We start from the raw sequence: 56,554 nt of genomic DNA on the forward strand, positions 1-56,554 counted from the left end.
GCGGCGCGAGATCGCGGGCGTGCTGAATTTGCGCGGCCGCATCGTCACCGTGGTCGACATGCGCGCCCGGCTCGGCCTGCCCAAGCCCGAGGACGGCAAGGTGCCGATGGCAGTCGGCGTCGACCTGCGCGGCGAATCCTACGGCCTCCTGATCGACCAGATCGGCGAGGTGCTGCGCCTGTCCGAGGACGGCAAGGAAGAAAACCCCGTCAACCTCGATCCCCGCATGGCCAAGCTCGCCGGCGGCGTCCACCGCCTCGACGGTCAGCTCATGGTCGTCCTCGACGTCGATCGCGTCCTCGAACTCAAGACCGAAGTGCAGATGGCTGCGTGAGCCAACGAAACATCGAAGCCGGAGAACCAAAATGAAGACATGTTTGGTGGTCGATGATTCCAGCGTCGTTCGCAAGATCGCGCGCCGGATCCTGGAAGGCCTGGAATTCGAAGTCACCGAGGCCGAAGACGGCTCGAAGGCGCTCGAGATCTGCCAGCGCAGCCTGCCCGACGCGGTGCTGCTCGACTGGAACATGCCGGTGATGGACGGCTTCGAGTTCATGGGCCACATGCGCCGCCTGCCCGGCGGCGACCAGCCCAAGGTCGTGTTCTGCACCACCGAGAACAACGTGGCTCATATCGCCCAAGCGCTCAGCGGCGGCGCCAACGAGTACATCATGAAGCCCTTCGACAAAGACATTATCGCCGACAAGTTTGCTGAGGTCGGCTTGATCCCGGTCGGACAAGCTATGGTCTGAGTGTGTCTGGCCCGAGTGGTCCGGCCCGAGTGTTCCCAGTACAGCTTCCGAGAGGCTATCCGTGACCCCGACCGAGTATGAGTATCTGCGTAAGTTCCTGAGGGATCATTCCGGGCTCGACCTGTCCGCAGACAAGCAATATCTGATCGAAAGCCGGTTGCTGCCGCTCGCCCGCAAGGCCGGACTCTCCGGCATCGGCGAGCTCGTGCAGAAGCTGCAAGGCGCGGGCGCGAGCGCGCTCGTCACCAACGTGGTCGAGGCCATGACCACCAACGAGACCTTCTTCTTCCGCGACAAGGTCCCGTTCGATCATTTCCGCGATACGATCATGCCCGAGGTCATCAAGGCCCGCGCCGGCCGCCGCAGCGTGCGCATCTGGTGCGCCGCCGGCTCGACCGGGCAGGAGCCTTATTCGCTGGCGATGAGCCTGAAGGAGATGGGTGCGGCCCTGACCGGCTGGCGCGTCGAGATCATCGCGACCGATCTGTCGCAGGAGGTGCTGGAGAAGGCCAAGGCCGGCATCTACAGCCAGTTCGAAGTGCAGCGCGGCCTGCCGATCCAGATGCTGATGAAATATTTCAAGCAGACCGGCGAGACCTGGCAGATCAATCCCGAGCTGCGCGCGATGATCCAGCACCGCCAGCTCAACCTGCTGCACGACTTCGCGCAGCTCGGCACCTTCGACGTCATCTTCTGCCGCAACGTGCTGATCTATTTCGACCAGGAGACCAAGATAAACATCTTCAACCGCCTGGCGCGACAGATCGAGCCCGACGGCTTCCTGGTGCTGGGTGCGGCCGAAACCGTGGTCGGATTGACCGATACGTTCAGGCCGATCCCGGAACGGCGCGGTCTCTACAAGCCGAACGATCCGCGTGCGGCGRCAACCAAGCCGGCTGTCGCCGGCTCGCCGCCGCGCATGGCGGCTGTGGCAGGACGATAGGCATGGCCGAGGATGGAAAGGGCGCGGAGCGCGTGACGTTCAGCCGCGGCTATGATGTCTGCATCATGGCCATCGACGGCACCTGGCGCCGCGACTGCAAGCTCAACGCGATCTCCGACACCGACGCCATCCTCACGGTGGAAGGTTCGATCCAGGGCTTGAACCTGAAAGAGTTCTTCCTGCTGTTGTCGTCCACTGGCCTTGCCTACCGCCGCTGCGAGCTGGTGCGCGTCAACGGCGCCGAGATGGACATCCAGTTCCTGCGCGGCAAGAACAGGAAGAAGCGCGGCGCGGCCGGCGGCCGTGACGAGGCGGCGTGATCTGCTCGCGCACCCCGTCTCTCTTCCCGACACGTTGCTTCATATTTGCTAAAACATCCGAGTGAATTCGCCGCAGTAGCTTTACGGGGCTTAAGCGCGAGCCGTGTATCCATTGCCGGTCTCAATCTCAGGATATGGCAATGCCAAGAAGTTCCCTCTCCCCGATCTCGTCAAACCTGCCCGACGTCGCCGAGCGGCGCGCGCTTCAGCTCCTGGTGGTCGACGACGACGCCACGCAGCGCAGCCTGATCACGGTCGCCGCCAAGCAGGCCGGCCACGAAGTCACCGTGGCGCCGTCCGTGGCGGAGGCGATCGAAAAGCTTCGCGCCGCGCGCTTCGACTGCGTGACGCTCGATCTGGTGCTGGAGGACGGCGACGGCATCGACGTGCTGCGCGAGATGGCGGCGGCGAAATTCGCGGGCGCCGTGATCGTCATCAGCGGCATGGACGGCAAGCGGCGCAGCGCCGCCCGCAGCTTTGCCCGTTCCGTCGGGATCGAGCTCCAGAGCCTGCCGAAGCCGCTCGATCTCGCGGCCCTGCGCATCAGCCTCGCCAATCTCGGCAAAGCCGCGATGGGTCTGCCTGCGATGCACACTTGGGGCGGTGTCGCCACCGACGCAATCGTGGAACGGCACCGCGCGTAAGGCGCGGACCAGCTATGCGATCCGGTGCGGCAGGTCTGCCGCACCGATCGTCGTCTCCGCCGGACCGCCGGAGTCCGACAAGGATTGCAGCGCGTGGCCGAGGCCGGCGCGGCAGGCGTTGAGGGCGGCACTCGCCGTGGCATACCGGGGCGTGACGTCGTCGAGCACGAAAATGTCGGTGGAACCCGCCGCCTGATCGCCGTTGCCGTGCTGTGCCGGGCCTTCGTCCATCAAGGCTGCGTCGATCATGGCTGCGTCGATCAGGCGCATGCTGCTCTCGATCTGCGCGATCAGAGAGCGAAGATCGGCTGCGATCAACTGACGGCTGTCGGCTTCGGGCGTCGTGACGCGAGGGGGCGGGCTGGCGAGATTTAGCATGGATATTCTCCGTCACCTGCAATTAGGCGCCATGCCGCTACTTGTGCGTTAAGTCCATGTCCCGTACAAATACGGGTGGGCCGAATCCGCGCCTAACGCCATAACGGTTGGCGCGGACGCGAGTCCTTCATGCCAACCGGATGTGGCACATGGCCGAACAAAGCTCTCGCGGTGAAATCTTCGTGGTCGACGATGACCCTGCCGTTCGCGACACCTTGTCGATGGTGTTGAAGGCGGCGGGCTATGAGGTGATCTGTTTCGCCGATGGCGCAGCGCTGCTCTCCGTCGCGCGAAGCCGCACACCGGCTGCGATCCTGCTCGACGTGCACATTCCCGGCAAGTCGGGCCTCGACATCCTCAAGGAGCTGCACGGCGAGGACTATCCCGCGCCGATCTTCATGATCTCCGGCCAGGGCGACATCACGATGGCGGTGGGCGCCATCAAGAGCGGCGCGCTCGACTTCATCGAGAAGCCGTTCCGCGGCAGCGAGATCGTCGGCCGGCTGGACGAGGCGATCGGCGCCTATGCACGCCGGCAGGCAGAGAACGCGTCGCCGAAATTCGGCTCGCTGCATTTCCCCGGACGCGAGCCGTTGACCCGCCGGGAGCGCGAAGTGCTCGAACAGTTCGCCGCCGGTGCGTCCAACAAGGAAGCCGGCCGCACGCTCGGCATCAGCCCGCGCACGATCGAGGACCACCGCGCCAACATCATGAAGAAGCTCGGCGCGCGCAACGCCGCCGATCTGATCCGTATCGTGATGACGGCGGCGCAACGCGCGTCGTAAAGAGCTTTCGTAGCCCGGGTGAGCGAAGCGATACCCGGGAACGCTGTCGCAGAGTCCCGGATGTCGCTTCGCTCATCCGGGCTACGCAGTTTCAGGCGCTCAGCGACCTGCGGATGATCCGTGCAAGATCCGACTTGCGATAGGGCTTCGCCAGCAGCAGAACGCCCGAATCCAGCCGGCCGTGATGGATGATCGCATTCTCGGTATAGCCGGACGTGTAGACCACCCTGAGATCGGGACGCGTCTTCAACAGCTCGTCGGCGAGCTGCCGTCCATTCATCCTGCCGGGCATGATCACGTCGGTGAACAGCAGGTCGAACCGCTTTCCGGCGGCGACGATCGCTAGCGCCTCCGCGGCGTTCGCGGCCTGCAAGGTGACGTAGCCGAGCGAATGCAGTTGCGCCAGCACGTAGTCGCGCACCAGCCGGTCATCCTCGACCACGAGGATCGTCTCATGTCCGCCCTCGATCGTCGCGGGCGTCACGCCTTCGCCGATCACGGTGGCCGTCTTGCCGGGCGGCAGGTACATCTTGATCGTGGTGCCGTGGCCCTCCTCGCTGTAGATCTTGATGTGGCCCGCGGACTGCTTGATGAAACCGTAGACCATGGAGAGCCCGAGGCCGGTGCCCTTGCCGGGCCCCTTCGAGGTGAAGAACGGATCGAACACCCTGGTCAGCATGTTGGCGGGAATGCCGGCGCCGGTGTCGCTCACGGCGATCAGCACATAGTGCCCGGGAGGGACGTCGTTGACGCTGGCATAGACCTCGTCGAGATAGGCGGCGCCCGTCTCGACGATCAGCTTGCCGCCGCCGGGCATGGCGTCGCGGGCGTTGAGCGCGAGGTTGAGGATCGCCGTGGTGAGCTGGTTGGGATCGACGATCGCGACGCTGCTCTCCGATTCGAACACGGATTCGATCTGGATCTGCTCGCCCAGCGTCGGCCGCAACAGCTTCGCGGTGTCGATGATCAGCGAGTTGACGTCGACCTCACGCGGCTGGAGCGGCTGCTTGCGCGCGAAGGCGAGCAGGTGCTGGGTGAGCTCGGCGCCGCGTCCGGCGGCCTCGTCGATCATCTTGGTGATCGCTGCAAGTTCCGGCTCCTTGGCCACCGCCTCAGCCAGGATCTCGATCGTGCCGGTGATGACGGTGAGGATGTTGTTGAAATCGTGCGCCACCCCGCCGGTGAGCTGGCCGACCGCCTCCATCTTCTCGGCATGGCGGATCCGCTCTTCGGCCGCGATCTTGTCGGTGAGGTCGCGATAGAAGACGTTGAACAACAGTCCCTCGCGGCGCCTCAGCGCCGTCACGCTCAGTTCGGCCTTGAATTCCTTGCCGTCGCGCCGGCGAACCATCAGCTCGCGGCGGCGGTTGAGCGTCCGGCCGTCCGCGGACTCGACGAAACGCGCGAGGCCGGCATTGACCCTCCTGCGCTCGCCATCCGCGACGATCAGATCGATCGCATTCTTGCCCAGCGCCTCGTCGCGCCGCCAGCCGAACAGCTCTTCGGCCCGCGAGCTCCAGTTCAGGATGGTGCTGCGATCGTCGGTCTGGACGAAGGCGTCGAGCGCGGTCTCGACGATGTTGCGGGCGAGCCGTTCGCTTTCGCGCAGGGATTCCTGCGCGAGCCGGGCCTCGGTCATGTCGCGCCCGACGAAGAAGAAGCGTTTCGCCGGCTCGGACCAGCTGCCGAGCCAGGACAGCCAGACCTCATGCCCGTTCTTGTGCAAGCAGCGGGTGTCGGCGAATTTGGGGCGATCGCCGCGCCGGAGCGCGCGCATCTCGACGCGGGACTGCACCAGATGATCGGGATGAATGAAGTCGACGCCGCTGCGGCCGACCATCTCCTTCGGCCGATAGCCGAGGATGGCCTCGCTGCTCGGGCTGATCTGCACCACGTGGCCCCGCGAATTCATGACCATGATCAGATCCTGCGAGGTCTCGAAGATCTGCCGCCGCTCTTCGAGCTGCTGCTGAAGCGCCCGCTCGGTCCGTCGCGCCTCGGTCAGGCTGCGGGCCGACCCGGAGACGCCGACGATCTCACCCGACGGCCCGCGGATCGGGGAGAGGCTGAGTGAGATCTCGACCGGCGTGCCGTCCTTGCGCAGGCGCACGGTCTCGAAGCGTTCGATCGGCTCGCCCCGGGCGATCCGCCGCAAAATGTCCTTGCCCTGCTCGCGACGGTCGGGCGGGACGATGATCGAGGTGGATTTCCCGATCGCCTCATCGGCCGAATAGTCATAGAGGCGTTCGGCGGCGGGATTCCAGCCCGTGATGATGGCATCGAGCGATTGCATCACGATCGCATCGTCGGATGATTCGACGGCAGCGCTGAACAAGCGCTCGCGCGCCGCATGATGGCTTCGCGCGAGCTCGGTGCGGCGATGCTCCTGAACCTCGCGTTCGAGCGCGGCTGTTTTCGCCCGCGTCTCTTCGACCATACGGGCAAAAGCCCGTGCCAGCACGCCGGTCTCGCCGCTGGCATCGACGGGAATGTCGGCCGGGCGTCCGCCGCCGATTGCCTCCACCGCCGCGGTCAGACGCCCGATCGGGCGGGTCAATGAGCGCGCCAGGAGCACCGCGAGCGAAGCCGCGGCGAGGACGGCAAGCACGCCGACGAGCAGGGACGTTTTTTGAATGGCGGCCGGCACGCGGCCGAACACGGCCGGAGGAACTGTCTCGATGATGGCGACCCATTCCTTGCCCGCAAGCAGCGCCGGCGCGATCGCCGCGCCGCTCGGCCGGCCCGACCGGTCGGTCAGAACCTGCGTCGCCCCTTCCACCGTGCCAACCTGGGTCGCAAAAAATGGAAAGTCATTGCGCCAGTTGGTGGGATGGCCTCGCACCGAGCCGAATTCTCGCGCGCGATCGGGATGGACGAGATAGTCGCCGCGCGAGTTCACGACGTAAATCTCTCCCCCTGAGCCCACGGTCGCGCGGACGCGGTCGAGTGCCGGACGCATGTCGATATTGGCGATGATGATGCCGAACGGCTTGCCGTCCGGCGTGAACAGCGGCGTCGCGACTCGCAAGGTCGGCGTGTGAAAGACCGTGGTCCCTCCCTGGCGGGTGGCGAGTTCGATCGGCGAAACGTAAATTTCGTTCGGCGCCAGCCGGATTGTTTCCTGAAAATAGGTTCGCTCGCTCTTGCGCTCCAGTTCGCCGTTGGGGACGATCCGTGCCGCTCCATTCGGGCCGGAGCGATCGACGCGGACCAGCTCGCGCTGGTCGTCGTCTAGACCGATGATGCGAAACTGTCCGTAGCTGGGCTTGGCCTCGATCTCGGCCATGAGCCGCGCAGCGATGCGGTCGCGCCAGGTTTGCTCCGAAACGCCGTCAAGGGCGTCGGTGCCTCCGCCGAGGCGCGCGCGGATCAGGCCGTTGATGGCCGCGGCGGAGCGATAGCCCGCCAAATCGCCGCGAGCTCCGGCAACGTAGGATTCGAGATTGGTAGCCCGCAGGCGCGACTGGGCTTCGATGCGTTCCAGGACCCGCGGAATGACGGCCTGGGTGATGTTGCGATAGCCGAGCCAGCCGACTGCGGCCACGGTCACCGCCACCAGCAGGATCATCGCGATGGCCAGCCGCGTGGTGAGCGTCATGGCGATATTCGCACCGCGTCTCCAAGCGCCGCGCCGGTTCTGCGCTGGAACAGAACGGGCGTCCTCATCATCGGCTGCCGGTGCTGACATTGGGCCCCTCCGGCTTGCCCGCGTCCAGGCAGCCGTCGACCGCGGCGAGCAGCGCCTCGGCCCTGAACGGCTTCTGCAGGCTCGCCACCGCGCCGAGCTTGGTCGCCATCTTCAGGAAATCCGGCTCCGCATTGGCGTCAGGCGTGATCGCGCGGCCGGAAATGACGATGATCGGAATGGCCGGCTGTTGCCGGCGGATGTGGCGCATGGCCTCCAGCCCGTCCATGCCGGGCATGAAGATGTCGAGGAACAGCAGGTCGAATGGGCTGCTCTCGAACAGCGCGAGCCCCTTGCGGCCATCGCCGGCGACCGTCACGTGATGACCGGCCCTCTCCAGGAGCAGCCGGATCGTGAGCTGGACGGCCGGATCGTCATCCACGATCAGGATGTTGGCCACGTCTGAAACCCTCCGGGCCGGGTGGGACGTTTTCCGGCGACCGCAAATCAAGCCATCAAACACGAAAATGTTGCGCGGATTCGACCCGGCCTGCAAGCACTTCGCAACCGGCACGAGGGCTGCCCGCCGCAACCGATTCCGCAGATGCTTCCATATGCATGCCTTCGTGCACAAGCCCCTGAGCGCATGGCGTAAGATGCTGCGCCAGCTCCGGAAAGGCGGTCGGAACTATAATAATCGCCGTAGTTGCACGGTGCCGTAGTTTCGCCGCGGGCCGGAGCGGCGAACCGCCGCGCTCTAGTCGGTGAGGTACTCGGGATAGTGGCTTCGGATCGTGTCCAGCTCGCTTAGCGTGCCCGACAGGTGCGTGCGCAGATGCTGTTGAGCGGCATCGGCGTCTCCGGCCTCGATCGCGCGCGTGATCAGCTTGTGGTGGCGTACGATATTCTGGGCCTTTCCGGGCGAGGGCAGGTGCAGCCGGCGCAGCCGGTCGATATGTCCGCTGCGGCTGCGCACCAGCGCCCAGAGGTCCTGCTTTCCGGCGGCAGCGTAGAGCTGGGCGTGGAAATCGTTGTCTCCGGCGATGAAGGCTTCGAAGTCACCGGCCTTGGCAAATTGCTGTTGCAACGCGATGGCGTGGTCCAGGCGGATGACAAGCGCCGTGTCGCGAGGGGCCGCGAGCAGGCGGACGATCTCCAGCTCCAGCGCCTGGCGCAGGAAATGCGCCTGCTGCGCGCGGTCGACGTCGATCCGGCTCACCACGGTCGCATGCTGCGGAAACACCTCGACCAGGCCCTCTTCCTCGAGCCGCATCAGCGCGTCGCGCACCGGCGTCGAGCTGACGCCGAACTGGCCGGCGAGCTCGGCGCGTGACAGCGGGGCGCCGGGCGGCAGTTCGAGGGCGACGATCGCATTGCGCAGCCGCTCGAACACCTGCGGCGCGGCCTGGCGGCCGCGGTCGAGCCGGGTGGCGGACCGTGGGGCCGCGCGCGGCGCGGCGTGGGATGATTCCATGACGGGCTCCGCGGGCTTGCCTTTGATGCACTAATATATTAGTGCATCAGTAGCGTCAACGCGGCTCAACGATGGCCGGAGGAAACACACAACAATGATGATGCATCGTCGCAGCAGCCTGGCTGCCGCCACCCTGATCGCCGCCGCCATGGCGGTGTCCGCCGCGCACGCCCAGCAGAAGTCAGAGATCGCGCTGTCGCGGCAGCCCGGCATCTTCTACATGCCGAGCCACATCATGGAGAAGCAGAAGCTGATCGAGAAGCACGCAGCTTCGCTCGGCGTCTCCGGTGTCACCACCAAATGGATCACGTTCTCCGGCGGCGGCGCGCAGACCGATGCGCTGCTCGCAGGCGGCGTCGACATTCTCAACACCGGCACCGGCAATCTGCTGCTGCTGTGGGACCGCACCCGCGGCGGGGTCAAGGGCATCGTCGCGACCTCGGCGCAGCCGATGACGCTGATCAGCCGCGACGCCAACATCAAGTCGATCAGGGATTTCGGCCCCGGCGACAAGATCGCGGTGCCGACGGTGAAGGTCTCGACCCAGGCGATCGTGCTGCAGATCGCGGCCGCCGAAGCCTTCGGGGCCGATCAATGGTCGAAGCTCGACGTCAACACGGTGCAGCTCGGCCATCCCGACGCCTATGCGGCGCTCGCCAATTCCAAGCATGAGGTGCACACCCACTTCTCGATCCCGCCGTTCACGTTCCTGGAGCTGAAGAACGTGCCGGGCGCGCATGTCGTGCTGTCGTCGCCGGACGTGATGGGCGGCCCGCTCAGCCAGGCGCAGTTCTTCACCACGACGAAATTCGCCGACGCCAATCCGAAAATCGTCCAGGCCGTGCGCGACGCGACCAAGGAGGCGCAGGACCTGATCCGCAGCGACACCAAACAGGCCGTCGAGATCTACAAGGAGATCACCGGCGACAAGACCTCGGCCGAGGAGCTGCTCGACCTCCTCAAGGAGCCCGGCATGATGGAGTGGAATCTCGAGCCGCAGGGCACGATGAAGTTCGCCGCCCATTTGTACAAGACCGGCACGCTGAAGACCCAGCCCAAGGCCTGGACCGATTATTATCTCCCCGTMGCGCACGATTTGAAGGGCAATTGATGGCGCTGCTCGACGTCAGCGGGGTGACGCTGCGCTACAAGACCTCCAGCGCCGTCGTCACCGCCACCGAAAGGGTCTCATTCACCGTCGACAGGTCCGACCGCTTCGTGCTGCTCGGGCCGTCCGGCTGCGGCAAGTCGACCCTGCTCAAGGCCGTCGGCGGCTACATGTCACCGAGCGAAGGCCGCATGACCATCAACAATCGCGAGATCCACGGGCCGGGCGCCGACCGCATGATGATCTTCCAGGAGTTCGACCAGCTGCTGCCCTGGAAGACCGTGCTCGCCAACGTGATGTTTCCGCTGCTGACCGCGCGAAAGCTGCCGCGCAAGGAGGCCGAGGCGCGGGCGCGGGCCTATATCGAGAAGGTCGGGCTGACCCGCGTGGTCGATGCCTATCCGCACACGCTCTCCGGCGGCATGAAGCAGCGCGTCGCGATCGCGCGCGGCATGGCGATGGAGCCGGATATTCTCCTGATGGACGAGCCGTTCGCGGCGCTGGACGCGCTGACGCGGCGAACCTGCCAGGATGAGCTGCTCCAGCTCTGGAGCGAGACCAAATTCACCGTGCTGTTCGTCACCCATTCGATTGCCGAGGCGATCCGCATCGGCAACCGCATCCTGCTGCTGTCGCCACATCCCGGCCGCGTCAAGGCCGAGGTGGTCGACGTCGACAAGGTCTCGAACGGGGACGGCAGCGCCGGCCGGCTGGAGAAGGAGATCCACGATCTCCTGTTCGCTGCCGAAGCTGTGGCGCACTAGGGGAGCCTCAGATGGGCGAAGCGAGAATTCTGCTGCGTGACGCGCCGGTCGCCGCCACCGGTGCGGGCGAGGTCGAGCGCAAGCTGGGCGTTGCCGAGTTGTTGTGGAACGACGGTTTTGTCCGCAAGACCGTCATCATCCTGTTCCTGGCGGCGGTCTGGGAGGCCTACGGCCTCACCCTCGACAATCCCCTGCTGTTTCCGACGCTGCACGACACGGTCGTCACGCTTTACGACCGCGTCAAGGACGGCACCATTCCGCTGCGGGCCTGGGCCTCGCTGAAAGTGCTGTTCATGGGCTATTCGGCGGGCATCGTGCTTGCCGCGATCTTCACGGTGCTCGCGATCTCCACCCGTATCGGCACCGATTTCCTGGAGACGGTGACGGCGATGTTCAATCCATTGCCGGCGATCGCGCTGTTGCCGCTCGCCTTGATCTGGTTCGGTCTCGGCAATGGCAGCCTGGTTTTCGTGCTGATCCATTCGGTGCTGTGGCCGGTCGCGCTCAACACCCATTCCGGCTTCAAGAGCGTGTCCAACACGCTGCGCATGGTCGGGCGCAATTACGGCCTGCGCGGGCTGCCCTATGTGGCAAAGATCCTGATTCCCGCCGCCTTCGGCTCGATCCTCACCGGCCTCAAGATCGGCTGGGCCTTCGCCTGGCGCACGCTGATCGCGGCGGAGCTGGTGTTCGGCGTGTCCTCTGGCCAGGGCGGGCTCGGCTGGTTCATCTTCGAAAATCGCAACCTGCTCGATATTCCCGCGGTCTTCGCAGGATTGCTGACTGTGATAATCATCGGGCTCTTTGTCGAGAACCTGATCTTCCGTGCTATCGAGCGGAACACCGTCCAGAAATGGGGCACCCAATCGTGACCAAGAAGAAAACACCCGACCAGCTCCGCAGCGCCCGCTGGTTCGCGCCCGACGACCTCCGCTCGTTCGGCCACCGCTCCCGCACCATGCAGATGGGCTACGCGCCGGAGGAGTGGAAGGATCGCCCGATCATCGCGATCCTCAACACCTGGTCGGACGCCCAGCCCTGCCACATGCACTTCAAGTCGCGGGTCGACGACGTCAAGCGCGGCATCCTGATGGCCGGCGGCCTGCCGCTGGAATTGCCGGCGCTGTCGCTGTCGGAATCGCTGCTGAAGCCGACCACCATGCTCTATCGCAATCTGCTGGCGATGGACGCCGAGGAGCTCTTGCGCAGCCATCCCGTCGACGGCGTGGTGCTGATGGGCGGCTGCGACAAGACCACGCCGGCGCTGCTGCTCGGCGCAACCTCGATGAACATCCCGGCGATCTATCTGCCGGCCGGTCCGATGCTGCGCGGCAACTGGAAGGGCAAGACGCTCGGCTCCGGCTCGGACGGCTGGAAATATTGGGACGAGCGGCGCGCCGGGAAGATTTCCGAGAAGGACTGGCTCGACATCGAAGCCGGCATCGCCCGCAGCTACGGCACCTGCATGACCATGGGCACCGCCTCGACCATGACCGCGATCGCAGAAGCGATCGGCATGACGCTGCCGGGTGCCTCCTCGATACCGGCGGCGGACGCCAACCACATCCGCATGGCCTCGGAATGCGGCCGCCGCATCGTCGAGATGGTGTGGGAAGATTTGACGCCGAAGACGATCCAGACCCGAAAAGCCTTCGAGAACGCCATTGCGGTGGCGATGGCGATGGGCTGCTCGACCAATGCGATCATCCATTTGATCGCGCAGGCGCGCCGCGCCGGCCAGGACATCGGCCTCGACGATTTCGAGATTGCGAGCCGCAAGGTGCCGGTCATCGCCAATGTGCGGCCGAGTGGCGATGCCTATCTGATGGAAGACTTCTTCTACGCCGGCGGCCTGCCGGCGCTGATGGGCCAGATCAAGCCGCATCTGCATCTCGACTGCATCACCGTTACCGGCCAGACGGTCGGCGAGAACATCGCGCATGCCGAAGTGCACAATGACGATGTGATCCGCTCGGTCGACAATCCCATCTACAAGGAAGGCGCGCTCGCCGTGCTCAAGGGCAATCTCGCGCCCGATGGCTGCGTCATAAAACCCTCCGCCTGCGCGCCGCGCTTCCTCAAGCACACCGGACCTGCGCTGGTGTTCGACGATTATCCGTCGATGAAGAAGGCGGTCGACGATCCCAATCTTGATGTCACCGAGGATCACATCCTGATCCTGCGCAATGCAGGCCCACAAGGGGGGCCCGGCATGCCGGAATGGGGCATGCTGCCGATCCCGACCAAGCTCGTGAAACAGGGCGTGCGCGACATGGTGCGCATCTCGGACGCGCGCATGAGCGGCACCAGCTACGGCGCCTGCATCCTGCACGTCGCACCGGAATCCTATGTCGGCGGCCCGCTGGCGCTGGTGCGGAACGGCGACCGCATCACGCTCGACGTCGAAGCGCGCACCATCAATCTCGACGTATCCGAGGCCGAGCTCGCAAAACGCCGCGCCGCCTGGAAGGCGCCCGAGCGCCGCTTCGAGCGCGGCTATGGCTGGATGTTCACCAAGCACATCAAGCAGGCCAATGACGGCTGCGACTTCGACTTCCTGGAGACCGATTTCGGCGCACCGATCGGCGAGCCGTCGATTTACTAGTTTCTGTCGTTCCGGGATGGTCCGAAGGACCAGACCCGGAACCTCGAGATTCTCTGGGGCAATTGCGCACCATAGTTCGATGCTGACGCATCGCCCCGGAATGACGACCATGAGAGAGCACACCATGACCAAACTCACCGAAGCCACCCGCAACAAGCTCAAATCCGTCTCCACCGCCACGGTCGCCACCGCTTTGTTCAAGCGCGGCCTGCGCATCCAGATGATCCAGGACGTGCACCCCTTGGGCCCGGACCAGCCGACCATGGTGGGCGAGGCCTTCACGCTGCGCTACATGCCGGCGCGCGAGGATCTCAACACCATCGAGGTGTTCAAGGACCGCTCGCATCCGCAGCGCAAGGCGGTCGAGGATTGCCCTCCGGGCGCCGTGCTGGTGATGGACAGCCGCAAGGACGCGCGCGCAGCCTCGGCCGGCGCGATCCTGGTGACGCGCTTGATGAAGCGCGGCGTCGCCGGCGTCGTCACCGATGGCGGCTTTCGCGACTCTGCCGAGATCGCAAAGCTCGGCTTCCCCGCCTTCCACCATCGCCCGAGCGCGCCGACCAACCTGACGCTGCACCACGCGATCGAGATCAACGTCCCGATCGGCTGCGGCGACGCGCCGGTGTTTCCCGGCGACGTCATTCTCGGCGACAGCGACGGCGTCATCGTGATCCCCGCACACCTCACTGAGGAGATCGCCAACGAGACCTTCGAGATGACCGCGTTCGAGGATTTCGTCACCGAGGAAGTCAACAAGGGCCGTGGCATCTTCGGCCTTTATCCGGCGACCGATCCGCAGACGCTGACCGACTTCGCGGCATGGCGGAAGAAGAACGGGCGGTAGTTAGACTGTTGGTAGCGCCACAACACCAGTGTCGTCCCGGCGAAGGCCGGGACCCATAACCCCAGGGAGAAGTTTGGCGAAGACTCGCAGTTAAGAAATCTTCCTGCGGGACTGCTACCTGCGCGTCATCGCTAGATCACGCGGTGGGTCCCGGCCTTCGCCGGGACGACGGCGGAGGGTGACGCTTACACCCCAGCCTCCGCCATCCCCGCCGCCCACAGCGCGAACGCATACACGATCGCGACTTCATCCAGCCGGTTGAAGCGGCCCGATGCGCCGCCGTGGCCGGCGCCCATGTTGGTGCGGAGCAGCACCGGGCCGCCGCCGCGCATGGTGGCGCGCAGGCGCGCGATCCATTTCGCGGGCTCCCAATAGGTGACGCGCGGGTCGGTCAGTCCGCCCATGGCGAGGATCGCCGGATAGTCCTGCGCGGCGACATTGTCGTAGGGCGAGTAGGACAAAATGGTGCGAAAATCCTTTTCGCTCTCGATCGGGTTGCCCCATTCCGGCCATTCCGGCGGCGTCAGCGGCAGCGTGTCGTCGAGCATGGTGTTGAGCACGTCGACGAACGGGACCTCGGCGACGATGCCGGCGAACAACTCGCCGGCGCGGTTCGCGACCGCGCCCATCAGCATGCCGCCGGCCGAGCCGCCATGGCCGACGATGCGCTTTGCGCTGGTGTACTTCGCTGCGATCAGCGCGCGGGCGCTGGCGGCGAAGTCGTCGAATGAATTCGTCTTCTTCTCGCGCTTGCCGTCGAGATACCAGCCCCAGCCCTTGTCGGCGCCGCCGCGGATATGGGCGATGGCGTAAACGAAGCCGCGATCGACCAGCGACAGGCGGTTGGCGTTGAAGGAGGCCGGCATCGCCATGCCGTAGGAGCCGTAGCCGTAGAGCAGCAGCGGTGCCGCGCCGTCGAGCTTGAGCCCGCGCCGATACAGGATCGACACCGGCACCTCCGCGCCGTCATAGGCCTTCGCCATGATGCGCGTGGTGACGTAGTCGCTCGCATTGTGGCCGGACGGAATCTCCTGGCGCTTGCGCAAGGTGCGCGTGCGCTTCGCCATGTCGTAGTCATAGACCTCCGACGGCGTCGTCATCGACGAATAGGCAAAGCGCAGGGTGGTCGTCTCGAACTCGTAGGAGCCCATCGTATCAAGCGAATAGGCGGCTTCGTCGAAGGCGATCGCGTGCTCTTCGCTGGACGTGAGATCGCGGATCACGATCGCCGGCAGCGCATTGGCGCGCTCCAGCCGCACCAGATGGCCGGCATAGAGATCGAGGTCGATGATGTAGATGCCGGGACGATACGGGATCAAATCGCGCCAGTTCTTGCGCTCGGGTGCGCTGAGCGGCGCGGTGACGATCTTGAAGTCGACGGCGTGGTCGGCATTGGTGAGGATGAAAAGCTGGTCGCCGCGGTCGGCGAGCGAATATTGCACGCCATCCTCGCGCGCCGCGACCAGGCGCGGTGGCGCGTCGGGATTGGCGAGATCGATCAGGCGCTGCTCCGAGGTCTCGTGATCGCCGCCCGCGATCACGCAGAAGCGGCCGCTGGTGCTCTCATGCAGATGGGTGAACCAGCCGGAGTCCTGCTCCTCATAGACCAGGATGTCGTCGGCCTGCTTCGTTCCCAGCCGGTGCCGCCACACCTGCATCGGGCGGTGATTGTCGTCGAGCTTCACATAGAAGAAGCTCTTGCAATCCGCAGCCCAGACGATGCCGCCATCGGTCTCCTCGACGACGTCGTCAAGATCCTTGCCCGTCGCCCAGTCGCGCACGCGGATCGAGAAATATTCCGAGCCCTTGGTATCGGCGCTCCAGGCTTGCAGCTTGTGATCGTACGAGTGCCGGCTGCCGCCGAACTTGAAATATTTGTGGTCCTTGGCGAGCGCGTCGCCGTCGAGCACGATGTCGCTGTCGCCGCCGTCGCGCGGCATGCGGCCGTATAATTCATGCTGCCCGCCCTCGCGAAACTTGCGGAAATAGGCGAAAGGTCCGTCCGGCGATGGCACGCTGGAATCGTCCTCCTTGATCCGCGAGCGCATTTCGCGCACCAGCGTTTTCTGGAGCGCTGCGGTGTGGCCGAGCAGGCTCTCGGTGTAGCCGTTCTCCTCGTCGAGATATTTGCGGATATCGGGATCGAGCACGCTGGGATTGCGCAGCACCTCCTGCCATTTCTCATCCTTCAGCCAGGCATAATCGTCGCTCACGGCGATGCCGTGCCGCGTGAAGGAATGCGGCCGGCGGGGGGCGACGGGGGGCTGGGAAGGTGTCTTGGTCTGGGTCACTCGATCCTCATCTTGTCACGTTCGCGCGCTGCTCTTTCTTAACCTCTCCCCCGCTTGCGGGGAGAGGTCGGAATTTGCGAAAGCAAATTCCGGGTGAGGGGGTACAGGTCTTTCAACCATCTCACGTGCGGAGAGAGGCCCCTCACCCCAACCCTCTCCCCGTAAGAACGGGGAGAGGGAGAAGATGCACCGCCTTATATCGTCCCGATTCCGCCAATTACCAGCGCCGCTGCGCCAAGGACTGAGAAGGACTGCGCCAAGTCGCCGGGTTGTTGATCGCCCCCGTCTATGCTTTAGGGGCAGTAACCCGCCGCCGGTCCAGCCCGATGCTGTTCAATTCCTATCCGTTCATCCTGCTGTTCCTGCCGGCCGCGCTGGCCGGGTATTTCTGGCTCGGGCGGCGCAGCAATCTGACCCCGGTGATCTGGCTCGCGGCGGCCTCGCTCGCCTTCTACGCCATCGGCAACTGGCAGTTCGCAGGGCTGTTGCTGGCGTCGATCGCCTTCAACTATGGCGTCGGCTATCTCCTGATTGCGGCGGAGCTCGCCCCAGTGCAGCGCCGGGCGGCGCTTGCCCTCGGTGTTGCCGGCGATCTCCTGGTGCTCGGCATCTTCAAATATGCGGGCTTCGCCGCCGACAATGTCAATGCGCTGCTCGGCACCCATGTCGCGGTCCACATCCTGCTGCCGGTCGGCATCTCCTTCTACACCTTCACCCAGATCGCGTTTCTGGTCGATGCCTATCGCGGCCAGGTCGCGGCCTATGCGCTGCCGCATTATGCGTTGTTCGTGACCTACTTCCCGCATCTGATCGCGGGGCCGATCCTCCACCACAAGGACATGATCCCGCAATTCGAGCGGAAGGAAACCAAGCATCCGGACCCACATCTGATGCTGTGCGGAACCATCATCTTCGCGATCGGCCTGTTCAAGAAGACCTGCCTCGCCGACGGCATCCAGCCCCTGGTCGCGCTCGCCTTCGATGCGCGCTCGCCGAGCTTCGACCAGGCCTGGCTCGGCGCTCTCGCCTACACATTCCAGCTCTATTTCGACTTCTCCGGCTATTCCGACATGGCGATCGGCATATCCCTGATGTTCGGCATCTTCCTGCCCGTCAACTTCAACTCGCCCCACAAGGCCACCAGCATCGTCGAGTTCTGGCGCCGCTGGCACATCACGTTGTCGCAATTCCTGCGCGACTATCTCTACATCCCGCTCGGCGGCAACCGCCGCGGCCGCGTGCTGCGCTATGTCAATCTGATCGTCACGATGCTGCTCGGCGGGCTCTGGCACGGCGCGGCCTGGACATTCGTGGTGTGGGGCGCGCTGCACGGCGCCTATCTCTGCATCAATCACGCCTTCAACGCGCTGGTGCCGAACATTCCGTCGCCCCTTGCGCGCCCGCTCCGTGTCATCGGAGCCGTGCTGACCTTCCTGGCCGTCGTCGTCGCCTGGGTGTTCTTTCGCGCCGAGCGGGTTGATTGGGCGCTGCGGATCCTCAGTGCCATGGCCGACCCTGCGAATATCGCCTTCGGCCGCGAGGAGATCGCGGCGCTGGTGCTGGTCACGATTTATGCCGCGCTGGTGTGGCTGGCGCCGAACACGCAAGGAATCATGGGCTACGATCACGGCAATCGCAGGGTCGGTGATGGCCTGCTGGCAGGGCGGATGCGGCCGCTGTTCCTCTATGGCGCCTCGCTGGTGCTCGCGCTCGGGGTTCTCGGCATCCAGAGCCACAGCGAATTCATCTATTTCCGGTTCTGATGCGGGGCACCTTCACCAATTTGAAACGCCTTCTCCTCGCCAGCGTGGTGTGCATGCTGGGTGCGGCTGCGCTCACCTTCGCGGTCGATCCGCTGCAACTGTTCCGCCCGTCGCGTCTCGTCCCGGCGTTCTATTCCGACGACACGCGCATGCAGAATGCCGGATTGCTCCGCAGCCAGTCGTTCGACGCCGCCTTCATGGGCTCTTCGCTCGCGATTCATTTTCGCCAGAGCGACATCGATCGCGCGTTGGGCGTCCATTCGCTCAAGCTGGCGATGACCGGGTCCAATTCACGCCAGCAGGGTTTTGTGCTGGAGCACGCGATCGGGCGCGGCGCCCGGCGCGTGATCTGGGAGATGGACGACTGGATCTTCGTCGATGCACCCGACATCGACGCCGATCCCTATCTGTCGGCCGATCTCTATCGTGGAAGCGCAAAGGGGATCGCGACCTATCTGTTCAGCGCCGCGATGGCGAAGGAATCCCTGTTCGCGGTGCTGCGGTCGATTCCACCGCTGCGGGAGCCGCTGACTCAGGCGGCGCCTTTCCTCCCCGTCGCGTTTGCGCTGTCCGACGTCGACGACATCCATGCGCTGCCACGGGATTTCGATTTCGCCCGCGGCTACAACGCGCAGCGAACATTGGCCGCCTTCGCCTACATCACCGATCCCGTGCGCAGCCGCTTCCTCGGCGAAGGCTACGGCCATGACGCCATGGTCCGGCATTTCGAGCGCGATGCCGTCGGCCTGATCGCGCGCCATCCAGACGTGACCTTCGACATCTACTTTCCACCCTATTCGATCCTGCAATTCGTCGCGATGCGCGAGGCGTCACCGGCGACGCTGAAGATCGTCACCGATCTCACGGCCCTCGTGGCGCAGCGCCTGACGCAGCTTCCCAATGTGCGGCTCCACGATTTCCGTGCGATCAAGCAGGTCACCCACGACCTCGGCAATTACAGCGACGTCATCCACCATTCGCCGCGCGTCGATGCGAAGGTGCTGGGGTGGTTGGTGAGCGGAGAGTATCGCGTCGATCCGAAAGCGCCGCTCGCGTCACTGGGTGAGCTGAAGGCTCAGGTCGAGGCTTATCGGGTGCCGCAGCCGTAGCCCGCATGAGCGAAGCGACATGCGGGGCCTCGCGCAAGAATCCCGGGTGCCGCTTCGCTCACCCGGGCTACAAGAGACTGCAGCTGTGATGCTCAGCAGTAGCCAAAAACCCCGCTGTCGTCCCGGCGAAGGCCGGGACCCATAACCCCAGGGAGGAATTTGGCGAAGACTCGCAGTTAAGGAGTCTTCTCGTGGTACGCACACCGTGCGTCACTGATAGATCACGCGGTATGGGTCCCGGCTTTCGCCGGGACGACAGTGAATTACACCGCCACCTGCTCGCCGAGATACGCCACCGCGGCCTCGAGCCCGCCCTTGCCGTGCGGGATCTTCAGCGCGTTGAGGCCGATCTCGATCACCCCTAGCGTGCCGAGCAGCATCGGCGCATTGACATGGCCCATATGGGCGATGCGGAAGGCCTGGCCGGAGAGGTCGCCGATGCCGGTGCCGAGCACCACGCCGCACTTCTCCTTGCAATAGCGTTGCAGCACCGCCGGATCATGGCCGTTGCTCATGGTCACCGTGGTCACGGTGTTGGAGCGCTCGCTGGCTTCCGCGACGTTGAAGCCGAGCACCTGGCCTTCCGACCAGGCGGAAACGGCGCGGCGCGCGGCCTCACCGAGCAGGCTGTGGCGGCGAAACGCGTGCTCCACACCTTCCTCGTGCAACAGGTCGATGGCCTGGCGCAGCGCGAACAACAGATGCACCGGCGCGGTGCCGGCATATTTGCGATAATGCTCGGTGCCTTCGCGCTCGCTCCAGCTCCAATAGGGCGTGCTCATATTGGCCTTCTTGTGCACTTCGAGCGCGCGCGCGTTGGCGGCGACGAAGCCGAGGCCGGGCGGCGTCATCAGGCCCTTCTGCGAGCCGGACATGGTGACGTCGACGCCCCATTTGTCCATCTCGTACGGCATGCAGCCGAGCGAGGCGACGGTGTCGACCATGTACAGCGCGGGATGGCCGGCAGCCTTGATCGCCTTGCCGATCGCCTCGATGTCGTTCTGCACGCCCGAGGCGGTATCGACCTGGACGACGACGACGGCCTTGATGGTGTGCTCCTTGTCGCGGCGCAGGCGCTCCTCGACCTCATGCGGCCGCACCGCGCGGCGCCAATCACCCTTCAGCACCTCGACCTCGGCGCCCATCAGCTTTGCCGCATGGCCCCAGCCGATCGCGAAGCGACCGCTCTCCAGCACCAGCACCTTGTCGCCGCGCGACAGCACGTTGCTCAGCGCCGCTTCCCAGGCGCCGTGTCCGTTGGCGATGTAGATGTAGGACTTGCCCTTGGTCGCGAACAGGTTCGAGATGTCGCGGAGCAGGCTCTCGGTCAGATCGGTCATCTGCTTGGAGTAGATGTCGATCGCCGGACGATGCATCGCCTGCAGCACCTCGTCGGGCATCGTGGTGGGCCCGGGGATGGCCAGAAACTCCCGGCCCGCGCGAACGGTCATTGCTGTTGGTCCTTGTGTCGTGAAGACGGTCTGGAGGGTTGATGATCTGCGTTTCTACGCGTTGGAGGCGGCCAAGAAAAGCACGGAAAACGCAGGTCTGAAGTGGGTTATCGCTTCGTCTCGCGGCAACCGGCGGCCTCCGCGTCTTCAACCGAGCAGAACCAGCGGGTGCCCTTGGCGATTTTCATCTTGATCTGGGTGTACCAGCGGCTGTTCGGGGTATGGTAGATGCACTCGCCGGCGCTGTTGACGTTGCCCTTGATGGTGCAGTCCGGCGAGGGCGCGACCGGGCCGGAGGCGGAAGCCAGCAGCACCGAATGCGCGCCCTCGGGCGGCTTGGTGGCGCCCAATATCGTCGTCTTCTTGTTGCGCACGCGCCAGTCCCAGGGCGCGATGAAGGCGCCCTGCCACATCCCGGCTTTTGCCTCACGCGCGGCAGCTTCATCCGCGTCATAGTCGTGCGAGACCCGGGTGTAGGACAGCGCCCAGCCGCTGCGCACCAGCCATTTCTGGATGTCCTCGCCGCCGACCTCGCAGCGCGCCACGGTGCGGCCGCGCCGGTCGATCGCGCGGGTATGGCAGACCCAGTTCTTGCCCTCGGTGTATTTGGCGAGCTCGTCGCGCGCCGCGATCCCGCAGGTCCAGCGCTCGGTATTGGTGTTGAGGCAGAGCTGGTCGGACGACGGCGCGTCGATGCCGCCGAGCCGGATCCTCGTGTTGCCGATCACGACGGAATCGCCGTCGCGGACCTTCGCCGTGCCGGTGATCTCGGCGGCCTGCGCCAATGACGGCAAGGCGAGCAGTGACAACGCAATCAGGATTTTTCGCAACATGCCGGTCCGCGTGTGAAGAAAATCTCGATAAGCCCGGCAATTGTGGTCGGCTTTTGTCCGCCCGGCCAGCGCCTGCCTAACAGATGGGCTTTCAACTTCCTGTCATTGCGGCGATGGACCGTAGGGTGGGCAAAGCGAAGCGTGCCCACCATGTCTGGCATTGCGGAGGAATGGTGGGCAAGGCGCGCGAAGTGCGCGCCTTTGCCCACCCTACGTTCTGCGTGAACCCTCACCCCCGTCCCATCATCGCCCGCCGCGCCACCGCCAGTCCCATCAGCACGAACGCCGACGTCACCTCGGGTCCACCCACCAGGATCCGTGTCGGCGTCTTCATCTTGTTCCATTCATAGGCGCGGAACGGGCCGCGGCGGCCGCCTTCGCCGATGGCGCCGACGATCACGTTCAGCGCCGGCGCAAAGGCGCGCGGATCGGCGCCGAGATGGCCGAGCGCGATCAGCGCCAGCGCCGCGTCGAACACGTTCATCTCGGCGGCCATCAGCTCGCCCTGGACGTAGGACAACACGCGGTGACGGATGAAATCGAACTCGCCATCGGGATCGATCGCGGCCTGCGCCGCCAGCGGCAGCGCCAGGAAGGCCGCATAGCAGCGGCCGAAATAGGCGCTGTAGAGCTCCGGAAGGTAGTAAATGTGCGAGCGGGGATTGGCGAAGGCGCCGCTTGCGGCGAGCCGCTTCTGGAAGCCGATGATGCGGTGCACGGTCGCCAGCCGCGCCGGCGTTTCCAATATCTTCCAGCGCGCGAGGTTGCGAAAGCTCACCTCGAGAATGTCGAGATTGAGTGTCGGATCGAGATCGTTGCCATAGGGCCGCTCGCCGGCGAGATTGTCGATCCAGGTCGCGACGCCGCCCTCGTAGTCGATGTTGTCGTTGAGCGGGACGGTCACGCGCGGCTCGTTGACGCCGGCGCGCACCTGGTAGCCGGCATAGAAATCCAGCAGCGGCTGATCGATAATCGGATCGGTGCAGCCGGCCTGCGTCGCCGCGGAGATCGAGCAGGCCGTGGTGTCGCAGTCGGGCACGTAGATGCCGAAGCCGAGATCCTGCTTGATCTGCGCGAAGAAGCGGGAGAACCGCGGATGCGGTGCAGGCGCCAGCGCCGTGATGACGTCGAAACGCGCGCCGTCGCTGCCCTGCACCTCTTCGCGGCTGACATTGACGCAGAAATCGACCATGTCGGCGACGGCGCGTTCCGCCGCGCTCTTGTCGGCCGGCGCAGCGAGCCCGGTTTCGACATAGCTCAGCAGCGCCTCGATGAAGAACGCATCGTAATAGGCCGAGCGGTGGCGGATCTGCATCGGCTCCCACATCGGCTCGGCAATCCCTCGCCAGGGCGGATTGACCACGGCGCGCGCCGGCGAGCGCGCGATGAAGACGCGGGCGAGATTGAACAGCAGCGAGGAATTCTTGTAGCCGCGCGCGTTCAGGCCGTTCAGCGCCATGATCAGCTCGCGCCCGCGGAAGTCGGGATCGCCGATCAGGTTGAAGGCGGCATAGGTCGGCAGGAAGCCGTTGCGGCGATACGAGCCCAGCAGATGCTGCGCGCAGTCGCGGATCACGCCGTCGATCTGCGCTTGCGCCGGCATGGCGCCGACGAATATCGCCGGCGGCGGCTTGGGGTGATCCAGCGCGATGGTGTCGACGAGATCGGCGACGGGCTGGCCGGCCGCCGCCCAGTCGGGCTCGGCATCGTCGCGGGCGCGGACCAGCGCCTGGCGCAGCCGGCTCAGTCTGGCCTCGTCGCGCAATTCGGGCAGTCCGGCACGGCGGAGCAGCACCCGCAATGCGGGATTGCCGAGCGCGGTCTTGTAGAATTTGGCCAGATGCGGATCGCCGCTGGCCGGACCCGACAATACGGGATCGCAGACGTCGTAAAGAGAGGGGCCGTCCTTCCGCGCCGTCAGCGCCCGGCAGGCGGCGCCGGCAAAATATTGAAAGCTCATGAAATACCTGGTCGCGGGGCCTCGCCCAGGGGCCGGCCAGCACGCTCCCAGCTCCGTGCCACCCCCTGCAAGTCTTTGAAAAGGCTACCCGGATTCGCAGGAAATACAAATGTGATGGTGGTCACGGAAAAACCCGGCACAGGGGCTGCATGGTGAAGACTCCGGAATGGCCCGGAGATGAAAAAACATGCAATTTTCGGTCGGAGAATTAACTATTAGCTTCAACCACTTAGCTCAAATTTTGGGCGATCTATTGCCGGGGAGGCCAGATCCGGTTAAGGGTTTGTTTGGTGCGGCGCCGCAAATTGCGCGCAATTCGGGGGCACTCCCCGGGCCAATCCCTCAAACCTAATGACGTCATCGCGCTACTCAACCAGTGTGCGCGCGCTTGGCAGGTCTTTGGTACTGACAGGAATGAACCGAGATGAATGTAAGGCAGCTCGATCTCTCACGACGCACGATTGCGGTCGCCGCGGCCCTCATCGGCACGGTGTCGCTCGTGATCGGTGCCCACGCTGCCCTCAACATGCGCGCGCTCGACGCCGCCAAGGCCGTTTCGACCGACCAGGTCACGGGTTCGATCGGCCAGACCGCGCGCCTCGCGCTGGTCATCGGCAATGGTCACTATCCCGACGCCAGCGCGCCGCTGACGCAGTCGATCAACGACGCCCGCGCGCTGTCCTCGTCGCTGCGCAAGAACGGCTTTGACGTCGACATGGTGGAAGACGCGAGCAAGGACGACATGGTCCGCGCCGTCAACCGCCTGAAGTCCCGGATCAAGCGCGACACCGTCGTCATGCTGTTCTTCGGCGGCTACGGCGTGCAGGCCGGCCGCGAGAGCTACATGCTGCCGGTCGATGCCGTGATCTGGAAGGAGAGCGACGTTCGCCGCCAGGGCGTCTCCATCGACGGCGTGCTCGACATGATGAAGGAGCAGGGCGCCAAGGCCAAGCTCGTCGTCGTCGACGCCTCCCGCCGCAATCCCTATGAGCGCCGCTTCCGCTCCTATAGCCACGGCCTTGCGCCGATCGGAACGCCCGACAATGCCCTGATCCTCTCCTCCGCCTCGCCCGGCAAGGTCGTCGACGATGGCAAGGGCGAGCACAGCGTGCTGGTCAGCGAGCTTCTCACGAACCTGAATGCACAGGGCAGCGCCGAAAGCGTCTTCAACAAGACCCGCGTCGCCATCTCCCGCGCCTCCGAAGGCGACCAGGTCCCGACCGTGTCCTCGTCCCTGCTCGAAGAGGTCCGTTTCGGCGACGCCGGCGGCTAGTTTTTCGCGGCACACGTAGGGTGGATTAGCGAAGCGTAATCCACCACGTCTCTCTCTCAGCGCGGACAGCAAAGAGGTGGATTACGCCTTCGGCTAATCCACCCTACGATATGCGTGTGTAACGCACATCTGCTCCCCACATCGTCATTGCGAGCGCAGCGAAGCAATCCAGAATCTTTCCGCAGAAAGATTCTGGATTGCTTCGTCGCTTCGCTCCTCGCAATGACGGTTGAGGCGAACCCTACTTCGCCGCCTCCGCGGCCATCACCGGGCGCACCGGATCGCCTTCGCGCAAGAGTGCGCCGGCGCGGGCGACGACGATGTCGCCCTCGTTGAGGCCGTCGCGGATCTCGATATTGCCGCCCGACATCAATCCGACCTCGACGCGCTTGGTCTCGACACGGTTGCGGCGGATCACCTGCACCACGGTGCCGGCGGACGAATATTGCACGGCGGTCAGCGGCACCGCGACGTTGCAGCTCTGCCCGGTCTTGATCAGCGCCCGCCCGCTCGCGTTCAGCAACAGCCGCTTCTGCGACGAGATGCCGATATAGACCATGCCCTGCTGGATGTTGGGCTCGACGGTCGGCCCGATGCGGCGGACCTTGCCGTCGATATCGCCGGCGCCTGCGATGCGCACGGTCGCAGGCTGGTTGACCGCAAGCCTGCGGATGTCGCTGGTCGCCACCAGGCCGACGAGATCGTATTCGCTGCGCGCCACGATCGTGAACAGCGCCTCGCCCTTGGCCGAGGCGAGCCCGCCGATCTGCGCAGTCGAGGTGGCGATGACGCCAGCCACGGGGGCTGCGACCTGAAGCGTGCCGCCTTCGGGCAGCGCGAGGCGCGCCAGCACCTGACCGGCCGTGGTGGTCTCGCCGGCTTCCGCCAGCACTTCCGTCACCTTCAGCCCCGGACGCTCGGGCCGCACCGAGGTCTCCTCGCGCGCGATGATCGTGCCGGTCGCCTCGACGATGTCGGAGAAGCAGGACTTTGCCGCCTTCAGCACCGTGACCGCCGGCCCCTTGGGCGCGTCCTTGGGCGCGTCATCGGCGGCGGAAGCGGGTTGGGCGGACAGCACCAGCAGTCCGGCGAGCGTAACGAGCTTTTGGGAAAAGGAACGCGCAGGCAATCGACGCATAGGTCATTCCGGTTGGCCGCAAGGCCTCAATCGTTAGCAGAAGCGGCCGCAGTGGGCCATGGGCGGACAAGGCCGAAGACGCCGCAACAGGCGGCGCGATGCCGCCTGTTGGATTAGTCGCGGAAATGAAGACGAGGTTCGCTGTCCCTTACCCCCCTGGAGGGGGAGGGTAAGAGGAGCCCCCCTCACGGCAAGCTCAAGAACTCCACCCAGTTCGGCTTCTTGCCGGTGGGATAGGATGTCAGCTTGGCGAGCGCGCCGCTGCTCTGGTCGATGGCATAGACCGTCATGCTGTCGGACAGCTCGCCGACCGCGGCGAGATAGCGGCTGGATGGATCGATGTTGAAGCCGCGCGGCTGCTTCTCGGTCGCGACGCTGCCGGCCTTAGTCAGCTTGCCGCTTGCCGCGTCGACCTTGTAGGCGGTGAGCGTATTGGTGGTGCGCTCCGAGGCGTAGAGGAAGCGGCCGTCCGGGGTGATGTGGATGTCGGCGGCCCAAGGCTTTCCGGAAAACCCTTCGGGCAATGCGGTGGTGCGCTGGATCTCGTCCCATGCGCCGCCCTTCGCCTCATAGGCGAACGCCGCGACGTCGCCGTTCAGCTCGTGGATGAGATAGACGTACTTGCCGTTCGGGTGGAACACGAAGTGCCGCGGCCCCGATTTTTCCGGCACCTTGTAGACCGGCGGATCGCTCGGCGTGAGCGTCCCGCTAGCTGCGTCGAACGCGAAGCTCAGCACCTGGTCGGAGCCGAGATTGGTTGCGAACACGAAGCGGTTGTCGGGCGAGGGCAGGAAGGCATGCGCATTGAGCCCGGTCGGGATCACCTGCTTCGGCTCGCCGACGACGCCGTTCGCGAGAAGCGGATTCACCGCGACCTTGTTGCCGCCATAGGAGGCGCTGAACAGGAATTTGCCGCTACGGTCGGTGGCGATATAGGCCATGCTGTCGGCGAGCGGGCCGTTGCCGATATGGCTGAGCTGGCCCGTCTTGGGATCGATCGCAAAGCTCACCGCCTGGAACGGCTGCGACCGGACGCCGGCAATCAGCACGCGCTTGTCGGGCGTGATCGCCAGCGGCGTCGAGGAGCCGGGCTTCTCGACGCCGGGGAGGGCGGCCGTCTGCACCGGCATCATCTCGCCGCTCTCGGCCATCTTGAACACGCTGATGTCGTTGCTGTCGGCGTTGCCGACATAGGCGAAGGTTTCGGCCATGCCGGGGCGGGCTCCGAAAATGAGGGCAAGGAAGGCGATGACGGTGATCGCCGCGCGCGGCAATCCAGATGCGATGCGATGTGTTGGTCTCAACATGGGCGTCCTCCTGTGCCGGTGCGGCATTGTCGTTTTGCCGCCGAGGATAGCGGGAGGTCCCCGGCCGCACCAAACTCCAATTGGGATCGATCGATGCCGAAATTGTATCGGTTGGGGGACGACGGCTACCGCACCGCAGCTTGCTGGCTGCGGGAGGGCAGATGCGGGCCGGATGCATGTTCGGGGGGCCCAAGCGCGGTCCACACGGCGACGGCGAGCAAGGCCGAGGTCAGGATGGTCCAGGCGATGAGTCGTTTGCGCATCAGGCCAAATCCGTCCGCCGAAAGTCCGCTGCGCCGGGGAGCGCTGCACCATCGTGCACTGCAAACGGTGGCGATCCTATGAACTCGTTCACAGCCGAAGCCGCCGCCACGCGACGAGGACGTCGTGGCAAAGCGCCACACCGGCCAAACCGATCGCGGCTCGCCGCCGACCAACAAAATATAGCGCCGCGCTTCGCCCGCGCCTCGCCGTGCCAAGCCGCAATCGCTCCGGGAACAGCAACCCTGTCTTGCCGTTACCTTGGTCCCGCGGGCGGGGGGGGGAGACCGAAACGGAGGCTGACGCATGTTTTGGATTGTTTGGAATACCGCCTGGTCTCTCATCATCAGCGGTATCATGTTCGCCACCATCGTCACGCATCCGGATGCCGAGTTCGTCGAGATCCGGGCGGCACGGCAGGCGAAGTGAGCCTTTGCGCCGCCTGAGCCCCTCATCTCCGTAGTTCAACTGAGCCCGACGCGCGCGCCGCGGGCATGGGCCTATTTGGTGAACCAAATCTTAGGGCCGGACCGGTATTTTTCTGCATCTTTTACGGAGATGCGACGGTCACCATGGCATTGTTCGGCAATCCCTCCATTCGTTCGGTGCTCGGCGCCATCATCGGTGTCCTCGGCCTGTTCCTGATCGGGCAGCTCGCGACCGGACTTTTTGGTGCGATCGAACGCAACGGCGCCGCGCAGACGGTCGAGCGCTTCGCCGGCACCGACCAGCAGCTGTTCGCGAGCCTGCTCGGCTTCCGGCTCGAGCGCGGCACCTTCCTGTCGGCGCTGGTCGCGGAAGCGCCAGCCAATGCCAATGCCGACAACCGCATCGCCACCAACCGGCAGTTGTCCGAGGCGGCCTATAAGAGCGTGCTCGAGCGCCTTGATGGCGTGTCGGATGCACGCCTTGCCGGCGCCTTGAGCAAGCTCGTCGCGGTCCACGACGCGCTCGCGCCGCTGCGGCCCAAGGCCGAAGCCGCCATCCACCAATCGAAGGCGGAGCGTGACGCGAAGGTCGGCGACGAGTTCCGCAAAGCTGCGCAGGATTATCTCGATGCCATTCTGGCGCTGACGGCTGCGCTCGAGAACGCGCTCAAGCTTACCGATCCCGTGGTCGATCATCTGCTGGGCGTAAAACAGTCGGCCTGGGCCGCACGCAATTTCGGCGGCCTCGTCGCCATCCGTCTCGAAGCCGCGGCCGCGAGCGGAAAGCCCTGGAGCGCCGCCGACATGGTCGGCGCCGCCGAGGATACCGGACGCGCCAGGCAGGCCTGGAGCCAGGTGCTGGATGTCGCCGGCCGCTCCGACGCGCCCGCAAGCCTCGTCGACGTGATCGCGCGCTCGAAGCAGGGCGATGCCGCCGCCATGACCGAGCGTCAGCAGGGTTTCATCAAGGCGCTCAGCAACAACCAGACCATCGACATCAAGATCGAGGACCTGTCGAAGCTCAACACCGCCATTCTCGGCTACAGCGTCGAGGCCGGCCAGGTCGCGCTCGCCGAAATGGTCGCCCGCGCCGGGCAGCAGATGACATCGGCGAGATGGAGCCTGGCCCTCAATGGCGGGATGATGCTGGTCGCGCTCGCCATCACCGTCTTCGGCTTCACCCTCGTGAATCGCCGCGTCAGCGCGCCGATCCGCAAGCTGACGCAGGCGATGCGCTCCCTTGCCGAGCGCGACTATGCGATCGAGCTCGCGGGCATCGAGCGCGGCGACGAGATCGGGGAGATGTCGCGCGCGGTGTCGGTGTTCAGGGAGAACATGATGACCGGCGACCGCCTCGCCGAGGAACAGGCGGCGGAGCAGGCCAGGAAGGAGCGGCGCCAGCTCGCCGTCGACCGGCTGATCGAGCAGTTCGAGAAGACCGTCACGGAATCGCTGCACACGCTGGCCTCGGCTTCCGGCGAGCTGAATGCCACCGCGCAGTCGATGTCGTCGACGGCCGAGCAGGGCTCGTCCAAGGCGGCCTCGGTCGCAAGCCTGTCGGGCGATGCCTCGTCCAACGTGCAGACCGTCGCCGCCGCCACGGAAGAGCTCTCGGCCTCGATCAGCGAGATCAGCCGCCAGGTCGCGGAGTCGTCCAGCATTGCCGGTGCCGCAGCTTCCGAAGCCGATCGCACCAATGCCGAGGTGCAGGCGCTGGCCGATGCCGCCCAGCGCATCGGCGACGTCGTCGCGCTGATCACGGGCATTGCCGAGCAGACCAATCTGCTCGCGCTCAACGCCACCATCGAGGCCGCGCGTGCCGGCGAGGCCGGCCGCGGTTTTGCGGTGGTCGCGTCCGAGGTGAAGAGCCTCGCCACGCAGACCGCGAAGGCGACCGAGGAGATCACCGGCCAGGTCGCCGCGATCCAGGGCGCGACCCGATCCTCGGTGACCGCGATCCAGTCGATCGGCACCACCATCCAGCGGGTCAACGAGATTGCGGCTGCGATCGCGGCTGCCGTCGAGGAGCAGGGCGCCGCGACCCGCGAGATCGCGCGCAACGTGCAGCAGGCTTCCCAAGGCACCAACGAAGTCTCGCGGCACATCTCCGGCGTGTCGCAAGCTGCCGGGCAGACCGGTGCGGCCGCCGGCGAAGTGCTGGATTCGGCCAAGATGCTGGCGCGCCTGTCGGATGACCTCAAGCGCGACGTCGGTCGCTTCGTCGGGGATCTCAGAGCGGCCTAGATTAGCGCGCCGCAGAAGGCAGGTTGGAAGATGTTTTGGGTCTGTTGGAACATCGCCTGGTCGCTGATCATCAGCGGCATCATGGTCGCCACCATCGTCGCCCATCCCGACGCCGAATTCGCCGAAGTGCGCGCCGCAAAGCGGCTGATGTGAACTTTCCGACCTCCCGGGACGTTTGCTGTCCGATCGCTGCTGGCGCGGCGCGGTCGGGCATGTAGTATGGAGACGTCAGAGGGGGATCCAAATTGGACGGAATTGATCTGCGCGATCCCCTTTTTGCGACCTATGTCGTTGCTGCCTGCCTGATCATCCTGAAGGCCGTGGGGATGTCGTGGCTCACCGTGTTCCGGATGGTGAGAGCGCAAGGGGGCTACCGTTCGCCGGAGGATATCAAGAAGACCCCGATGAATCCCGCGCCCGATCCGGTGCAGCTTCTTCCCAACGAAGCTGTCGAGCGGATCCGCCGGATCCAGCTGAACGATCTCGAGAGCCTGCCCTATTTCCTGGTCGCGGGCTTTCTCTATGTACTCACACGGCCGTCTCTGCTTCTCGCGCAATGTCTGCTCTACGGCTACGTTGCCTCGCGCCTGCTGCATTTCCTCGCCTATCTCACCGGGCAGATTCACGACATTCGCGCAATTCTGTGGACCGTCGGCTCACTGATCCTGGTCTTCATGACCATTCGCACGCTTCTCGTCGCACTCGGCGGTTGAGACTCAATCGGCCACGCCGGCGACCTGCTGGGCCGAAAGGTAGCGTTCAAGCGTCACGCTTTGCTTGAAGAAGCGCATGGCGCGCAGATCGCGGATCGTTGTTTTCTGTGCCGAATCGCGCATCCGGGTGACCTCGCGGGCTTCTTCCAGGCGGCCGACACCGACCAGATTGGCCGCCAACATGCGATGGCCGGTGCCATTGCTCGGATTGTGCCTAACCGACTTGCGCGCCCAGGCGACGCCCTCCTCGAACTGCCCGAGGGCGAAGTAGGACGCGGTCAATCCCGTCATCCACATATGGAGCATGCTGTCGTCGGGACTGAGGACGAGAGACCGGTGCAGGCACACGACGGCGTTCGCATAATCGCCTCCCATGCTGTCGATCATTCCGAGCACACCCCATGCGAAGGCCGAACTGGGATTGAGGCTTACGGCTTCGCTGGCGTGAATGCGCCCCTGATCGTTGTCGCCGGCCGGTCCAAACAGCGCGAAGCCATAGACCGCGTGGGCGAAAGCGTCCCCGCCATCCTGCTCGACGGCGCGACGCGCCAGGCCGAGCGCCTCGGCCGCGGCATCCGGAGACGCGTTGGCGCCGAGCGGAGCAGCCATGACGAGTCCCCAGGCCAGTGCCGCCAGCGTCGCCGTTCGCTCCTGATCAAGGCTCAGGGACTGTCGAAGCAGATCGATGGCCTTGATGACGGCTTCACGGGTGCCGCCCCACAAATGATGAAGGCCTCGCAGATAGAGATCATACGCCGAAAGATCGACCGGCGGCTTGCGGCGCGCGCGTTCGATCTCGGCGCTTCGAACGGCGGGATCGACGACGGCTGCAACACTGCGGCTGACGTCGTCCTGCAGATCGAAGATGTCGACGAGGGGGCGGTCATAGCGATTGGACCAGACTTGGGCTTCGCTGCCGGCATGAGTGAGCTCGGCCGACACGCGAATGCGGTTGCCGGCCTTGCGGATATGGCCGCTTAGGACGTATTGGGCCCCGAGCAGTTGCGCGATCTGCTGGCTGGTCATTCCCTTGTCCCGAAGGGCAAAGCTCGACCCGCCCGCAATCACCACCAGTTCGCGAAAGCGCGACAGAGCGGTGATGATGTCCGCGGTGACGCCATCGGCAAAGTATTCCTGTTCGGTGTCGCCGCCCATGTTCCGGAACGGAAGCACCGCCACGGAAGGCCTGTCGTCGCCGATCATGCGCTCCGCTTGACGCGAAAGGTCTACACCTGTCTCGCCTGCTGCCTGAATGGTCTTCTGCTCCTGGGCCTTGCGCAGCCCCGCGGCGAGAGCGTTGGTTGCCGCATCCGGGCCGGTGCCGAGCTCCTGCTTCAGCAGGGTGACGACGGCCTGATAGTATTTGAGTGCTTCGGCGTTGCGGCCTGCTGCGGACAACGCGCGCATGATCAGGCGATGCGCATCCTCGCGCATGCTGTTGAGCGCATGGGCGCGCTGGCCGGCGAGAAGGGCGTGGCCGGCACGCCCCTCTGACAGTTCATGCTCGCCGAGTGCCACCATCGCGCCGAGCGCCAGCTCCGACAGCCGCTCGCGTTCGCCGGCCAGCCATTCGCTCCAGCCCTCCTCGTTGACGCCAATGTCGTCAACGAGGCGCCCGCGATAGAGATCTGTCGCCGCGGTCAGGGAGTCACGGCTGCCTTTTCTGACGAGATCCTCGAATTGCCGGACATCGCAGCTGATCACCGCGGCATCCAACGACATGAATTCGCCGTCACTCCTGAGCGCACTCTGACCAAGAACCTGACGCAGCTTGAACAGCGCCTGTCGCAGGTTCTGCTTCGCTTGCGCGTCGAAGTGGGATCCCCACAGCAAAGTCGAGAGCTTTTCGCGGTGCTGAGGCTGCGGTGCCGTGCAAGCCAGATAGGCAAGCAATCCCGCGAGCTTCTTGTTCGGCAAGCAGACGATGCCGTCCGGCCCCGTCAGTTCGAAACGTCCCAGAAGCGAGAGGGCAAAACGCGGGCGCGGCGCAGATGGAGTTTCAGTCATGCCGCCTCTAAATTGAGCAGACGCGCCCGTAGATATACATCTTACACGAACTGCCAACTTTGCGAACAATATTAACGCCGTGATGACGATCGAATAACGCCCGCGATGACGACGGTGGGTTCAGATCGCATTGCGACGAAGCCGGTTGGTTGATCGACGCAGAGCAATTTCATCGGGCAGGCCGACGTGCGCGCGCATCACCTCATCACGGTCGTCGTCATCCTGTTCGTGGTCATTGCGGGGCTCGACGCCGCGGTGACCTCCTTTGCACATCCGACATTCAGTGTCGTTTCGCAGTCGGCACCTCCGGTCGCGCCGCTCCTTTTCGGAGGCGACTGACCGCACGCCAAAGATCGCAAGAGCCATCAAGCAGGAGGTCGCATTGAGCGATATCGCGCAGCCGGGACAGCAATCGTACGTCTTTCTCGCGTCCGTCGAGGACCAGCGAATTATCGGAACATGGCGACTGAGAGTGATCGCATTCTATGCCTCGCTGCTGGCACTGGTGATTGCCTGCGCTGCGATGAGCACGGCGCCCCGCGAGCGCCAAGCCGATCTCGCCTCCGATGATTTCGTCACCCATTACATCTCGAACCCGCCGGTGCCGTAACCGACCCAGATCGGCAACAGCGCCGCGCGGACCAAGGGTCCGCGCGGTCGCTACGCAAGCCTGCGAAAGCGCAAAAAAGGAAAAGCCGTGAAAAATGACATTCGTGCCGGGTCTGCAATGCGGGCCGAATCTCCAATATCGCGTGACGGAAACGCGCGGCGCGGCGGGACGCGCCTGATGATCCTCATTCTTCTGGGCTTCGGTGTCGTTCACGTKATCGGCGCCATCCTCATTGAGCGAGCGTCAACCGAACGAGGCGGCCCTGCCTTGGCCTTCGCTTCGCGGACCGACTGACAGTTGCCGATGACGCTATTGGTTCATTGGATTTGAAAACCTGGAGGTGGCATTGACGGCAATCATGCGCGCGATTTCCCGCACGTTCCTCTCGGTCACCGGTGCCGACGTGGCGAAACACGTTCTCTTGCTGTGCGCAGCATGCGCCTTTGTGTTCGTGCTGTCGCGAACCCATGGCCTGGATTTGAGCCCCGGATTGTTCTGACCTTCGCAGTGGCGTGACTCACGAACCCCGACGCGCCGTCCCTCGGAGGACCCGCGACGATTTTGACAAGCTTCAATCCGTGTAACGCGAGGCACGCGCCGCGCGTCACGGCCGAAGCATGGTTTTCAAAGCGCATGCAAATGAGGAGCCGATATGTACGTTGGCCGGATACTGTCCACCGTTGGCGGACAAGGACCGCTGCTTCTGGTGATCTCGCTTTGCGCAGGGCTGTTGATCGCTCCGTTCGCTCACTTCGGCTACGAACTTTTGCCCTTTTCAGCATTTCTTCTGACGCTTGGCTCGTTTCTCACGGCCGGGCTCGCTCCCCCTGAACGCGGCATTCGTCTCCCCCTGATCGCGCTGGTGCTTGTCTGGATTGGCCTCGCGCTGCCTTTGGCTGCCGCGTTTCTGCTGTCCCTTGTTCCGCTCGATCCTGCGCTGCGGGCCGGCGTTCTGCTGTCGCTGCTGGCGCCGCCGGTCGGAAGCGCCGCGGCGATTGCGGGGATGCTTGGTTTGCGACCGCGTCTCGCGCTGCTCGTCTCCATTGCGCTGACCCTGCTGACGCCGATTTCGATTCCGTGTTTTGCCATGGTGCTCGGGCTGGGAATTGAATTCGATATGGGCGGGCTGGCGATCCGGCTGTTCGGCATTATCGGTGCCGCAGGATCGGTGGCCTTTCTGGCCATGCGGTTCCGTCGCCATCTGATTGCCGTCCTGCCCGATCAACGCGCAGCCACAGGGGTCGCCGTGATCGGGCTCATCATCGTGGGACTCGCCACCTCGCAGGGCATACGGGCGCAATGGACCAGCAACGCCCTGCGTTTCGACCTGATGCTCGCCGTTGCAATCGTCGCCAATTTTGGCCTGTGCGCGCTCGCGACCGTGACATTCGCGAGGCTGGGGTTGCAGACCGCCGGAACCATAGGCCTCGTGAGCGGAAACCGTAACGTCACCCTCGTGTGGGCCGCGGCCAGCTTCGGTCTGCCATCTCTTGCTGAGGGCTATGTTGCCGCGTGCGTGATCCCGGTGCTCGCGCTTCCTCTTATCGTCAAGCTTTGTGTCAGGCTGCCGTCCTTCAGCCGCTTCATCCCGCAGAACTCGTAGTCCGGAGCGCGCAATGGCGGCGGCTTACAATGTCTCGAAACGTGAAGATGACCGGGGCGATCACCTGCTGCCAAGGTCTTCCGCAAAACGGAGCAGGTAACCATCAGGGTCTTGCACCAGGAACTGCCGATTGCCCCGTTCTTCGCCTGCAACCTTGTACCAGGCATCGTGACAATCCCTGAACAGCGGCCAATTCGCCCGCCTCAGGGCTTCGACAAGAGGGGCGACGGAATTGACGAACATTTGGAAGTTGATCCCGCGTCCCAATGGACGTTCAAGGGTCGCAGTCTCCCAATTGCCATTTCGCTGGTTCAACATGACCTGGGAGCCCTGCAGCTCGATATACATGAAGCGGCTTTCAGGTCGCTGATACGCAATCTGGAAACCCAGTATTCCGCACCAGAACGCCTCGCTCTGCGCCAGGTCAAACACGTCCAGCTCAGGGACGAGCCGGGCAAAGCCGCCAATGGGCAATCTGTTGTTCGATGTTTCCATGACTAGCTCGCTTCCTGCGGCTCACTGCATCATCGCCGCAGCGATCTTCTCCGCCGACATCAGGACCGGGAAGTTGGTGTTGGCGCAGGGCACCACCGGGAAGATCGAGGCGTCGACGACGCGCAGACCCTGGATGCCTTTGACGCGGCCCTGGGGGTCGACCACCGCCATGGGATCGTCGGCCCGGCCCATGCGGCATGAGCATGAGGCGTGCCACACGCCGATGGTCGCCTTGCGCACGAAGGCCTCCAGCGCCTCGTCGTCGTTGATCACGTCGTCGAAGCTGAAGCCCTCGACCACGAAATTGTCGATCATGTAGTGGCGCAGCGCCGCCGGCCCGTCCATCATTGCCGCGGCGATCGTGGTCAGAATCCTGTTCTTGGTGTTGACCACGCCGATCTTGCGCACGCGGTCGGTATAGGCCGCCGGGAACGGCTTGTCCGTCACCGCCTTGACCACATCGCTCATCTGCACCGCCGCCATCTTGCGGAAACCGCTCATCAGGCGATCGAGGTCGCGCCGGTCGGACAGCAGGTTGAACTCGACGATCGGCTCGGCTTGCGGATCGCGCGAGGCGAGCTTGACCTGTCCGGTCTCCGAATAGGTCTTGTTGACGAACGTCAGCAGCGAGCCGATTTGCGCGCCGACCGCGTGCCAGGCCGATTTGCTGATCACGACGACGAACATGTCGCCCTTCGGCACGCCCGGCAACCCGGACGAATAGCGCAGGCCAAGCTGCATGTGGCGCCTGGTATGCTCGTTCATGCGCGCGCCGCGGCGGACAAAGGACGACAGCGAAATCGAGGGATGATCCATCAGGCGCTGGCCGACGCCTTGCAGTCCCATCAGGACGGGAATCCCCAGATCCTTGAGGTGGCCGACCGGGCCGATGCCGGCGCGCAAGAGATGCGCCGGCGAATGGATGGCGCCGCTGGAGAGAATGATCTCGCGGCCGCGGAATTCCTGCTCCCGTCCGTCCACCATTGCCTTCACGCCGACGCACTGCGTGCCTTCGAACAGCAGCTCTCGAACCTGCGTGTTGGTCGAGATCGTCAGGTTGGCGCGCTGGCGCGTGTCGCGATCGAGATAGCCCATTGCGGCCGAGACGCGTTGCTCGGCCTGATTGGAGTGCGTCACCGGAAAATAGCCGTCGACGAACTCGCCATTCTGGTCCGGCACGAACTGATGGCCGGCTTGCTGGAAGGCTTGCGCGAACGCCTGCGAATGCCGCGTCCAGTGCTCCTGCGGAATTCTACGCACCGGAATTCGGCCGTCCTTGCCGTGGTACGGCCCGTCGAAATCGAGGTCGCGCTCGACCTTCTTGAAGAAGGGCAGCACCTCGTTCCAGCTCCACCCGGTGGCGCCGCGCGCGTCCCATTCATCGTAGTCGGTCGGTGCGCCGCGGTTGGCCATCTGGCCGTTGATCGACGAGCCGCCGCCCAGCACGCGCGCCTGTTCGTATTTGCGCAAGGGCGGACGCCCTTCGTTCGGATTGTTGTGGCTGACGATCTGGGTCGTGACCTTCAGCTCGGTCCAGTGGAAGCGCGGATCGAAATAGGCCGTGCCCGGATAGCTGTCCCTGATCTCGGCCGGCTCGTTGCCGGGTGGTGTGTCCTGTCCGGCTTCGCACAGCAGGACCTTGTTGGCGCTCTTGGCGGAGAGCCGGTGGGCCAGCACGGACCCCGCCGAGCCGCCGCCCACGATAATGAAGTCGTACACGATTGGCGCTTCCTGTTGTTCTTGCCCGGGGAGGGTAGCGTGATTTTATCGTGAGGTCACGCGCGGGGGCTACGCCGCCACCGCCTGCTTCGACAGCAACAGCTTCAGCTTCGCCGCCGGCACGGCCGGGCTGAACAGCCAGCCCTGCATCTGGGTGCAGCCGAGCTGCCGCAGCACCTCGCGCTGCGCTTCGGTCTCGACGCCTTCGGCTTCGCACCGAACTGGTCCTCCGGTGTTGAATACGACCATCTCTGGAGGGGGCGTGACAACGCAGGCGTGGTTACTCCCGGTTGGGTCACCCTCCTGGGCAATGGGGTGAGCCAGGACATCGACATCATCACCCTGCGCTTCAACTACGGCTTCGGCTGCTACACGACGCCGGTCACGGCGCGTTATTAGTTCAATCTCGGTATCCAGCAACCTGGCCCCGGGGAATCCACCCGGGGCGTTCTATTTGTTGCTGGTCTGACGAACGCCGCGTCGCGCTGTGCTGCGATCAAGGGTTGACGTCCGCTCGTCAGAATGGCGGCGCAAGAACGGACATGTCGCAGGTCTCGCTCGGCCCGCGCGCCACAATTCTTTCTCCAATTCCCTTGATTTGAATCAATGCCACATCGCCCTGTCGACAATTGTTAGCGTGGTGCCTGGGGGCTACTCACCTAGGAGGTCGCCGATGATGAAAATAGTAGTGATCGGAACAGCTGCACTCCTTCTTGCCGCACCGTCGATTGCCAGCGCGCAAGCTCCGTCCCCTGCGACGCCAGAACGGCTAAACGCAGTGGACCGGAATACGCTGGTGGACATGCGGATCGATTTGACCAAGGCCGCGTTGCAGCTGACACCTGACCAGGAAAAGCTCTGGCCGCCTGTCGAGAGCGCCATTCGTGCCAGAGCGGAGGATCGGAAGGCCCGTGTTGCAAAAATCTCGGAAACAGTGGGTCGACGGGCCGACCAGAATGCCGTCGAAAGCATGCGCAATCGTGATCCCATCGCCTTCCTGCAACGACGCTCGGAGGCATTGGCTCAACGATCAGCCGATTTGGATAAACTCGCCGAGGCGTGGCAGCCACTCTACAAGACCCTCAATCCCGAACAGAGGCAGCGCATGGGGGCCCTCGCGGTCCTTGTACTTCATGACATGAGCGATGTCGTGGAACGACGTCGTGCGCAGGCCGAGGATGAGGACTGAAGCAGGATGTTAATTCATACCCGCCGCGTGACGGCCTCAATCTGCGCGGCTAACTAACTTTAAGCCTGGGCGATGTCCCCTTTGCCAAGGCCGACATCCCCAGGCGGCATGCGCGACCAACGACCGCCGCTGATTCCGTTTCCCAAGATATCGCCGTTCTAAGCCGCCACGGCCTGCGCCGACAGCAATTGCCTCAACTTCGCCGCCGGCACGGCCGGGCTGAACAGCCAGCCCTGCATCTGGCTGCAGCCGAGCTGCCGCAGCACCTCGCGCTGCGCTTCGGTCTCGACGCCTTCGGCTGTCGTCGCCATGTGGCGCGCGGCCGCCATGTGCACCACGGCCTGGACGATCGGCGAGGAATCCTCGGGCTCGCCGATGTCGCTGATGAAGCTGCGATCGATCTTGATCTTGTCGAAGGGGAAGCGGTGCAGATAGCTCAGCGACGAATAGCCGGTGCCGAAATCGTCGAGCGCGATGCGCACGCCGAGCTCGCGCAGCTGCTGGAGGATCGTCAGCGCCTCCGCGTCGTCGCGGATCAGGACCGTCTCGGTGACCTCGAGCTCGAGCCGTCCCGGTGCGAGGCCTGATTCCGCCAGCGCCGCGGCGACCTTCAGCGCCAATGTCTTGGCGCGGAACTGCACCGGCGAGACGTTGACCGCGATGTGGATCTGGCCGGGCCAGGAGGCGGCCTCGGTGCAGGCCTGTTTCAGCACCCATTCGCCGATCTCGCCGATCAGGCCGGTGTCTTCGGCGACCGGAATGAACTCCGCGGGCGAGACCATGCCGCGCTCCGGGTGGTGCCACCGCAGCAGCGCCTCGCAGCCGGTCACGACATTGGCCGCGAGGTCGACCAGCGGCTGGTAGTGCACCTCGAACTCGCCGCGGGCGAGCGCCTGCCGCAGATCGAGCTCGAGCTGGCGGCGCTGTCCCGCCTTGGCATCGTATTCGGGCACGAAGATGCGGAAGGTGCGGCGGCCCTCGGACTTCGCCGCGTACATCGCGAGATCGGCGCGCTTGAGCAAATCGTCGAGATTGTCGCCGTGATCGGGCGCGATTGCGATGCCGATGCTGGCGTCGGTCGGAATCTCCTGGCCGTTGCAGTCGACCGGCGTGCGCAGTGCCTTGAGGATCCGCTCCGCCAGCGCGGTCAGCTCGGCCTGGTCGCTGATGCCGGCCTTGACGACGGCGAATTCGTCGCCGCCGAGCCGCGCGACGAGGTCGTTGCCGCTGACGCAGGCGCGCAGGCGGTTGGCGACCTGGCGCAGCAATTCGTCGCCGACCTCGTGGCCGAGCGAATCGTTGACACCCTTGAACTCGTCGACGTCGATATAGAGGATCGCGAACGGCTTGCCCTCGGCGAGCTCCGCGACGCGGCGCTCCAGATGGCCGCGCAGCAGCACGCGGTTGGGAAGGTCGGTCAGCGCGTCATAATGCGCCATATGCGCAATGCGCTCATCGGCGCGGATGCGCTCGGTGACGTCGTCATGGGTCGCGAGCCAGCCGCCGGCGACCGCGGGCTGGTTCTTGATCTCGATCAGGCGGCCGTCGGCGGTCTCCACGACGGCGCTCTGTGTCCGTCCGACCTGGCTCAGGATGCCGTCGCAATAGGTGTCGACGTCGCCGTCGAACGAGCCGGTGTCGTGGCGGTGCTGGATCACGTCGCGGAAATAGGCGCCGGGCTTCACCACGTCGGCCGACAGGCCATACATCTCGACGTAGCGCCGGTTGCAGACGATGAGCCGCTCGTCCTGGTCGAACATCAGCAGGCCCTGCGTCATCGTGTTCATCGCGGTGTCGAGCCGCTGCTTCTCCACCGAGAGGCGGCGCGTGACCTGGCGGAAGGTCAGGAACAGCGTGAGCACGAGCAGGCCGATCGACAGCACGGCCACGGTGACGAAGAATTTGGTTTGCGTGCGCCAGGTCGCGAGCGTTGCGTCCAGTGACTTGGTCGCGACCACCACCAGCGGCTCGCCGGTGAGGAGGCGCGAGGCGACGATGCGGTCCTTGCCGTCGATCGGGCTTGCGAGCTTGGTGGTGACGAAGGTGCGCTCGAACACCGCGATCTGCTCGGGCGTGCCGTTGCGAAAATTCTGCCCGATCATGGCGTCGGCATGCGGGATGCGCGCGAGCAGCTGGCCGTTCTGGTGGTGCATCGCGATCGAGGACTCCTCGCCGAGCCCGGTCGAGGCGAAGAACGATTCGAGCTGGTCCGGCGCGATCGCGCGCGAGACGATGCCGAAGAACTCGCCGCGAGGGCCCGACACGCGCCGGGCGAACACGATCGCCGGGCCGCCGCCGATCCGGCCGTCGACGACCTCGACCTCTTCCTGCGCCGCCGGATCACTCTTGAGCCGGTTGAAATAGCGGCGGTCGGACACCGAGATGTCGGCGACCGGCCAGCGCCGTGACGAGTTGATCAGCACACCGTTGGAATCAAACACATTGGCGCCGGCCACGTCGGACCAGCCGCTGGCCTTTGCACGCAGCACTTCATGCATGGCCAGCGTGCCCATCTCGCTGCGGAACACGTCCGCGGAATCGATGCCATGGCTTTCGAGCTCGGCGATGATGCTCTTCTGGAGCACCGTAAAATCCTCGAACTCGCGGTCGAAATGGCGGGCCAGCAGGCGGACGGCGCTCTCGAGGTTGTCGCGGCCGCTTTCGATGGCGTTCTGCCGGAACCTGTCGACGGTCAGCGCGGTGCCGATGGCGGTCGCGGCCATCAGCACGAAGCCGCCGACGATCAGCCATGTCAGCGGCGCCCCGCGCCAACGGCGGAGCAACGCGCGCATCCGCGCGCTCCATCGGATCGATGTGCCCATCCAGCCCTCCCGTGGGATGCAAGATGCAGCAAAACCGACAAGACCCCGTTACCAGCGAGGGTTAGGAAAGTATGAATTGGAGCGGAATCAGAGGGTTGTTTTCCCCCGCGAAAGCTCACCCACCCGACGTAGCGGCACTCACCGCTTGATCTCCCAGTTCAGCGCTTCCGCATTGCCCTTGGCGAACATCGCCGGCACGTCGAACTTGCCGGTCTTGAGGTCATAACGACATTTCCAGTCCGCCAATCCCTTCACGGCGACGTTCTTCGGATGCTTGTCCATTTCGCCCGACAGCGAGATCAAGAGGTAGCGGTTGTTGGGCCAGTCGACGCCGAGCCAGCGATAAGCATCTTCGGTGCCCTTCATCAGATTGGCCGAGATGTGGTAGTCGAGCTTCATGTTCTTGGTGTCGGGCCGGCTGTGGAAATAGGCCCAGGCGAGGTCACTGAGCGATTTCGTCGTCGCGCTGACGAAGGCGCCGTTCTCGACATGGTAGAGAAAGAGATCCTGCGAGCCCGAGCCGGTCTTCTGCATCCGCACCAGCCATTGCGAATCGTTGGTGAAGCGGAAGCCGGCGCCATAGCCCTGCTCGGGCTTCAGCTCCGTCATCCGCTCGCCGTTCCTCGCCCAGGCCTGCCATTTGACGTCGAAATCCTTGCTGTCCTTCATGTACTGCTCGATCTTGGTGGCGCCGTCGGGCGAGGTGAAGGCGAGATCGGCATTGTCGGTGAGGACGTAATCCGGCGGCGGGCCGGAGGCGGCGAGCGCGGGGGAGGCGGCCAGTATGAGGGCGAGCGCCAGCCATTGTGCGGGACGGCGAAATGCGTTCACGGGAAAAATTCCTTGAGAAATATGCCGCAGCGCGGCCACGGTCATTTGACGCCGACGGGGCCGTGCCGGTTCATCCGTGGCGTGCTGGAACGAAAGAGGGATCATCCCAACGGCCGTCTTGCTGCCGTAGCCAAATCGGCGCAGGTTGCCGCCATCGGCTGATTTGCGATCAAGGGTTCGTTTTCCGATGATAACCGCGTCCAAGGCCCTCGTTGCGTTCTGCGTGCTCGCGGTGACCGGCACCGTGATGGTGATCGGTCCCACCGAGCTGCGCCGCCTGCTGCCGGGCGGTGCGAAGACCGAGACCGCGATCGCCGCCAGGCCGGAGGCCAAGGTCGAGCCCAAGCCGGAAACGAAGCCGGAAGAACCGAAGGCGGCCGCCGCTGCGCCGGCCTCGCCATCCGCATCCCCGGCGCCCAAGCCGGGCGCCCTGGCCGAGTCGCAGAAGCAGGTCACGGCCGCGCTCGCCGACCTCGCGCCGCTCAAGCCGCCGCCGGCCGCGACCGACACCGGCCCCCGTTTCGACGTCGGGCGCATCGACGATCACGGCGAGGCCGCGGTGATCGCCGGCCGGGCCACGCCCGGCGCGAAGGTCGAATTGCTACGCGACGGCAAGCCGCTCGACAGTGTGGTGGCCGATGCGTCGGGCCAGTTCGTGATGACCCCGCCGCAGCTTCCCGCCGGGTCATATGAGCTGACGCTGCGGGCAAAGGCGCCGGATGGCACCGTCACGCAATCCGGCCGCAGCATGCCGGTGACCATTGCCGAGGCGCCGCCGCCGCCCGCGCGCCCCACACCGGCCGCGAGGCAAGAGGCGAAGCAGGCCGACACATCGGATGTGGTGGCCTCCTTGCCGTCAGCCGCGCCGCACCTGGCCGCGGCATCGGACAAGTCCGCGGCCCGGGCCAGGATGATGGGTGCGCCCAAGCCCAGGGTCATGGCGAGGGCGCCGGCCGCAGCGGCGTCGCCTGCGGACATCCTCAACGGCGCACCCGCGGAGACCGGCGGCAACCGGGTGATTTCCCGCGGCGACAGCCTGTGGGCCCTGAGTCGGCTCGCCTACGGCGATGGCGCCCGCTACGCTGTGATCTTCAAGGCCAACCGCGACAAGATCCACAATCCGAATTTGATCTATCCCGGCCAGACGCTCGTGCTGCCGCAAAAGGCCGAGTGAGGACCGAAGCCCCTCGTCTGCGACCGTTTGACTCCTCGGGTCCGGGAACCTTTGGTTCCGCTCCGAGTCATCGTCATGCGCCGTGACGCGCGCTTGGCGCTGGAGGAGGGCCAAGAAGTGGTCAGCTCGGTGGGCAACTCGGTGGTCAGGTCGGTGGTGGTCATGTCGAGATCGCGCATGGGACTGGCGCTGGCCGGCGCGGCCTTCATGGTTCTGGCAGCGCTGCTGCCGAATACGGCCCAGGCGCAGTTCGGACTGCGCGGTGGCCCGCTCGGCGTTGCGCGCTTTGCCGTCGGCCATGTGATCGGCCTGTCGCGCCTGCGCCACGCCCGCATGGCGGTGCGCGGCGGCCGCACCCGCTCCGCCGCGCTGAGGTCGCAGGATCCGCGCGGGACCGAGCGTGCCCAGCTTGCCAATCCCTATGTCTTGCGTGCGGCGCTGACGGCGCAGGCTGCGCTGTCGGGCTGGCATGGCGGCCGCCGCCCGCAGGGCTGGTGGCGTCACCCCGACGGCAGCTACGGCTGGGCCGGTCCCGTGTTCTGGCCGTTCGCGCATGACGACCTCACCACCGCAATCATCTTCGGCGATGCGACCAGCCTCTCGCTCTATGGTTATGGCGATATCTACGCCGCGATCTTCGCGCCCTATGCGGCCACCGAGCTTGCCGCCTACACCGCGCCGCAGGGCAGGCGTGCGCGCAGGGTCCCACCGGTCGAGGCTGTCTGCGAGGCCAGCGACACCGGCGGCTTGCCGGTCGACCGCATCATCGCTGCGGTGCAGCCGAACGAATTGCAGCGTACAGCGCTCGACGAACTCGCGGCCGCCTGGACCAATGCGCGCGACACCATCCGCGCCGCCTGCCCGGCGCAGGCCCCCGCCGCCGCGGCGGAACGCCTCGGCCTGATGCAGGCCCGCCTGGAAGCGATGATCAAGGCAACGGGTGCGATCGCGCCGCCGCTGGCAAAATTCGTCGATCTCCTCGCGGACAATCAGAAAGCAAAGCTCGACGCGCTGGCGAAGGACCGCCGCGCCGCGCTGGCATCGGCCCAGCACAAGGACGCGCAGGCAGCAAGCGCCTGCCAGGCGGATAGCGACCCGCGCTACGACGAGCAGGTGCAGCGCCAGTACGAGCAGCTGGTGCGGCAGCAATGGCCCGCCGACGACATCGCTTCGACGCTTCGCCTCGACGAGATCGCCCGCGCCCGGCTCGAGGTGCTCCAGGACACCACGCTGCGCACCATGCAAACTCTGAGCGCCTGCCCGACAGAGCCCGCGGCGACCCCGAGCGCGCGATTGGCCGCGGCGAAGGCGCGGCTCGAGACGATGCTGCAAGCGGTGAAGGGCGTCGGCGATGCGCTCGACGATTTCGGGGCGGATTTGAGCGACGAGCAGAAGGCGAGCTTCGAGGCGATCGGGCCGAAGCGGGGAGCGTGATGTTCGGGTGGTTCGCCGCGAAGACTAGCCGCACGCCCAGTCGAACTGCATCTCCTTGAAATCGAGCTGCGCGTTGCCGCCGCCAAAATTGTAGCCGCCGAAATATTCCTCGAACTCGATGTAGAACGGGCTCATCTCCGGCACCGCCTGGCAGGGCCGCATGGTGCCGCCGAGATGATTGTGGGCGTGGTCCTTGCCCCAGTCGTGCAGGCGGAAATTGTCGCGGCCCGGGACGTCGCCGACATAGTAGTAATAGGGCTGATAGCCGGTCGGTGGGTTTTGGCGGGTGTGCTCGTCCTGCGGGCCCTTGCCCGCATTGGGATCGGTCGCGCGCGCCGTCAGTGCAATCGCGCGGGTCTCGCTGAGATCGGCGCGCGGCGAAGCGGCGAACATCTTTTTCGCGTAAGGCGCGGCGGCCTCGAAGAAGGCATTGGCGCCGCCGACGTCGAGCCAGCGCGGCCGTTCCGCGGTTGCGAGCGCCAGCGGCGCCGGCGGCGTTGCGAACGCGCCGTCATATTCGCGCGCTGTCAACAGCAGCGCGGCATATTCGTAGTCGAGGATGTCGGTCATGCGGGACAGGCGCGGATGCGCTGGTAGCGCCAGCACCGCCTCGCGGATTTCAGGGTCATCAGGCGCGCCGCCGTCATTGTGATCGGGCGCGGTCGCAAAGAACGATACCGCGACGATGTCCTCGCCGTGCACGCGATAATCCTCCGGCAGTTTTAGCGTAAAGCCGTGCATCAGCGGATAGCCGGTCACGGGATCGAACGGCCATTGCTCGCTGGTGATGCCCGGCGGCAGGCCATAGACCCAGCCGTGATCGCGCTCGCGATCGACCGGACGGTCCAGCATCTGCAAATCATATGCACGCGAAGGCAAGGCAAACGCCACGATCGTCTCCCATCCAAACTCCGCCTCGACGTCGAGGCGATGGTTAGTCGCGGGGAGGCGAGATGGGGTTCGTGGGAGGGGTGGGGAATTGTGTGCGTTGATTATTCGCAACGCCGGCGCCTCAATCTCCACTGTCGTCCCGGCGAAGGCCGGGACCCATAACCCCAGGGAACAGTTTGGCGAAGATTAGTCGTTCGGGACCAAGACCACCCGCAATCGATAGATTCCGCGGTATGGGTCCCGGCCTTCGCCGGGACGACCCGGGGAGAGTTTAAGTTTGCCTTCCTTGCGGATTGAGAAAGAACTCACCCCCGCCGTCTTGCCGCCGAGGCGTCCACCACGTTCTCCACCTCCTCGCGCCACGACAAAATCTCCATCGCCAGCACGGGGTGATTGAAGCCCTTGAGCACGAGATCGTCGAGCGCGCGGGCCTCGACGAAGGGTTCGACGATGCCGTAGACGCGCCGGGCCACCACGACCTGGCCGGCCTTGGCCTCGTCGCAGAGGCGCGAGGCGAGGTTGGTGACGCTGCCGATCGCGGCATATTCGAGCCGCTGCTCGAAGCCGATCTGGCCGAGCGTGGCGTAGCCCATGGCGACGCCGAGGCCGAAGCCGAGCGAGTGGCCGCGGTTCTTCCATTTCTCGGTCAGCTTGCCGATCGTATCGCGCATCTCGACCGCCATCTTCACCGCGCGCTTGGTGTGGTCGGCGAATTGAATCGGCGCGTTGAACAGGATCATCACGCCGTCGCCGGCAAAGCGGTCGAGCGTGCCCTCGTAGCGATGGATCAATTCGCCGAGCGCCGCGTGGTATTCGCGCAGCACGTTCATCGCCTCTTCCGGCTCGGTCGCCTCGGTGAAGGAGGTGAAGCCGCGCAGGTCGCAGAACACCACGGTCACCTCGCGGCGGTGGCTGTCGAGCAGCGCATCGTGGCCGTCGGAGGAGGCGATCAGCTGGGCGACCTGCGGGGCGAGGAAACGTTCGAGCCGCTTGATGCGGCCGATCTCTCCCAGCTGCTTCTCGACGCGCTCTTCCAGCGAGCGATTCCAGTTGCGGAGCTGCTCGGTCTGCTCCTGGAGCTTTGTCGCCTGCTGCTGCACGGTCTCGTGCGCGGCGGCGAGCTCACGGCCCTTGTGGTCGACCTCGCTGAACAGCCGCGCATTGCGCATCGCCAGCACCGCCTGGTGCGCGAAGGTGCGCATCAAGGCGGTGACGCTGCTTTCGAACTCGCCGCTGGCGCGGCGCAGCACCACCAGCGAGCCGAGCGTGCCCTGCTGGTCCACCAGCGGCACCACCAGCACCGCGTGGAAGCCGGCTTCGATCGCGGCGTCCCGCAGCGGCTGCTCGGCGGCCTGGTCGAGATCGGGAAGCGCGATCGGCTCGCAGCTCGCCGCCGCATCGCTCAGGATGTTCTGGCCCTCGTCGATCGTGACATGGGCGCCTTCGGCCGATTTGTCGATGCCGCTGGCTTCGACCAGGTTGAACCGGCGCGTTTCGGCATCGTAGCCGTAGATCACCACCGCATCGGCATGGGTGATCTCGATCGCGCGCGCCGCGATCGTCGGCAGCACGGCGTTGAGATCGAGCGAGGAGGCGACCGCGCGGCCGACCTCTTCCAGCACCTTGAGCTCGTTGATCGACTGCGCGAGATCGCGCGTGCGTTCCTCGACCTTGGTCTCCAGGTCCGAATAGGTCTCCTGGATCTGGCCGGCCATGCGGTTGAACTGTCCGGCAAGGTCTTCCAGCTCGTCGGAGGTGTGCACCTCGATGCGATGGCTGAAGTCGCCTTCGCCGAGCTTGTGCGCGCCGTCGCGCAGCGCGGTGATCGGGATGATCATGCGGCGGGCGAGCAGCGTGCCCGCGAGGATCGCGACCATCAGGCCCATGCCGATCAGCAGCGCGATGCGCACGAGCTGGTCGCGGATCGGCGTCAGCGCCTGGGTGGTCGGCTGTTCGAACAGCACGCTCCAGCCGAGTTTCGGCACGACGCTCGCGGCGGTCAGCACCGAATGGCCGTTGAAGTCGGTGCCGGACGTGTCGGGCGCGCGGCCGGGCGCGATGGCGGCGGCGACCTGCGGCAGCTTCGACAGGTCCTTGCCGATGTCGGGCCCCCTCGGCGACGCCGCGAGCACGCGGCCGCGCGGATCCACGACATAGGCGAAGGCGGCCTTGCCGACCTGGGCATCGGACAGGGAGTCGGAGAGGAAGCTGAGATCGATCTCGGCCACGGTGACGCCGGCGTTGAAGCCGGAATGCGCCACCGAGATCGACATGACCGGCCTTTGATCGACGAAATAGGCCGGCGCGTAGCTGACGCCGCGGGCGACGGTGTCGGTGAAGCGCATGTCGCGGGAGAGGTCGGCGTTGCCGCCGGTCGTGGTCGACTGGCGCGAGACGCGCAGCACCTCGCGGCCCTCGCCATTGAGCTGGTACAATTGGGTGACGACGGCGACCTGGTGCAGGAGCTGGGCGTAGTCGGCGCGGCGCTTCTCAAGGGTGTCCTGGCTTGCCCGCGTCACCCAACTGATCTGGCGCTCGAGTTCGGAGACCGATTGCTCGATGCGCCGCGCGGCGGCCTGCGCCTTGTCCTCCAGACCGTCGGTCAGCTGTGTCTTGGTGGCGCGGTAGGAGATCCAGGTCTCCATCGCGCCGTTGACGGCGAGCACGAACACGACGAGGCCGACGAGGGAGACGACGTATTTGGCGAACAAGCCCTCGCGCAGAAACCTGGTCTTGTCGGTCGCCCCTGCCATCCGGATCCTCTCGCGCCGCCATCGACGCTGCGCGCTACGGGCCGTACGGGCCCGACCGCACTTCTACCACAATTTGGGCCGGGGGACCGGCGGAGCGGCCGACGTGGTTACCCGCCGTGGAACGCCTGACGGGCCGGCCGGGTGGTGAATTGTCGCAGGACGCAAGCTCCGTCGATCACCGATTGAAGAGCTGCCGCAGCACGTCGTTCATCGGCTGGCTGTCCTGCTGTGCGGCCGGCGGGTCGTCCTGGGCGGGAGACGCGGGCGAGGCCTGCGGCGCCGGGGTCGACGGCGTTGCGGGCAGGCTGCGGCTGCGGCCGGTACCACCAGTGCTGGTGCCCGTGCCAGTGCCGGTTGCAGCGCCGCCGGAGAGCCCCTGCTGGATCAGGTTGCCGAGCGCCTCGCCCAGCGGGCCGCCGAGCAGATTGTTCTGCCCCGGCTGCTGCGTTTGCGGATTGGCATTGCCTGGGGCGGTACCGCCACCCGGCGCGGCGCCGCCGAGCCCGAGATTGCCAAGGATATTGCCGAGCCCGGCGCCGTCCGGCCCGAACAGGCCTTTGCCCATGTCGCGCAGCTTGGCATAGGCGGCGTCCGGATTGTCGAGCATGCCGGCCATGTCCGGATAGATCCGCGGCTGCGACCAGGAGCCCTGGATCATCACGGGGATGCCGAAGCCGACCGGCTCGGAGGTGCGGCCCTGGCCTTCGGTCGTCATCACGAGCTTCGGCTCGACGCGAAAGCCCATCATCTTGGTGTCGAGTGCGATCGTACCGGCGCCGGTCACGCGCACCAGCGGCCCGATCAAATTGAGATCGGTCGTCACAGCCTGCCCCTTGTCGACGCGGAAGGAGGCGGAGAGCTGCGACAAATCCGTGCTCTGCTCCTGGCTGGGGTTCTGGTTCTCTTGCCAGCCGGACAGCGTGCCTGTCGTGAGCGAACGGATCATCTGCGCGACATTGATGCCGCGGATGGCGCCGTCCTGGAAATTGACGAAGGCGGTGCCCTGCATGTTGGTCATCAGCGCGCGCTGGCTGGTGCCGGCGCTGCGCAGTGCGAGCTTGGCTTGCAGCTTGCCGTCGATCCGGTCGAATTCGGCAAGGCCCTTGAGCAGCGGCAGCGCGCGCACGCCGGTGAGGTCGGAATGCATGGCGAAGCTCGGTGCGCCGCTGGTCGCATCCAGGATCATTTCGCCCGAGACCTGGCCGCCATAGGCGCCGAGATTGGCGGTGCCGGCCTTCAGCACGCCGCCGGCGAGCTTTGCATCGAGTGCGAGCGGCGCAAGGCGCGCCTCGCCGATGACGGCTTCGTTCGCCGATATCCTGATTTGCGCATCGACATAATTGAGCCCGGAGACGTCGATCGGCGCGTTGCTCCAGGGCTGCCCAGATGCACCGTCGGGCGACTTCGCCAGCGGAATCGTCAGCCGCTGGAAGTCGAGATCGACCTTGACCAGCGGCTTGCTCGCGATGTCGACCGAGGCCCAGCCGTTGAACGCGCCATCGCCAAGCGAGCCATTGACGCTGTTGATCATCACGACGGAACCGTTGAGCCGCATCTCGGCATGGCCGGAGAGCTGGGATTTCAGCACGTCGGGCATGTCGATGGCGAAATCGACCGGGATCGTCGGCCGATCGGTCGGCGGTGCGGGCGTGACGGCCTTGATGTCGAATTTGGTCGGATGCTCGCCGACGCGCGCAGTGCCGGTGATGTTGACGTTGCGGTCGCGGCCGGTGACGGCGTCGGCATTGATGGCGCTGATGCGGCTCTCGGTGCGGTCGCGCACGCGGGCGAAGGCGACTTCGCCGTCGATGACCTTGATGCGCTCGATGGTCACGCCATCCATGTCAGGCGCGAGCAGCTTGGGCGACGCTTCGGCGTTCGGCAGGCGCTCGCGCAGCAGCGGCTGGTAGAGCACGGGATGGGTGATGACCAGCTCGGTGATCTTCGGCCGGCCCGACCACGCGCTGGAGAGCGACATGTCGGCCTGCACGCTGTCGATCGTCAGGCGCGTGATGCCGCTGCGATCCTTGGCGTCCTGGAGCGTGAGGTCGTTCAGCGTCACGTTCAGCGTCGGCCACAGGCTGATCCTGGTGGTGCCGTCGATCGACAGGCGGTAACCGGTTGCGTTCTCGACCCGCGACGCAATCGTCGCGGTCAGGAAACCCGACGGGATTCCGATCACCAGGAGAAGTGCGATGACGGCGATCACGGCGGCGACCGCAGCGCCGGCGAATTTCACTATTCTCATGTCGACTTTCCAAACAGGGACAGCGGCGTCGAACCCGGCCGGGCGCATGACCCGCCATTGCCCGTCAGTCTATCCCGGGACGGGAAACCGCTCCAAGCGGCCAAAAATAAACAGGGGATGCTGCAAAGTTATGTGACTTGTGACACACTTCTCCATGGTGAGTTCATGATGTTGATGTTTCCAAGGGTATTGCCGAGGGAATTGAAATGAGCAAGCAGGCCGAATTTGCGGTCATTCTGAAAATGAACCCGATGTTCGCCGATCTCGGCACGGACGAGCTCCAGCGGCTGTCCAATCTTTGCCACACCCAGCATCTGGCGAACGGCGAGGTGCTGTTCCAGAAGGGTGATCCGGGCGACGCGCTGTTCGGCGTGCGCCGTGGCCAAGTCCGCATCGAGACCGGCGCCTCCGACGGCAGCCGGCTGACGCTGAACTTCATGGGTCCCGGCGACCTGTTCGGCGAGGTTGCGGTGCTGGACAGCCAGAGCCGCACCGCGGACGCGACAGCAGGCGAGGTCAGCGAGCTGTTCGTGCTGCGGCGCGAAGATTTCCTCGCCTTCCTCGAGCGGGAGCCTAAGGTCGCGATCAAGATCATCGCGCTGCTCTGTCAGCGCATCCGCTGGCAGAGCGAGCGCATGGAAGAATCCATGCTGCAACCGCTGCCGGTGCGGCTGGCGCGGCGGCTGTGCGCGCTCGCCGCCGATTTCGGCTCCGAGGTGCACATCTCGCAGGAACAGCTCGGCGTTTTCGTCGGCGCGGCCCGCGAGAGCGTCAACCGCCAGCTCCAGGCCTGGCGCAAGGAAGCCATCCTCGATCTCCAGCGCGGCCGCATCCTGCTGCGGAACATGACCAAGCTGACCGCGATCGCGCGGAACGAGTAGAGCGCAGCTAGGGCGTGCACTCATAAATTCGTCGCGTCCGCTTTGCTCTCAGAAGGCGACTTTGAAGCCGACATGACTGCATGTCGGCCTTGGGCCAACAGGCATCACAGGCCAGGCCGGATATAACAGAGGGCGCCTCCCCTACCGGAGACCGCCAAGGCTGACGAAAATGACAAACCACTCGACCCCAGACCTGAATAGCATCAAGTGTTACGGTGGTCGTTGGCCCGATCCTAACGTGCATCCAGACGAGCCGACTTGGATCTATTACGAGGTCGACACCGTAGCGGATGTTGTCTTGCGCACGGTTGACGTCTTCGCTGACGGTCGCATTGAGCGCAACAGCATCGCGCTTGAGGAGCGGAAGGGGAACAGATGTCCATCGCTCGTGGAAGGTCCATTCATCGAGACCGTGCGCAGCATTCCGCTCAATCTCATTACGGCCATTGAATTCGAGCAACTCTGGCAACGGGGGACGGACACGCCGTTTTGGTTCCCAGACGGCTTTCCGAAAACCGTCCAATTCTGAAGTTGCCCGAAGCTTAAGGTCTCCTTCGGGTCAAAGGCGGCAGTGTGGACCTGCGCAGGCCGATGTCCGACCTACTGCTGACAGCGACAGCGGACGTGGCAAATGCTTGAGCGTTGTTTGGCTGCGGGCCAGAAGCGGTCATCAGCTGGCAGACAAGCGCCTGCCTGCCTCCATGCTGACCCACTCAGGACGAGACCCGCTCTCCGGAATGAAACAGACGGCCCATTTGGGGCCGTCTGATTTTGCCTCGGAGCGGAGGACCTATTGGCAGAGATGCCGCAGACCGTCAGCACCCTTGAAATAGGTTCCGGGCCGGCAGACGATGCCGTTGCGAGCGGCGTAGGTGTTCCAGTTGCCGTGCCAGCCCATCTCGCCGGACATGGCAGCGTAGGAATTGCCCCAGCTGCCGACGGTAGTGCCCGCCGCCGCCGGCTGGCGATATGCCGTTCGCCGAGTTGATTGCCCATATCGATAGCCGGTGGGGGTATTCCCGGTTCCAAGACCCGTGCAGCTGGCGAATTCAGCTTGGCATTCGTCCGGATTGGAGAGGGCCGCCTGCGCCAGTGCAGCAGAACTGGACAGGACGGATGCCGCAATAACGACCGCGCCAAGAGCTTTCAGATTTATCATGGCTTCCTCCTTGCGCTTGGACCGTGGCGCACACTGCCACGCCTAGCAGTAGCCTATCGACGTTTGCGAGCCTGACGATGCTACTTCGGCGAAAACTCGCACGGCCGGGATTGGGACTGCTTTGTCCCAGTCCGTTCGTTGATCTAAGTCAAAATAGGAGGTCAAAAATACGTAGGTTGATCAGAGGTATCGCGGAACTAAGATAAAACTGCGATTTTCGAGATGCCGCGATCATGCTGCCTGCACTGCTCTTGCAATCCGAAGCCAAGTTCTCTCGACGCTCATCGGTGCAAAATCGATTGTCTGCCCAATAGGAGTTTCTGTTTGGGGGAGAACAGTCGTGGCGTGGAGTAGAGTTTTCAGGTTTGACGATCTATTGGCGTGCCAGGCGGCGATTCGGTCTGCCGATGTAGAGGTATATCCCACAGCGAAAGGAACTCTGATCGGAGGCACGGGGCGACGGCATATCGTCGCCCATCATCGTCACTGAGTTCGACGAGCACCGTCTTGTCGTCGAGCTCCTCGACGATCGTCCCGACGTTTCCTCGCGCCAACCGGTGTTCCGGAAAGCTTGCCAGCAACGCGGATCTACTCCGCCGCAGGGTGCACGATGCTCTTCGGCACCGGCGCTGCCTGCGCCGGCGTGGCGCCGGAGGGGGCGGCTCCGTGATGATCGGGGGGCGCGGTGTCCTCGCTGTGCACGATCAGCCGCTTGCCGAAGCGCCAGATCAGGGCGCCGAGGTCGTCCATCACCATGAACATCGCGGGCACGAACACCAGCGACAGGATGGTCGAGAAGATCAGGCCGCCGATCACCGCAAGTGCCATCGGCGAACGGAACTCGCCGCCCGCGCCAACCGCGAGCGCGCTCGGCATCATGCCGGCGGCCATCGCGATCGTGGTCATCACGATCGGGCGGGCGCGCTTCATGCCGGCGTCGATCATCGCTTCCTCGCGCGCCTTGCCGGCGTGGATCGCCTCGATCGCAAATTCCACCAGCATGATCGCGTTCTTGGTGACGATGCCCATCAGCATCAGAATGCCGATCCACACCGGCGTGGTGAGCTGCTTGCCGGTGACCAGCAGCGCCGCGATTGCGCCGCCGATCGACAGCGGCAGCGAGAACAGGATGGTGATCGGCTGCAGGAAGGTTCCGAACAGCAGCACCAGCACGGCGTAGACCATCATCAGGCCCGCCGTGATCGCGGTGGCGAAGCCGTCGGACAGCTCGTTCAGGCTTTCGGCGTCGCCGGAGGGGCTCACCTTAACGCCCTTCGGCAGGCTCTTCATCACCGGCAGATCGGCGATCTTCTTGGTGGCGTCGCCGAGCGCGGCGGTGCCGACGAGGTCGGCGGCGACGGTCGCCTGACGCTCGCGATCGTAGCGGTTGATGCTGGTCGGGCCCTGGTCGAGCTTGACGTCGGCGATGACCGAGAGCGGCACGCCGCCCTTCTCGCCGTGCTCGCCGAGCGGCACGCGCAATTGCTCCAGTGTCTTCAGATTGCCGCGCGCGGCGTCCTCGAGCTGCACGCGGATCGGCACCAGGCGGTCACCGACGTCGAATTTGGCGAGCGCAGGACCGACATCGCCGATGGTGGCGACACGGATGGTCTGCGACAGGCTTTCGGTCGAGACGCCAAGCCGCGCGGCGAGATCGGCCCGCGGCTCGACGCGCAGCTCGGGCCGCTCCAGCGAGGTTTCCGAGATCACGTTGGCGATGGTCGGGATCCGCTTCATCTGCGTCGCAAGCTCGCTCGCGACGTTGTTGACGATGTTGGCGTCGACGCCGGTCACGACCAGCGAGATGGCGCGCAGGCCGTTTTCGTCGAGGAACCAGAAGCGGATGTCGGGAACGTTCTCCAGCTCCTGGCTGATCGAGAATTCGAGCTCGCGCTGGGTGATGTCGCGGCTGTCCTTGGGCGTGTAGTTGATGATCAGGGCGGCGCGACGGACCTCCTGGGTGCCCGGTGGAACGCGCCCGCCATCGACGAAGATGCTCTTCACCTCGGGCCGCTTGCGCAGGCGCGCGACGATGTCCTCGGTGACCTTCTCGGTGTAGGCGAGCTGGGTGCCCGGCGGCAGCTCGAGGGCAAGCAGCGAACGCGCGCTGTCCTGCGCCGGCAGGAAGCCTTGCGGCAGCAGCGTGATGCTCCAGATCGAGGCGGCGAAGACGCCGAAGCCGATCAGCACCGTGATGAAATAGTGCTTCACCGACCAGGCCACGATCCGGTGGTAGGACCGCAGCACGCGGCCGGGCGGCGGCTCCTCATGGGTATGGTGCTTGAGGAAATAGGCGGCCAGCACCGGCGTGACGAAGCGCGCGGCGAGCAGCGAGAAGAACACCTGCACCGAGACGGTGATACCGAACTGCTTGAAGAACTGTCCGGCGATGCCCGACATGAAGCTCGCCGGCGCGAAGATCGCGATGATCGTCAGCGAAATCGCGATCACCGCGAGGCCGATCTCGTCGGCGGCTTCCAGCGCGGCACGATAGGGCGACTTGCCCATGTTCATGTGCCGGACGATGTTCTCGATCTCGACGATGGCGTCGTCGACCAGAATGCCCGTCGACAGCGTGATGGCGAGGAAGCTGACGAGGTTCAGCGAGAAGCCGAGCAGGTCCATCGCCCAGAACGCCGGGAAGATCGACAGCGGCAGCGAGATCGCGGCGATGACGGTGGCGCGCAGGTCGCGCAGGAACAGCAGCACGATGACGACGGCGAGGATGGCGCCCTCGAACAGGGTCGAGATCGCCGCGTGGTAATTGCCCTTGGTGTATTCGACCGAGGTGTCGATCAGCTTGAGGTCGACGTCGGGGTAGGCGGCTTTCAGCGCTTCGATACGCTTCTCCACGGCCTCTGCCACCTTCACGTCGCTGGCGCCCTTGGAGCGTTTGATGCCGAGCGCGACCACCGGCTCGCCGTTGAAGCGGGCGAAGGTGCGGCGGTCGGCGATGGTGTCGGTGACGGTGCCGAGATCGTCGAGCCGGACCTCGCCGCCGCCGAACAGCGGGATCATGGTGCCAGCGAGGTCGCTCAGCGTCTTGGCGCCGGCCAGCGTGCGGATGGCCTGGTCGTTCTTGCCGATCTCGGCGCGGCCGCCGGCGACGTCGACATTGGTGCCGCGCAGGCTCTGGCTGACATTGACGGCGGTCAGCCCCATCGCCTGCATGCGGTCGGGATCGAGCGAGACCAGGATCTCGCGCTCGACACCGCCGATGCGCTCGACCTGGGCGACGCCGCGCACGCCTTGCAGCGCGCGCTTGACCACGTCGTCGACGAAATAAGACAGCTGCTCCGGCGTCTTGCCGGGCGAGATCGCGGCATAGGTGACGATCGGCAGGCCGATGACGTCGACGCGCTGGATCAGCGGCTCGGTGACGTTCTGCGGTAGGTTGGAGCGGACGCGCGTCACCGCGTCCTTGACGTCGTTGAGCGCGCGGTCGGTATTGGTCTCCAGCGCGAACTGGATGGTGGTGACCGACAGGCCGTCGGTGATCGACGAGTTGATGTGCCGCACACCCTCGACGCCGGAGACCGCGTCTTCAACCGTCTTGGTGACCTGGGATTCGAGCTCCGCGGGCGCCGCGCCGAACTGCGACACCGCGACCGAGATCACGGGAATGTCGGCCGAAGGCAGCCGCGTCACCGCGAGCTTGGTGAAGGAGACCCAGCCGAGGATCAGCAGGATGATCGAAAAGACCACCGACGGCAGCGGATGGCGGA

51 protein-coding genes (1 of these 51 cut by a window edge) are annotated in these 56,554 nt (G+C 65.1%); 28 read left to right on the top strand and 23 right to left on the bottom strand.

Features of this window, described 5'->3' with window-relative positions; translation table 11 throughout:
- The 5 genes from ACXJMY_RS26530 to ACXJMY_RS26550 form a co-directional block, all read left to right on the top strand.
- Nucleotides 1–334, top strand: a 334-nt coding sequence (locus tag ACXJMY_RS26530) for a chemotaxis protein CheW (RefSeq protein ID WP_456622299.1), incomplete at its 5' end; no start/stop codon positions are given.
- Nucleotides 335–365: 31 nt separating this feature from the next.
- Nucleotides 366–752, top strand: coding sequence for a response regulator (locus tag ACXJMY_RS26535; protein ID WP_456622300.1), 387 nt, complete (start codon nucleotides 366–368; stop codon nucleotides 750–752).
- Between the two features lie 61 nt (nucleotides 753–813).
- The gene (locus ACXJMY_RS26540) at nucleotides 814–1,695 is read left to right on the top strand and encodes a CheR family methyltransferase (protein ID WP_456622301.1); all 882 of its coding nucleotides are present in this window, start codon (nucleotides 814–816) and stop codon (nucleotides 1,693–1,695) included.
- Between the two features lie 2 nt (nucleotides 1,696–1,697).
- Nucleotides 1,698–2,015 carry a hypothetical protein gene (locus ACXJMY_RS26545; RefSeq protein WP_008565131.1) on the top strand — a complete coding sequence of 106 codons (318 nt, stop codon included), beginning with the start codon at nucleotides 1,698–1,700 and terminating at the stop codon, nucleotides 2,013–2,015.
- 140 nt (nucleotides 2,016–2,155) lie between these two features.
- Entirely contained in the window at nucleotides 2,156–2,659 is a 504-nt protein-coding gene (locus ACXJMY_RS26550; RefSeq protein WP_456622302.1) for a response regulator, read from the top strand.
- 12 nt (nucleotides 2,660–2,671) lie between these two features.
- Here the strand turns inward: ACXJMY_RS26550 and ACXJMY_RS26555 are convergent, their stop codons facing one another.
- A complete protein-coding gene (locus tag ACXJMY_RS26555) occupies nucleotides 2,672–3,037 on the bottom strand; it encodes a hypothetical protein (protein ID WP_456622303.1) in 366 nt (121 codons plus the stop codon).
- Between the two features lie 149 nt (nucleotides 3,038–3,186).
- On the opposite strand from ACXJMY_RS26555, the gene ACXJMY_RS26560 reads away from it, so the two are divergent.
- Nucleotides 3,187–3,822: a response regulator transcription factor gene (locus ACXJMY_RS26560; RefSeq protein WP_456622304.1), complete on the top strand. Its 636-nt coding sequence runs from the start codon at nucleotides 3,187–3,189 to the stop codon at nucleotides 3,820–3,822.
- A gap of 91 nt (nucleotides 3,823–3,913) precedes the next feature.
- On the opposite strand, the gene ACXJMY_RS26565 is transcribed toward ACXJMY_RS26560, so the two are convergent.
- The 3 genes from ACXJMY_RS26565 to ACXJMY_RS26575 all read right to left on the bottom strand — a co-directional run bounded on the left by ACXJMY_RS26565 (nucleotide 3,914) and on the right by ACXJMY_RS26575 (nucleotide 8,921).
- Complete coding sequence (locus tag ACXJMY_RS26565) at nucleotides 3,914–7,510, bottom strand: PAS domain S-box protein (RefSeq protein WP_456622305.1); 3,597 nt, start codon at nucleotides 7,508–7,510, stop codon at nucleotides 3,914–3,916.
- Nucleotides 7,488–7,907, bottom strand: coding sequence for a response regulator (locus ACXJMY_RS26570; protein WP_456622306.1), 420 nt, complete (start codon nucleotides 7,905–7,907; stop codon nucleotides 7,488–7,490). The genes ACXJMY_RS26565 and ACXJMY_RS26570 overlap by 23 nt, the downstream gene beginning before the upstream one ends.
- A 297-nt stretch (nucleotides 7,908–8,204) precedes the next feature.
- Nucleotides 8,205–8,921, bottom strand: a complete 717-nt coding sequence (locus ACXJMY_RS26575) for a GntR family transcriptional regulator (RefSeq protein WP_456622307.1) — start codon at nucleotides 8,919–8,921, stop codon at nucleotides 8,205–8,207.
- Nucleotides 8,922–9,015: 94 nt separating this feature from the next.
- Between ACXJMY_RS26575 and ACXJMY_RS26580 the strand changes: the two genes are divergently transcribed.
- From ACXJMY_RS26580 to ACXJMY_RS26600, 5 genes are all read left to right on the top strand, one after another.
- Entirely contained in the window at nucleotides 9,016–10,032 is a 1,017-nt protein-coding gene (locus ACXJMY_RS26580) for an ABC transporter substrate-binding protein (protein WP_456622308.1), read from the top strand.
- Nucleotides 10,032–10,793, top strand: a complete 762-nt coding sequence (locus ACXJMY_RS26585; RefSeq protein WP_456622309.1) for an ABC transporter ATP-binding protein — start codon at nucleotides 10,032–10,034, stop codon at nucleotides 10,791–10,793. The genes ACXJMY_RS26580 and ACXJMY_RS26585 overlap by 1 nt, the downstream gene beginning before the upstream one ends.
- Before the next feature lie 11 nt (nucleotides 10,794–10,804).
- Nucleotides 10,805–11,665 carry an ABC transporter permease gene (locus ACXJMY_RS26590; RefSeq protein ID WP_456622310.1) on the top strand — a complete coding sequence of 287 codons (861 nt, stop codon included), beginning with the start codon at nucleotides 10,805–10,807 and terminating at the stop codon, nucleotides 11,663–11,665.
- Entirely contained in the window at nucleotides 11,659–13,398 is a 1,740-nt protein-coding gene (gene araD, locus ACXJMY_RS26595) for an L-arabinonate dehydratase (RefSeq protein ID WP_456622366.1), read from the top strand. Before ACXJMY_RS26590 ends, araD begins: the two co-directional genes overlap by 7 nt.
- A 124-nt stretch (nucleotides 13,399–13,522) precedes the next feature.
- The gene (locus ACXJMY_RS26600; RefSeq protein ID WP_456622311.1) at nucleotides 13,523–14,242 is read left to right on the top strand and encodes a ribonuclease activity regulator RraA; all 720 of its coding nucleotides are present in this window, start codon (nucleotides 13,523–13,525) and stop codon (nucleotides 14,240–14,242) included.
- Between the two features lie 185 nt (nucleotides 14,243–14,427).
- Here the strand turns inward: ACXJMY_RS26600 and ACXJMY_RS26605 are convergent, their stop codons facing one another.
- Nucleotides 14,428–16,533 (bottom strand): S9 family peptidase, encoded by a 2,106-nt coding sequence (locus tag ACXJMY_RS26605; RefSeq protein ID WP_456622312.1) that lies wholly within the window; start codon nucleotides 16,531–16,533, stop codon nucleotides 14,428–14,430.
- A gap of 326 nt (nucleotides 16,534–16,859) precedes the next feature.
- On the opposite strand from ACXJMY_RS26605, the gene ACXJMY_RS26610 reads away from it, so the two are divergent.
- Both ACXJMY_RS26610 and ACXJMY_RS26615 read left to right on the top strand, forming a co-directional pair.
- A complete protein-coding gene (locus ACXJMY_RS26610) occupies nucleotides 16,860–18,296 on the top strand; it encodes an MBOAT family O-acyltransferase (RefSeq protein WP_456622313.1) in 1,437 nt (478 codons plus the stop codon).
- Nucleotides 18,296–19,405, top strand: coding sequence for a hypothetical protein (locus ACXJMY_RS26615; protein WP_456622314.1), 1,110 nt, complete (start codon nucleotides 18,296–18,298; stop codon nucleotides 19,403–19,405). Before ACXJMY_RS26610 ends, ACXJMY_RS26615 begins: the two co-directional genes overlap by 1 nt.
- A gap of 263 nt (nucleotides 19,406–19,668) precedes the next feature.
- Here the strand turns inward: ACXJMY_RS26615 and ACXJMY_RS26620 are convergent, their stop codons facing one another.
- The 3 genes from ACXJMY_RS26620 to ACXJMY_RS26630 form a co-directional block, all read right to left on the bottom strand.
- Nucleotides 19,669–20,856 carry a pyridoxal-phosphate-dependent aminotransferase family protein gene (locus ACXJMY_RS26620; RefSeq protein ID WP_456622315.1) on the bottom strand — a complete coding sequence of 396 codons (1,188 nt, stop codon included), beginning with the start codon at nucleotides 20,854–20,856 and terminating at the stop codon, nucleotides 19,669–19,671.
- 107 nt (nucleotides 20,857–20,963) lie between these two features.
- Nucleotides 20,964–21,689, bottom strand: coding sequence for a thermonuclease family protein (locus ACXJMY_RS26625; RefSeq protein WP_456622316.1), 726 nt, complete (start codon nucleotides 21,687–21,689; stop codon nucleotides 20,964–20,966).
- Nucleotides 21,690–21,918: 229 nt separating this feature from the next.
- Nucleotides 21,919–23,649: a hypothetical protein gene (locus ACXJMY_RS26630; RefSeq protein ID WP_456622317.1), complete on the bottom strand. Its 1,731-nt coding sequence runs from the start codon at nucleotides 23,647–23,649 to the stop codon at nucleotides 21,919–21,921.
- A gap of 424 nt (nucleotides 23,650–24,073) precedes the next feature.
- On the opposite strand from ACXJMY_RS26630, the gene ACXJMY_RS26635 reads away from it, so the two are divergent.
- Nucleotides 24,074–24,922, top strand: a complete 849-nt coding sequence (locus tag ACXJMY_RS26635) for a caspase family protein (RefSeq protein ID WP_456622318.1) — start codon at nucleotides 24,074–24,076, stop codon at nucleotides 24,920–24,922.
- A gap of 241 nt (nucleotides 24,923–25,163) precedes the next feature.
- On the opposite strand, the gene ACXJMY_RS26640 is transcribed toward ACXJMY_RS26635, so the two are convergent.
- The 3 genes from ACXJMY_RS26640 to ACXJMY_RS26650 form a co-directional block, all read right to left on the bottom strand.
- Complete coding sequence (locus ACXJMY_RS26640; protein WP_456622319.1) at nucleotides 25,164–26,060, bottom strand: efflux RND transporter periplasmic adaptor subunit; 897 nt, start codon at nucleotides 26,058–26,060, stop codon at nucleotides 25,164–25,166.
- Between the two features lie 185 nt (nucleotides 26,061–26,245).
- Nucleotides 26,246–27,367 carry a lactonase family protein gene (locus ACXJMY_RS26645; RefSeq protein ID WP_456622320.1) on the bottom strand — a complete coding sequence of 374 codons (1,122 nt, stop codon included), beginning with the start codon at nucleotides 27,365–27,367 and terminating at the stop codon, nucleotides 26,246–26,248.
- Between the two features lie 125 nt (nucleotides 27,368–27,492).
- On the bottom strand, nucleotides 27,493–27,630 hold the full coding sequence (locus tag ACXJMY_RS26650; RefSeq protein WP_456622321.1) for a hypothetical protein: 138 nt from the start codon (nucleotides 27,628–27,630) through the stop codon (nucleotides 27,493–27,495).
- 304 nt (nucleotides 27,631–27,934) lie between these two features.
- Between ACXJMY_RS26650 and ACXJMY_RS26655 the strand changes: the two genes are divergently transcribed.
- The 4 genes from ACXJMY_RS26655 to ACXJMY_RS26670 all read left to right on the top strand — a co-directional run bounded on the left by ACXJMY_RS26655 (nucleotide 27,935) and on the right by ACXJMY_RS26670 (nucleotide 31,013).
- Complete coding sequence (locus tag ACXJMY_RS26655) at nucleotides 27,935–28,057, top strand: hypothetical protein (protein WP_456622322.1); 123 nt, start codon at nucleotides 27,935–27,937, stop codon at nucleotides 28,055–28,057.
- A gap of 143 nt (nucleotides 28,058–28,200) precedes the next feature.
- Nucleotides 28,201–30,300, top strand: coding sequence for a methyl-accepting chemotaxis protein (locus tag ACXJMY_RS26660; protein WP_456622323.1), 2,100 nt, complete (start codon nucleotides 28,201–28,203; stop codon nucleotides 30,298–30,300).
- Nucleotides 30,301–30,330: 30 nt separating this feature from the next.
- On the top strand, nucleotides 30,331–30,453 hold the full coding sequence (locus ACXJMY_RS26665) for a hypothetical protein (RefSeq protein ID WP_456622324.1): 123 nt from the start codon (nucleotides 30,331–30,333) through the stop codon (nucleotides 30,451–30,453).
- 92 nt (nucleotides 30,454–30,545) lie between these two features.
- On the top strand, nucleotides 30,546–31,013 hold the full coding sequence (locus ACXJMY_RS26670) for an MAPEG family protein (protein ID WP_456622325.1): 468 nt from the start codon (nucleotides 30,546–30,548) through the stop codon (nucleotides 31,011–31,013).
- Nucleotides 31,014–31,016: 3 nt separating this feature from the next.
- On the opposite strand, the gene ACXJMY_RS26675 is transcribed toward ACXJMY_RS26670, so the two are convergent.
- A complete protein-coding gene (locus tag ACXJMY_RS26675; RefSeq protein ID WP_456622326.1) occupies nucleotides 31,017–33,020 on the bottom strand; it encodes a BTAD domain-containing putative transcriptional regulator in 2,004 nt (667 codons plus the stop codon).
- Nucleotides 33,021–33,206: 186 nt separating this feature from the next.
- Between ACXJMY_RS26675 and ACXJMY_RS26680 the strand changes: the two genes are divergently transcribed.
- The 4 genes from ACXJMY_RS26680 to ACXJMY_RS26695 all read left to right on the top strand — a co-directional run bounded on the left by ACXJMY_RS26680 (nucleotide 33,207) and on the right by ACXJMY_RS26695 (nucleotide 35,233).
- Nucleotides 33,207–33,359, top strand: coding sequence for a hypothetical protein (locus tag ACXJMY_RS26680; RefSeq protein WP_456622327.1), 153 nt, complete (start codon nucleotides 33,207–33,209; stop codon nucleotides 33,357–33,359).
- Between the two features lie 43 nt (nucleotides 33,360–33,402).
- On the top strand, nucleotides 33,403–33,630 hold the full coding sequence (locus ACXJMY_RS26685) for a hypothetical protein (protein ID WP_456622328.1): 228 nt from the start codon (nucleotides 33,403–33,405) through the stop codon (nucleotides 33,628–33,630).
- Between the two features lie 346 nt (nucleotides 33,631–33,976).
- Nucleotides 33,977–34,129, top strand: a complete 153-nt coding sequence (locus ACXJMY_RS26690) for a hypothetical protein (RefSeq protein ID WP_456622368.1) — start codon at nucleotides 33,977–33,979, stop codon at nucleotides 34,127–34,129.
- Nucleotides 34,130–34,282: 153 nt separating this feature from the next.
- Entirely contained in the window at nucleotides 34,283–35,233 is a 951-nt protein-coding gene (locus ACXJMY_RS26695; protein ID WP_456622329.1) for a hypothetical protein, read from the top strand.
- 60 nt (nucleotides 35,234–35,293) lie between these two features.
- Here the strand turns inward: ACXJMY_RS26695 and ACXJMY_RS26700 are convergent, their stop codons facing one another.
- The 3 genes from ACXJMY_RS26700 to ACXJMY_RS26710 form a co-directional block, all read right to left on the bottom strand.
- Nucleotides 35,294–35,728: a bleomycin resistance protein gene (locus ACXJMY_RS26700; protein ID WP_456622330.1), complete on the bottom strand. Its 435-nt coding sequence runs from the start codon at nucleotides 35,726–35,728 to the stop codon at nucleotides 35,294–35,296.
- 21 nt (nucleotides 35,729–35,749) lie between these two features.
- Nucleotides 35,750–37,447, bottom strand: coding sequence for a GMC family oxidoreductase (locus tag ACXJMY_RS26705; RefSeq protein ID WP_456622331.1), 1,698 nt, complete (start codon nucleotides 37,445–37,447; stop codon nucleotides 35,750–35,752).
- Between the two features lie 69 nt (nucleotides 37,448–37,516).
- Nucleotides 37,517–37,696, bottom strand: a complete 180-nt coding sequence (locus ACXJMY_RS26710; protein WP_456622369.1) for a hypothetical protein — start codon at nucleotides 37,694–37,696, stop codon at nucleotides 37,517–37,519.
- 27 nt (nucleotides 37,697–37,723) lie between these two features.
- Here ACXJMY_RS26710 and ACXJMY_RS26715 point away from each other — a divergent pair, with 27 nt between their 5' ends.
- Both ACXJMY_RS26715 and ACXJMY_RS26720 read left to right on the top strand, forming a co-directional pair.
- Nucleotides 37,724–37,846 (top strand): hypothetical protein, encoded by a 123-nt coding sequence (locus ACXJMY_RS26715; protein ID WP_456622332.1) that lies wholly within the window; start codon nucleotides 37,724–37,726, stop codon nucleotides 37,844–37,846.
- Between the two features lie 274 nt (nucleotides 37,847–38,120).
- Nucleotides 38,121–38,636, top strand: a complete 516-nt coding sequence (locus ACXJMY_RS26720; protein WP_456622333.1) for a Spy/CpxP family protein refolding chaperone — start codon at nucleotides 38,121–38,123, stop codon at nucleotides 38,634–38,636.
- Nucleotides 38,637–38,794: 158 nt separating this feature from the next.
- On the opposite strand, the gene ACXJMY_RS26725 is transcribed toward ACXJMY_RS26720, so the two are convergent.
- Together ACXJMY_RS26725 and ACXJMY_RS26730 are read right to left on the bottom strand one after the other, a co-directional pair.
- Entirely contained in the window at nucleotides 38,795–41,458 is a 2,664-nt protein-coding gene (locus ACXJMY_RS26725) for a bifunctional diguanylate cyclase/phosphodiesterase (RefSeq protein WP_456622334.1), read from the bottom strand.
- Nucleotides 41,459–41,596: 138 nt separating this feature from the next.
- Nucleotides 41,597–42,289, bottom strand: a complete 693-nt coding sequence (locus ACXJMY_RS26730) for a hypothetical protein (protein WP_456622335.1) — start codon at nucleotides 42,287–42,289, stop codon at nucleotides 41,597–41,599.
- 187 nt (nucleotides 42,290–42,476) lie between these two features.
- Here ACXJMY_RS26730 and ACXJMY_RS26735 point away from each other — a divergent pair, with 187 nt between their 5' ends.
- Both ACXJMY_RS26735 and ACXJMY_RS26740 read left to right on the top strand, forming a co-directional pair.
- Entirely contained in the window at nucleotides 42,477–43,463 is a 987-nt protein-coding gene (locus ACXJMY_RS26735; RefSeq protein WP_456622336.1) for a LysM peptidoglycan-binding domain-containing protein, read from the top strand.
- Nucleotides 43,464–43,625: 162 nt separating this feature from the next.
- On the top strand, nucleotides 43,626–44,897 hold the full coding sequence (locus tag ACXJMY_RS26740) for a Spy/CpxP family protein refolding chaperone (protein ID WP_456622337.1): 1,272 nt from the start codon (nucleotides 43,626–43,628) through the stop codon (nucleotides 44,895–44,897).
- Nucleotides 44,898–44,921: 24 nt separating this feature from the next.
- On the opposite strand, the gene ACXJMY_RS26745 is transcribed toward ACXJMY_RS26740, so the two are convergent.
- From ACXJMY_RS26745 to ACXJMY_RS26755, 3 genes are all read right to left on the bottom strand, one after another.
- Nucleotides 44,922–45,788 (bottom strand): hypothetical protein, encoded by an 867-nt coding sequence (locus ACXJMY_RS26745; protein WP_456622338.1) that lies wholly within the window; start codon nucleotides 45,786–45,788, stop codon nucleotides 44,922–44,924.
- 305 nt (nucleotides 45,789–46,093) lie between these two features.
- Nucleotides 46,094–48,541, bottom strand: coding sequence for an adenylate/guanylate cyclase domain-containing protein (locus ACXJMY_RS26750; RefSeq protein ID WP_456622339.1), 2,448 nt, complete (start codon nucleotides 48,539–48,541; stop codon nucleotides 46,094–46,096).
- 175 nt (nucleotides 48,542–48,716) lie between these two features.
- Nucleotides 48,717–50,789, bottom strand: a complete 2,073-nt coding sequence (locus ACXJMY_RS26755) for an AsmA family protein (protein ID WP_456622340.1) — start codon at nucleotides 50,787–50,789, stop codon at nucleotides 48,717–48,719.
- Nucleotides 50,790–50,995: 206 nt separating this feature from the next.
- Between ACXJMY_RS26755 and ACXJMY_RS26760 the strand changes: the two genes are divergently transcribed.
- Both ACXJMY_RS26760 and ACXJMY_RS26765 read left to right on the top strand, forming a co-directional pair.
- The gene (locus tag ACXJMY_RS26760) at nucleotides 50,996–51,670 is read left to right on the top strand and encodes a Crp/Fnr family transcriptional regulator (protein WP_456622341.1); all 675 of its coding nucleotides are present in this window, start codon (nucleotides 50,996–50,998) and stop codon (nucleotides 51,668–51,670) included.
- A gap of 169 nt (nucleotides 51,671–51,839) precedes the next feature.
- Nucleotides 51,840–52,199 carry a DUF6881 domain-containing protein gene (locus ACXJMY_RS26765; RefSeq protein WP_456622342.1) on the top strand — a complete coding sequence of 120 codons (360 nt, stop codon included), beginning with the start codon at nucleotides 51,840–51,842 and terminating at the stop codon, nucleotides 52,197–52,199.
- A gap of 261 nt (nucleotides 52,200–52,460) precedes the next feature.
- On the opposite strand, the gene ACXJMY_RS26770 is transcribed toward ACXJMY_RS26765, so the two are convergent.
- From ACXJMY_RS26770 to ACXJMY_RS26780, 3 genes are all read right to left on the bottom strand, one after another.
- A complete protein-coding gene (locus ACXJMY_RS26770) occupies nucleotides 52,461–52,829 on the bottom strand; it encodes a hypothetical protein (protein WP_456622343.1) in 369 nt (122 codons plus the stop codon).
- Between the two features lie 359 nt (nucleotides 52,830–53,188).
- Complete coding sequence (locus ACXJMY_RS26775) at nucleotides 53,189–53,410, bottom strand: DUF4926 domain-containing protein (RefSeq protein ID WP_456622344.1); 222 nt, start codon at nucleotides 53,408–53,410, stop codon at nucleotides 53,189–53,191.
- Nucleotides 53,411–53,417: 7 nt separating this feature from the next.
- Nucleotides 53,418–56,554, bottom strand: the 3' portion of a protein-coding gene (locus ACXJMY_RS26780) for an efflux RND transporter permease subunit (protein ID WP_456622345.1). Its footprint extends 28 nt past the window's final position; the window shows 3,137 of its 3,165 coding nt (coding positions 29–3,165); its start codon lies off the right edge, out of view; the stop codon is at nucleotides 53,418–53,420.

The sequence above is a fragment of the Bradyrhizobium sp. P5_C12 genome (genome assembly GCF_054049735.1).

Bases quoted from the DNA above. Each gene is read 5' to 3' on its own strand.
- ACXJMY_RS26535 (WP_456622300.1), top strand. From the start codon at position 366: ATGAAGACATGTTTGGTGGTCGATGATTCCAGCGTCGTTCGCAAGATC.
- ACXJMY_RS26545 (WP_008565131.1), top strand. From the start codon at position 1,698: ATGGCCGAGGATGGAAAGGGCGCGGAGCGCGTGACGTTCAGCCGCGGC.
- ACXJMY_RS26550 (WP_456622302.1), top strand. From the start codon at position 2,156: ATGCCAAGAAGTTCCCTCTCCCCGATCTCGTCAAACCTGCCCGACGTC.
- ACXJMY_RS26555 (WP_456622303.1), bottom strand. From the start codon at position 3,037: ATGCTAAATCTCGCCAGCCCGCCCCCTCGCGTCACGACGCCCGAAGCC.
- ACXJMY_RS26560 (WP_456622304.1), top strand. From the start codon at position 3,187: ATGGCCGAACAAAGCTCTCGCGGTGAAATCTTCGTGGTCGACGATGAC.
- ACXJMY_RS26565 (WP_456622305.1), bottom strand. From the start codon at position 7,510: ATGTCAGCACCGGCAGCCGATGATGAGGACGCCCGTTCTGTTCCAGCG.
- ACXJMY_RS26575 (WP_456622307.1), bottom strand. From the start codon at position 8,921: ATGGAATCATCCCACGCCGCGCCGCGCGCGGCCCCACGGTCCGCCACC.
- ACXJMY_RS26585 (WP_456622309.1), top strand. From the start codon at position 10,032: ATGGCGCTGCTCGACGTCAGCGGGGTGACGCTGCGCTACAAGACCTCC.
- ACXJMY_RS26590 (WP_456622310.1), top strand. From the start codon at position 10,805: ATGGGCGAAGCGAGAATTCTGCTGCGTGACGCGCCGGTCGCCGCCACC.
- ACXJMY_RS26600 (WP_456622311.1), top strand. From the start codon at position 13,523: ATGACCAAACTCACCGAAGCCACCCGCAACAAGCTCAAATCCGTCTCC.
- ACXJMY_RS26610 (WP_456622313.1), top strand. From the start codon at position 16,860: ATGCTGTTCAATTCCTATCCGTTCATCCTGCTGTTCCTGCCGGCCGCG.
- ACXJMY_RS26615 (WP_456622314.1), top strand. From the start codon at position 18,296: ATGCGGGGCACCTTCACCAATTTGAAACGCCTTCTCCTCGCCAGCGTG.
- ACXJMY_RS26620 (WP_456622315.1), bottom strand. From the start codon at position 20,856: ATGACCGTTCGCGCGGGCCGGGAGTTTCTGGCCATCCCCGGGCCCACC.
- ACXJMY_RS26625 (WP_456622316.1), bottom strand. From the start codon at position 21,689: ATGTTGCGAAAAATCCTGATTGCGTTGTCACTGCTCGCCTTGCCGTCA.
- ACXJMY_RS26630 (WP_456622317.1), bottom strand. From the start codon at position 23,649: ATGAGCTTTCAATATTTTGCCGGCGCCGCCTGCCGGGCGCTGACGGCG.
- ACXJMY_RS26635 (WP_456622318.1), top strand. From the start codon at position 24,074: ATGAATGTAAGGCAGCTCGATCTCTCACGACGCACGATTGCGGTCGCC.
- ACXJMY_RS26640 (WP_456622319.1), bottom strand. From the start codon at position 26,060: ATGCGTCGATTGCCTGCGCGTTCCTTTTCCCAAAAGCTCGTTACGCTC.
- ACXJMY_RS26645 (WP_456622320.1), bottom strand. From the start codon at position 27,367: ATGTTGAGACCAACACATCGCATCGCATCTGGATTGCCGCGCGCGGCG.
- ACXJMY_RS26650 (WP_456622321.1), bottom strand. From the start codon at position 27,630: ATGCGCAAACGACTCATCGCCTGGACCATCCTGACCTCGGCCTTGCTC.
- ACXJMY_RS26655 (WP_456622322.1), top strand. From the start codon at position 27,935: ATGTTTTGGATTGTTTGGAATACCGCCTGGTCTCTCATCATCAGCGGT.
- ACXJMY_RS26660 (WP_456622323.1), top strand. From the start codon at position 28,201: ATGGCATTGTTCGGCAATCCCTCCATTCGTTCGGTGCTCGGCGCCATC.
- ACXJMY_RS26665 (WP_456622324.1), top strand. From the start codon at position 30,331: ATGTTTTGGGTCTGTTGGAACATCGCCTGGTCGCTGATCATCAGCGGC.
- ACXJMY_RS26675 (WP_456622326.1), bottom strand. From the start codon at position 33,020: ATGACTGAAACTCCATCTGCGCCGCGCCCGCGTTTTGCCCTCTCGCTT.
- ACXJMY_RS26695 (WP_456622329.1), top strand. From the start codon at position 34,283: ATGTACGTTGGCCGGATACTGTCCACCGTTGGCGGACAAGGACCGCTG.
- ACXJMY_RS26700 (WP_456622330.1), bottom strand. From the start codon at position 35,728: ATGGAAACATCGAACAACAGATTGCCCATTGGCGGCTTTGCCCGGCTC.
- ACXJMY_RS26710 (WP_456622369.1), bottom strand. From the start codon at position 37,696: ATGGTCGTATTCAACACCGGAGGACCAGTTCGGTGCGAAGCCGAAGGC.
- ACXJMY_RS26720 (WP_456622333.1), top strand. From the start codon at position 38,121: ATGATGAAAATAGTAGTGATCGGAACAGCTGCACTCCTTCTTGCCGCA.
- ACXJMY_RS26725 (WP_456622334.1), bottom strand. From the start codon at position 41,458: ATGGGCACATCGATCCGATGGAGCGCGCGGATGCGCGCGTTGCTCCGC.
- ACXJMY_RS26735 (WP_456622336.1), top strand. From the start codon at position 42,477: ATGATAACCGCGTCCAAGGCCCTCGTTGCGTTCTGCGTGCTCGCGGTG.
- ACXJMY_RS26740 (WP_456622337.1), top strand. From the start codon at position 43,626: ATGTCGAGATCGCGCATGGGACTGGCGCTGGCCGGCGCGGCCTTCATG.
- ACXJMY_RS26750 (WP_456622339.1), bottom strand. From the start codon at position 48,541: ATGGCAGGGGCGACCGACAAGACCAGGTTTCTGCGCGAGGGCTTGTTC.
- ACXJMY_RS26755 (WP_456622340.1), bottom strand. From the start codon at position 50,789: ATGAGAATAGTGAAATTCGCCGGCGCTGCGGTCGCCGCCGTGATCGCC.
- ACXJMY_RS26760 (WP_456622341.1), top strand. From the start codon at position 50,996: ATGAGCAAGCAGGCCGAATTTGCGGTCATTCTGAAAATGAACCCGATG.
- ACXJMY_RS26765 (WP_456622342.1), top strand. From the start codon at position 51,840: ATGACAAACCACTCGACCCCAGACCTGAATAGCATCAAGTGTTACGGT.
- ACXJMY_RS26770 (WP_456622343.1), bottom strand. From the start codon at position 52,829: ATGATAAATCTGAAAGCTCTTGGCGCGGTCGTTATTGCGGCATCCGTC.